Origin of the sequence: Serratia microhaemolytica (genome assembly GCF_004011885.1) — a bacterium.
Taxonomy (GTDB): Bacteria; Pseudomonadota; Gammaproteobacteria; order Enterobacterales; family Enterobacteriaceae; genus Serratia_G; species Serratia_G microhaemolytica.
In genome coordinates, this window is the sequence record NZ_SBEF01000020.1 from 1 (window position 1) to 57,671 (window position 57,671).

50 protein-coding genes and 1 tRNA gene (1 of these 51 running past the window's edge) are annotated in these 57,671 nt (G+C 49.8%); 30 read left to right on the forward strand and 21 right to left on the reverse strand.

The window, feature by feature from the left end; all coding sequences use genetic code 11:
• Positions 1-169: 169 nt before the first annotated feature.
• Positions 170-3,409 carry a carbamoyl-phosphate synthase large subunit gene (gene carB, locus EOJ37_RS08245; protein ID WP_127959456.1) on the reverse strand — a complete coding sequence of 1,080 codons (3,240 nt, stop codon included), beginning with the start codon at positions 3,407-3,409 and terminating at the stop codon, positions 170-172.
• A 4-nt stretch (positions 3,410-3,413) separates the two neighbouring features.
• On the reverse strand, positions 3,414-4,574 hold the full coding sequence (gene carA / locus EOJ37_RS08250; RefSeq protein ID WP_127959502.1) for a glutamine-hydrolyzing carbamoyl-phosphate synthase small subunit: 1,161 nt from the start codon (positions 4,572-4,574) through the stop codon (positions 3,414-3,416).
• A gap of 763 nt (positions 4,575-5,337) precedes the next feature.
• Between carA and EOJ37_RS08255 the strand changes: the two genes are divergently transcribed.
• The 20 genes from EOJ37_RS08255 (at position 5,338) to lpxC (ending at position 28,483) form a co-directional block, all read left to right on the forward strand.
• Complete coding sequence (locus tag EOJ37_RS08255) at positions 5,338-6,114, forward strand: DeoR/GlpR family DNA-binding transcription regulator (protein ID WP_127959457.1); 777 nt, start codon at positions 5,338-5,340, stop codon at positions 6,112-6,114.
• Between the two features lie 144 nt (positions 6,115-6,258).
• Positions 6,259-7,221: a D-erythronate dehydrogenase gene (denD, locus tag EOJ37_RS08260; RefSeq protein ID WP_127959458.1), complete on the forward strand. Its 963-nt coding sequence runs from the start codon at positions 6,259-6,261 to the stop codon at positions 7,219-7,221.
• 2 nt (positions 7,222-7,223) lie between these two features.
• Positions 7,224-8,612, forward strand: coding sequence for a GntP family permease (locus tag EOJ37_RS08265; protein ID WP_127959459.1), 1,389 nt, complete (start codon positions 7,224-7,226; stop codon positions 8,610-8,612).
• Between the two features lie 602 nt (positions 8,613-9,214).
• Entirely contained in the window at positions 9,215-10,219 is a 1,005-nt protein-coding gene (cra, locus tag EOJ37_RS08270; RefSeq protein ID WP_127959460.1) for a catabolite repressor/activator, read from the forward strand.
• Between the two features lie 313 nt (positions 10,220-10,532).
• Positions 10,533-10,991, forward strand: coding sequence for a division/cell wall cluster transcriptional repressor MraZ (gene mraZ / locus EOJ37_RS08275; protein WP_127959461.1), 459 nt, complete (start codon positions 10,533-10,535; stop codon positions 10,989-10,991).
• Between the two features lie 2 nt (positions 10,992-10,993).
• The gene (gene rsmH / locus EOJ37_RS08280; protein WP_127959462.1) at positions 10,994-11,935 is read left to right on the forward strand and encodes a 16S rRNA (cytosine(1402)-N(4))-methyltransferase RsmH; all 942 of its coding nucleotides are present in this window, start codon (positions 10,994-10,996) and stop codon (positions 11,933-11,935) included.
• Positions 11,932-12,252, forward strand: a complete 321-nt coding sequence (ftsL, locus tag EOJ37_RS08285; RefSeq protein WP_127959463.1) for a cell division protein FtsL — start codon at positions 11,932-11,934, stop codon at positions 12,250-12,252. Before rsmH ends, ftsL begins: the two co-directional genes overlap by 4 nt.
• A 33-nt stretch (positions 12,253-12,285) precedes the next feature.
• A complete protein-coding gene (ftsI, locus tag EOJ37_RS08290; RefSeq protein ID WP_127959464.1) occupies positions 12,286-14,049 on the forward strand; it encodes a peptidoglycan glycosyltransferase FtsI in 1,764 nt (587 codons plus the stop codon).
• Entirely contained in the window at positions 14,036-15,520 is a 1,485-nt protein-coding gene (gene murE, locus EOJ37_RS08295) for a UDP-N-acetylmuramoyl-L-alanyl-D-glutamate--2,6-diaminopimelate ligase (protein WP_127959465.1), read from the forward strand. Before ftsI ends, murE begins: the two co-directional genes overlap by 14 nt.
• Entirely contained in the window at positions 15,520-16,881 is a 1,362-nt protein-coding gene (gene murF / locus EOJ37_RS08300; protein WP_127959503.1) for a UDP-N-acetylmuramoyl-tripeptide--D-alanyl-D-alanine ligase, read from the forward strand. Before murE ends, murF begins: the two co-directional genes overlap by 1 nt.
• Positions 16,875-17,957 (forward strand): phospho-N-acetylmuramoyl-pentapeptide-transferase, encoded by a 1,083-nt coding sequence (mraY, locus tag EOJ37_RS08305; protein ID WP_127959466.1) that lies wholly within the window; start codon positions 16,875-16,877, stop codon positions 17,955-17,957. Before murF ends, mraY begins: the two co-directional genes overlap by 7 nt.
• 2 nt (positions 17,958-17,959) lie before the next feature.
• Positions 17,960-19,279: a UDP-N-acetylmuramoyl-L-alanine--D-glutamate ligase gene (murD, locus tag EOJ37_RS08310; RefSeq protein WP_127959467.1), complete on the forward strand. Its 1,320-nt coding sequence runs from the start codon at positions 17,960-17,962 to the stop codon at positions 19,277-19,279.
• A 26-nt stretch (positions 19,280-19,305) separates the two neighbouring features.
• Positions 19,306-20,469 carry a cell division protein FtsW gene (ftsW, locus tag EOJ37_RS08315; RefSeq protein WP_240651686.1) on the forward strand — a complete coding sequence of 388 codons (1,164 nt, stop codon included), beginning with the start codon at positions 19,306-19,308 and terminating at the stop codon, positions 20,467-20,469.
• 3 nt (positions 20,470-20,472) lie between these two features.
• A complete protein-coding gene (murG, locus tag EOJ37_RS08320; protein ID WP_127959469.1) occupies positions 20,473-21,567 on the forward strand; it encodes an undecaprenyldiphospho-muramoylpentapeptide beta-N-acetylglucosaminyltransferase in 1,095 nt (364 codons plus the stop codon).
• A 73-nt stretch (positions 21,568-21,640) separates the two neighbouring features.
• Positions 21,641-23,116 carry a UDP-N-acetylmuramate--L-alanine ligase gene (gene murC / locus EOJ37_RS08325; protein ID WP_127959504.1) on the forward strand — a complete coding sequence of 492 codons (1,476 nt, stop codon included), beginning with the start codon at positions 21,641-21,643 and terminating at the stop codon, positions 23,114-23,116.
• A complete protein-coding gene (locus EOJ37_RS08330) occupies positions 23,109-24,029 on the forward strand; it encodes a D-alanine--D-alanine ligase (protein ID WP_127959470.1) in 921 nt (306 codons plus the stop codon). The genes murC and EOJ37_RS08330 overlap by 8 nt, the downstream gene beginning before the upstream one ends.
• 1 nt (position 24,030) lies before the next feature.
• Entirely contained in the window at positions 24,031-24,816 is a 786-nt protein-coding gene (gene ftsQ, locus EOJ37_RS08335) for a cell division protein FtsQ (RefSeq protein WP_127959471.1), read from the forward strand.
• A 168-nt stretch (positions 24,817-24,984) separates the two neighbouring features.
• The gene (gene ftsA, locus EOJ37_RS08340) at positions 24,985-26,241 is read left to right on the forward strand and encodes a cell division protein FtsA (RefSeq protein ID WP_127959472.1); all 1,257 of its coding nucleotides are present in this window, start codon (positions 24,985-24,987) and stop codon (positions 26,239-26,241) included.
• Between the two features lie 71 nt (positions 26,242-26,312).
• A complete protein-coding gene (ftsZ, locus tag EOJ37_RS08345; RefSeq protein WP_127959473.1) occupies positions 26,313-27,464 on the forward strand; it encodes a cell division protein FtsZ in 1,152 nt (383 codons plus the stop codon).
• A 101-nt stretch (positions 27,465-27,565) separates the two neighbouring features.
• Complete coding sequence (gene lpxC, locus EOJ37_RS08350) at positions 27,566-28,483, forward strand: UDP-3-O-acyl-N-acetylglucosamine deacetylase (RefSeq protein WP_127959474.1); 918 nt, start codon at positions 27,566-27,568, stop codon at positions 28,481-28,483.
• On the opposite strand, the gene EOJ37_RS08355 is transcribed toward lpxC, so the two are convergent.
• Positions 28,472-29,023: a DUF721 domain-containing protein gene (locus tag EOJ37_RS08355; protein ID WP_127959505.1), complete on the reverse strand. Its 552-nt coding sequence runs from the start codon at positions 29,021-29,023 to the stop codon at positions 28,472-28,474. The genes lpxC and EOJ37_RS08355 overlap by 12 nt on opposite strands.
• Positions 29,024-29,049: 26 nt before the next feature.
• On the opposite strand from EOJ37_RS08355, the gene secM reads away from it, so the two are divergent.
• From secM to mutT, 3 genes are all read left to right on the forward strand, one after another.
• On the forward strand, positions 29,050-29,574 hold the full coding sequence (gene secM / locus EOJ37_RS08360) for a secA translation cis-regulator SecM (RefSeq protein ID WP_127959506.1): 525 nt from the start codon (positions 29,050-29,052) through the stop codon (positions 29,572-29,574).
• An 85-nt stretch (positions 29,575-29,659) separates the two neighbouring features.
• Positions 29,660-32,371, forward strand: a complete 2,712-nt coding sequence (gene secA, locus EOJ37_RS08365) for a preprotein translocase subunit SecA (RefSeq protein ID WP_127959475.1) — start codon at positions 29,660-29,662, stop codon at positions 32,369-32,371.
• Between the two features lie 173 nt (positions 32,372-32,544).
• Complete coding sequence (mutT, locus tag EOJ37_RS08370; RefSeq protein ID WP_127959476.1) at positions 32,545-32,937, forward strand: 8-oxo-dGTP diphosphatase MutT; 393 nt, start codon at positions 32,545-32,547, stop codon at positions 32,935-32,937.
• 79 nt (positions 32,938-33,016) lie between these two features.
• On the opposite strand, the gene elbB is transcribed toward mutT, so the two are convergent.
• The 3 genes from elbB to trmB form a co-directional block, all read right to left on the reverse strand.
• Positions 33,017-33,676: an isoprenoid biosynthesis glyoxalase ElbB gene (gene elbB, locus EOJ37_RS08375; RefSeq protein WP_127959477.1), complete on the reverse strand. Its 660-nt coding sequence runs from the start codon at positions 33,674-33,676 to the stop codon at positions 33,017-33,019.
• Between the two features lie 304 nt (positions 33,677-33,980).
• Positions 33,981-34,307, reverse strand: a complete 327-nt coding sequence (locus EOJ37_RS08380; protein WP_127959478.1) for a YggL family protein — start codon at positions 34,305-34,307, stop codon at positions 33,981-33,983.
• Positions 34,307-35,026, reverse strand: coding sequence for a tRNA (guanosine(46)-N7)-methyltransferase TrmB (gene trmB, locus EOJ37_RS08385; protein WP_127959479.1), 720 nt, complete (start codon positions 35,024-35,026; stop codon positions 34,307-34,309). Before trmB ends, EOJ37_RS08380 begins: the two co-directional genes overlap by 1 nt.
• Positions 35,027-35,185: 159 nt before the next feature.
• Between trmB and mutY the strand changes: the two genes are divergently transcribed.
• From mutY to mltC, 3 genes are all read left to right on the forward strand, one after another.
• On the forward strand, positions 35,186-36,238 hold the full coding sequence (gene mutY / locus EOJ37_RS08390) for an A/G-specific adenine glycosylase (protein WP_127959480.1): 1,053 nt from the start codon (positions 35,186-35,188) through the stop codon (positions 36,236-36,238).
• A gap of 152 nt (positions 36,239-36,390) precedes the next feature.
• Entirely contained in the window at positions 36,391-36,663 is a 273-nt protein-coding gene (locus EOJ37_RS08395) for an oxidative damage protection protein (RefSeq protein ID WP_127959481.1), read from the forward strand.
• Between the two features lie 275 nt (positions 36,664-36,938).
• Complete coding sequence (mltC, locus tag EOJ37_RS08400; protein ID WP_127959482.1) at positions 36,939-38,030, forward strand: membrane-bound lytic murein transglycosylase MltC; 1,092 nt, start codon at positions 36,939-36,941, stop codon at positions 38,028-38,030.
• A gap of 108 nt (positions 38,031-38,138) precedes the next feature.
• On the opposite strand, the gene rpmG is transcribed toward mltC, so the two are convergent.
• The 5 genes from rpmG to csdA all read right to left on the reverse strand — a co-directional run bounded on the left by rpmG (position 38,139) and on the right by csdA (position 41,366).
• On the reverse strand, positions 38,139-38,306 hold the full coding sequence (gene rpmG, locus EOJ37_RS08405; protein ID WP_127959483.1) for a 50S ribosomal protein L33: 168 nt from the start codon (positions 38,304-38,306) through the stop codon (positions 38,139-38,141).
• Between the two features lie 11 nt (positions 38,307-38,317).
• A complete protein-coding gene (gene rpmB, locus EOJ37_RS08410) occupies positions 38,318-38,554 on the reverse strand; it encodes a 50S ribosomal protein L28 (protein WP_127959484.1) in 237 nt (78 codons plus the stop codon).
• A 243-nt stretch (positions 38,555-38,797) separates the two neighbouring features.
• Positions 38,798-39,481: a RadC family protein gene (radC, locus tag EOJ37_RS08420; RefSeq protein ID WP_127959485.1), complete on the reverse strand. Its 684-nt coding sequence runs from the start codon at positions 39,479-39,481 to the stop codon at positions 38,798-38,800.
• Between the two features lie 228 nt (positions 39,482-39,709).
• Complete coding sequence (csdE, locus tag EOJ37_RS08425) at positions 39,710-40,159, reverse strand: cysteine desulfurase sulfur acceptor subunit CsdE (RefSeq protein ID WP_127959486.1); 450 nt, start codon at positions 40,157-40,159, stop codon at positions 39,710-39,712.
• Between the two features lies 1 nt (position 40,160).
• The gene (csdA, locus tag EOJ37_RS08430) at positions 40,161-41,366 is read right to left on the reverse strand and encodes a cysteine desulfurase CsdA (RefSeq protein ID WP_127959487.1); all 1,206 of its coding nucleotides are present in this window, start codon (positions 41,364-41,366) and stop codon (positions 40,161-40,163) included.
• Positions 41,367-41,542: 176 nt separating this feature from the next.
• Between csdA and EOJ37_RS08435 the strand changes: the two genes are divergently transcribed.
• The 3 genes from EOJ37_RS08435 to rlmM are packed head-to-tail and all read left to right on the forward strand — an operon-like array spanning position 41,543 to position 44,044.
• Positions 41,543-42,499 carry a transcriptional regulator GcvA gene (locus tag EOJ37_RS08435; RefSeq protein WP_127959488.1) on the forward strand — a complete coding sequence of 319 codons (957 nt, stop codon included), beginning with the start codon at positions 41,543-41,545 and terminating at the stop codon, positions 42,497-42,499.
• 47 nt (positions 42,500-42,546) lie between these two features.
• Positions 42,547-42,945: a DUF423 domain-containing protein gene (locus tag EOJ37_RS08440; RefSeq protein ID WP_206194037.1), complete on the forward strand. Its 399-nt coding sequence runs from the start codon at positions 42,547-42,549 to the stop codon at positions 42,943-42,945.
• Entirely contained in the window at positions 42,938-44,044 is a 1,107-nt protein-coding gene (gene rlmM / locus EOJ37_RS08445) for a 23S rRNA (cytidine(2498)-2'-O)-methyltransferase RlmM (RefSeq protein WP_127959489.1), read from the forward strand. Before EOJ37_RS08440 ends, rlmM begins: the two co-directional genes overlap by 8 nt.
• A gap of 174 nt (positions 44,045-44,218) precedes the next feature.
• Here rlmM and EOJ37_RS08450 read toward each other — a convergent pair whose 3' ends face one another.
• From EOJ37_RS08450 to EOJ37_RS08490, 9 genes are all read right to left on the reverse strand, one after another.
• Complete coding sequence (locus tag EOJ37_RS08450) at positions 44,219-45,226, reverse strand: YecA family protein (protein ID WP_127959490.1); 1,008 nt, start codon at positions 45,224-45,226, stop codon at positions 44,219-44,221.
• Between the two features lie 203 nt (positions 45,227-45,429).
• Positions 45,430-48,528, reverse strand: a complete 3,099-nt coding sequence (locus EOJ37_RS08455) for a type I restriction endonuclease subunit R (RefSeq protein WP_127959491.1) — start codon at positions 48,526-48,528, stop codon at positions 45,430-45,432.
• 70 nt (positions 48,529-48,598) lie between these two features.
• Positions 48,599-49,624 carry a virulence RhuM family protein gene (locus EOJ37_RS08460; RefSeq protein ID WP_127959492.1) on the reverse strand — a complete coding sequence of 342 codons (1,026 nt, stop codon included), beginning with the start codon at positions 49,622-49,624 and terminating at the stop codon, positions 48,599-48,601.
• Positions 49,625-49,831: 207 nt separating this feature from the next.
• On the reverse strand, positions 49,832-51,028 hold the full coding sequence (locus EOJ37_RS08465) for an AAA family ATPase (protein WP_127959493.1): 1,197 nt from the start codon (positions 51,026-51,028) through the stop codon (positions 49,832-49,834).
• Positions 51,029-51,147: 119 nt separating this feature from the next.
• Complete coding sequence (locus EOJ37_RS08470; RefSeq protein ID WP_127959494.1) at positions 51,148-51,561, reverse strand: endonuclease domain-containing protein; 414 nt, start codon at positions 51,559-51,561, stop codon at positions 51,148-51,150.
• Between the two features lie 7 nt (positions 51,562-51,568).
• A complete protein-coding gene (locus tag EOJ37_RS08475) occupies positions 51,569-52,846 on the reverse strand; it encodes a restriction endonuclease subunit S (RefSeq protein ID WP_127959495.1) in 1,278 nt (425 codons plus the stop codon).
• Between the two features lie 2 nt (positions 52,847-52,848).
• Positions 52,849-53,454, reverse strand: a complete 606-nt coding sequence (fic, locus tag EOJ37_RS08480; RefSeq protein ID WP_127959496.1) for a protein adenylyltransferase Fic — start codon at positions 53,452-53,454, stop codon at positions 52,849-52,851.
• Positions 53,451-55,001 (reverse strand): type I restriction-modification system subunit M, encoded by a 1,551-nt coding sequence (locus EOJ37_RS08485; protein ID WP_127959497.1) that lies wholly within the window; start codon positions 54,999-55,001, stop codon positions 53,451-53,453. The genes fic and EOJ37_RS08485 overlap by 4 nt, the downstream gene beginning before the upstream one ends.
• A gap of 293 nt (positions 55,002-55,294) precedes the next feature.
• Positions 55,295-55,389 (reverse strand) — tRNA-Sec (locus EOJ37_RS08490).
• A 138-nt stretch (positions 55,390-55,527) separates the two neighbouring features.
• On the opposite strand from EOJ37_RS08490, the gene EOJ37_RS08495 reads away from it, so the two are divergent.
• Positions 55,528-56,781: a valine--pyruvate transaminase gene (locus EOJ37_RS08495; protein ID WP_127959498.1), complete on the forward strand. Its 1,254-nt coding sequence runs from the start codon at positions 55,528-55,530 to the stop codon at positions 56,779-56,781.
• Between the two features lie 149 nt (positions 56,782-56,930).
• On the opposite strand, the gene EOJ37_RS08500 is transcribed toward EOJ37_RS08495, so the two are convergent.
• On the reverse strand, positions 56,931-57,671 hold the end of the coding sequence (locus EOJ37_RS08500; protein WP_127959499.1) for a putative transporter. Its footprint extends 918 nt past the window's final position; 741 of the gene's 1,659 nt are visible here — the last part of the coding sequence; its start codon lies beyond the right edge, outside the window; the stop codon is at positions 56,931-56,933.

Sequence of the window (57,671 nt, forward strand, 5' to 3'; positions counted from 1 at the left end):
CCCAAAATGAAAGAAGCCTATGCGATATTGTTGATGGAGAAATTTACTTATTACCTGAGGCAGCATCGATTATATACCCGCACACTTGGCATTATTTGAGTTTATAGAAATGAGGGGATCACTAAGGTGTGATCCCCTTCCCGTGATTAACAGGAAGGGGGAAGTCCGTTTAGCACTCTGTAGTGTGGTGAGTGATCCGCGTGTGCAACTCCTGTAAGGAAGTGACCTGCTGGGTTGGATCAGCCTTCAGTGCGGTCGCCGTGGCAAAGCTGCCGTTAAGCGTGGTGTCGTAGTGTACCTTGTATTGCAAGGCGCTACGGCGGATCAGTTTTGAATCTTCGATCGCCTGACGCCCGGCGGTGGTGTTAACAATGTAGCTGTATTCGCCATTCTTGATGCGATCCTGAATGTGGGGCCGTCCTTCACGCACTTTGTTAACCAAACGCGGGTTAATACCCGCTTCACCCAACACTACCGCTGTGCCATGTGTTGCATCAAGTTGGAAGCCCTGTTTAAGCAAGTTGGCGGCTAAATCAACCACGCGTGCCTTATCTTCGTCACGCACCGAGAGCAGCGCACGACCCGATTGCGGCATGCGACTCTGGCTGCCTAACATCGCTTTGGCAAATGCTTCGGCAAATGTCTCTCCAACCCCCATCACTTCACCCGTTGAGCGCATTTCAGGGCCGAGGATTGGGTCAACACCAGGGAATTTGTTAAATGGCAGCACCACCTCTTTCACCGAGTAGTAAGGTGGGATCACTTCCTGTGTTACGCCTTGCTCCGCCAGTGATTGACCCGCCATAACCCGTGCTGCCACTTTCGCCAAGGGTACGCCGGTAGCTTTCGAGACAAATGGCACAGTACGGGCAGCTCGTGGGTTAACTTCGATCAGGTATACCTGTTGATCTTTAACCGCAAACTGCACGTTCATCAAACCACGCACTTGCAGTTCGAACGCCAGTTTTTCTACTTGCTGACGCATCTCGTCCTGGATCTGCTGGCTTAGCGTATAGGCAGGTAGGGAACAGGCTGAGTCGCCTGAGTGTACCCCGGCCTGTTCGATATGCTCCATAATGCCGCCAATCAGCACCCGTTCACCGTCACAGATCGCATCAACGTCAACTTCTACTGCATCATCAAGAAAACGATCGAGCAGAACCGGCGCATCGTTAGAGACGCTGACAGCCTGTTGGAAGTAACGGCGCAGATCGGTTTCATCGTAGACAATCTCCATCGCCCGGCCACCGAGCACGTAGGAAGGGCGCACAACCAGCGGATAACCAATCAGTGCTGCCTTCTCTACCGCTTGTTCGATATCAGCCACCGTGGCGTTGGCAGGTTGTTTCAAGCCCAAACGGTTAACCGCTTGCTGGAAACGTTCGCGATCTTCCGCGCGATCAATGGCATCTGGGCTGGTGCCGATAATCGGCACACCTGCGGCTTCCAACTCACGCGCCAGTTTGAGTGGCGTTTGTCCACCGTACTGCACAATCACCCCTTTTGGCTGCTCAATGCGTACAATTTCCAGCACATCTTCTAACGTTACCGGTTCAAAATAGAGTCGATCTGAGGTGTCGTAGTCTGTGGAGACCGTTTCTGGGTTACAGTTGACCATGATGGTTTCATAACCATCTTCACGCAGTGCCAGCGAGGCATGAACACAGCAGTAATCAAACTCGATACCTTGGCCAATACGGTTCGGCCCACCACCCAATACCATCAGTTTTGGCTTGTCTTGGTTCGGGTTGGCTTCACACTCTTGCTCATAAGTAGAGTACATGTAGGCAGTATCGGTCGCGAACTCGGCCGCACAGGTATCGACCCGCTTATACACTGGGTGCAGATTGAAGCTGTGGCGCAATGTGCGGATCTCTTTTTCTTTTACTGCCAGCAGCTTAGCCAGGCGAGCATCGGCAAAACCTTTGCGTTTCAACTGGCGCAGGAATGGTGCATCCAAGCCATCGATACCACGTTGCACAACCTGTTCTTCCAGCCGCACTAACTCCTCAATTTGTACCAGGAACCAGCGATCAATATTGGTCAGATTGAAGACGCCATCTACCGAGAGACCCGCACGGAAGGCATCGGCGATATACCAAATACGCTCGGCGCCGGCTTCTTTTAACTCACGACGGATTTTGCCCAGAGCGTCAGCATCGTCAAGGTTAACTTTGGCATCAAAACCGGTGGCTCCTAACTCGAGGCCACGTAGCGCTTTTTGCAATGATTCTTGTTGGGTACGGCCGATCGCCATCACTTCACCAACCGATTTCATCTGGGTGGTGAGCCGATCATTGGCACCAGCAAATTTTTCAAAGTTGAAGCGGGGAATTTTGGTCACTACGTAGTCGATAGCGGGCTCGAAAGAGGCCGGTGTACGTCCGCCAGTGATGTCATTCATCAACTCATCCAGGGTGTAGCCCACCGCCAGTTTGGCAGCGATCTTGGCGATCGGGAAGCCGGTCGCTTTTGAAGCCAGCGCGGATGAACGCGAGACTCGCGGGTTCATTTCAATCACGATCAGGCGGCCATTTTTCGGATTAACGGCAAATTGTACGTTGGAGCCGCCAGTTTCAACCCCGATTTCACGCAGTACCGCCATCGAGGCGTTACGCATGATCTGGTACTCTTTGTCGGTGAGCGTCTGTGCCGGTGCGACCGTGATTGAGTCACCGGTATGGATCCCCATCGCATCGAAATTCTCAATCGAGCAGACAATAATGCAGTTATCATTCTTGTCGCGCACGACCTCCATTTCGTACTCTTTCCAGCCAATCAGTGATTCATCAATCAACAGTTCATTCGTCGGCGACAGATCGAGGCCACGCGTGCAAATCTCTTCAAACTCTTCACGGTTGTAGGCAATGCCGCCACCGGTACCGCCCATGGTAAATGAGGGGCGAATAATGCAGGGGAAGCCGACATCCGCCGCCACGGCAAGCGCCTCTTCCATTGAGTGAGCAATACCGGAACGGGCGGTATCCAGCCCAATTTTCTTCATCGCTACATCAAAACGGCGGCGATCTTCTGCTTTGTCGATCGCATCAGCCGTGGCGCCAATCATGGTGACGCCAAACTCATCCAGCACCCCCTGACGCTGTAGCTCTAGCGCACAGTTCAGCGCTGTCTGGCCACCCATCGTCGGAAGCACTGCATCAGGGCGCTCTTTCTCAATAATTTTACGCACCACTTGCCAGTGGATCGGTTCAATGTAAGTAGCATCCGCCATTTCAGGATCGGTCATGATGGTTGCCGGGTTCGAGTTGACCAAGATAACCCGGTAGCCCTCTTCACGCAGTGCCTTACAGGCTTGCGCACCGGAGTAATCAAACTCACAGGCTTGGCCGATGACAATCGGCCCAGCACCAAGGATCAGGATGCTTTTTATATCAGTACGTTTTGGCATGGTGTTAGGCTCCTGACGATTGGGCGTTGGAACGGTAGATCTTGATCAGCTCAATGAAGTGATCAAACAGCGGTGCGGCATCATGTGGACCGGGGCTGGCCTCTGGGTGCCCCTGGAAACCGAACGCCGGCTTATCGTTGTGGTGAATACCTTGCACCGTCTGATCAAACAGCGATTTATGCGTAACACGCAGCGTAGCGGGCAGATTGTGCTCATCAACGGCAAAACCGTGGTTTTGCGCAGTGATCATCACCCGCTGGTTAGCTAAGTCTTTCACTGGATGGTTACCGCCGTGGTGCCCTAACTTCATTTTCACCGTACTGGCACCGCTGGCGAGAGCCAACAGTTGGTGACCTAGGCAGATACCAAACAGCGGGATACCCGTGGCCAGTAACTGCTGAATAGCCGTGATGGCATAATCACAAGCGGCCGGATCACCCGGGCCGTTCGACAGGAAAATGCCGTCCGGTGCTAGGCTTAGCACCTCTGCCGCTGAGGTTTGGGCTGGAACCACCGTTAACCGGCAGCCACGATCGACCAGCATACGTAGAATATTGCGTTTTACCCCATAATCGTAGGCGACGACATGGTAGGGAAGCTCGCTGGCTGCTTTCACTGCCGGCAATTCACCGGCCAGCGTCCAGCTACCCTGTTGCCACAAGTAGGCGGACTGGGTCGAAACCTCTTTCGCCAAATCCATTCCCTGTAGCCCAGGGAATGCCTTCGCCTGTTGCAGTGCATACTCAGCATCCAGATGTTCACCTGCAATAATACAACCGTTCTGTGCACCTTTTTCACGTAGTAGACGAGTCAGTTTGCGGGTGTCGATATCAGCAATCGCTACGATGTTGTTACGTTTCAAGTAGTCGGAGAGGTTTTCTTTGCTGCGGTAGTTACTGCTGATTAGCGGAAGATCGCGGATTACCAAGCCTTGGGCATGAACAAATGAGGATTCTTGATCGGTGGTGTTGGTACCAACATTGCCAATATGAGGATAGGTCAGGGTAACAATTTGGCGAGAATAGGAGGGATCAGTGAGGATTTCTTGATAACCGGTGATCGACGTATTGAAGACCACTTCCCCAACTGCCACTCCTTCTGCCCCGATGGCCCGACCATGGAATTGGGTTCCGTCTTCCAGAACCAATAGCGCTGACGTAATCAACATACCCTCCAATGAATAATAAAGCATAGAATTTGCATATTAATTCACACAGAGCAGCCGAAATCAATACCTGAAGCAATTTTCGGGCTGATTTGGGTAAATTGGGCGCATTCTAATGATGAGCCTCTGGTTTGTCGAGCAAAAATCGCGCGCTCTCCTTTTATTTTAACCGTTTCACTGCTTAATCACTGCCAGAGTGAAAAAATCAGCGATAAACTACTTCCCGCAAACGGTTGCTAGCTCAGAAAAAACAAAACCTGCCGTCCGAGCAACCTGCAGATCAGCAAAGACTGCATATCTCGTCTGCCAGCGACAATCACAAAAATCACCGCCCGTTGTCCAATGACCCGATAAATCACGCGATAGCGCTTAAAAAGCGAGCTGTTATCGTGATGAAAGCCGTTAACTGTGGTGGTTGATCAGCACGGGCTACTGTCTTGCTGACTCACCACCATCTACCCGCTTTGGCGCTTTTTCATTGGCATATGAAGAATATTGCTTGACTCAAGCGTTTGGTCAGTTATGCTCCTTTTTGTTACAGGTTACATATTTTTTCACACTCTTGTGTTGCACAGATTGTTTTACCGGTTGATGTTAATGATTTGAATAACTATGTTTTTATTCTTGTTCTTGCCATGTCTGCCATTGAGCTTTCTGTGATGATGATCATTTATTTGTGAAACAATATGGTTGATTATTAACCTTATAACAAAAAATAACACTCTTTGAACCAAGACATTGCTCGTTGCAATCAGGAGAACGGATGATCCCATCAGAGCGCCGCGATTTCATCTATCGCTATGTACATGAATATCAACTGGCCAGCATCGCGGTGTTAGCCGAGTTGATGAATGTTTCTCATATGACAGTACGGCGCGATATTCGTCAGTTAGAAGAGGAAGGCAAAGTCATCAGCGTGAGTGGGGGTGTGCGGCTGAGTGATGCCTTGCGTCAAGAGCTGGCTTATCAGGAAAAAGCTCAACTTCACCATCGTCAGAAGCGAGCGATCGGTCAATATGCTGCTTCTATCGTCGAGGATGGGCAGGTGATCTACCTCGATGCCGGCACAACCACCTTTGAGATCGCCCGTCATCTGGCTGAGCGCTTTAATTTAACTGTCGTCACCAACGATTTTTCTATCATCGAACACTTGATGAATCGTCCACAACTGAGTCTGTTCCATACCGGCGGAAGAGTTGATCAACGTAATTTTTCCTGTGTCGGCAGTTGTGCCGCCATGTTGTTGCAAACGCTGAATATTGATGTGGCGTTTATCAGTAGCAGTTCATGGGATCTTGAACATGGCATCTCCACGCCGTATGAGGAAAAAGTCGCGCTTAAACAGACATTATTGGAGGTCGCTCGGCGCAAAGTGCTGGTCTCCGATAGCAGTAAATATGGCAAATACGGCATGTTCCGTGTCTGCCACTTGGCAGCACTGGATGACATCATCTGTGATGCCGCTCTACCGCCCGATACGCAACAGCAACTGATGGAGCGTGGCGTGCGGTTACATAATATCAATGTAACAAATAAGTGACGGCGAAAAACAGCACAGTAGTTAACAAACATCAGCTGATATTCGGCAATATCGGTATCAAATAGGTGAATTTAGCGCACTGGCTGTTATTTCAGACTGTAAAGGCAGAATAACAACATCCCTACAGGGAAAAGGAGTATCACCATGAAGGTAATTATTACCGGTGGCGCAGGTTTTCTGGGGCAGCGTCTAGCAGCAGCACTGTTGCAAGAACAAACACTGCCGTTTAATGAACTGGTGCTGGCAGATATCCAGCAACCTCAGTCTCCAATTGATGATCCACGTGTACGTTGTGTGGCGCTTGATCTGACCGAAGCGGGGGCAGCAAATCGCCTAATCACATCCGATTGCGGCGTGTTGTTCCACTTGGCAGCCATCGTCAGTAGCCACGCCGAAAGCGACTTTGATCTCGGTATGCGAGTTAATTTCGATGCCACTCAGCAACTCCTTGAGGCAGCTCGCCATAATGCACCAGCAATGAAGTTTATTTTTACCAGCTCGCTGGCGGTATTTGGGGGTGCGTTGCCTGCGGTGGTGACTGATCAGTGCGCGGTACAGCCGCAATCCTCTTATGGCGCACAAAAAGCGATGAGCGAATTGCTGATTAATGACTATGCACGCAAAGGCTATGTCGATGGACGCGTGCTGCGTCTGCCTACCATTAGCGTGCGCCCAGGCAAACCCAATAAAGCAGCGTCTTCGTTTGCTAGCGGCATTATTCGCGAACCACTGCAAGGCGAAACCTCGGTTTGCCCAGTGTCACCAGAGCTGGCGTTGTGGGTCTCTAGCCCCAGCACCGTGGTGCGCAATTTCATCCATGCCGCAACGCTGCCAGCGCAGCAGTTTGGTCAATCACGCGTTGTTAATCTGCCCGGTATCAGCGTAACAGTGGCCGAGATGCTAGCAGCACTGCGTGCTGTCGGTGGTGAAGAGGTACACGCTCGCGTTAGCTTCGCACCTGATGAATCTATCAACCGTATTGTCGCCAGTTGGCCAGGCAAGTTCGATATCCAGCGTGCTTTGGGTCTCGGTTTCAATGTCGATCACGACTTTGAACAAATTATTCATGCCTTTATCCGTGATGATATGCAGCAGGCTGGGAACTGATTATGACAATGTATACTCCTATTATTGGGTTGGCTGTTGCCGTTTTTGTATTAATTTTTCTGGTATTACGTACCCGGGTTCATGCACTGGTTGCCATGTTGATCGCCGCGTCAATCGCGGGTCTAACCGGCGGTTTGAATGCCGCACAAACTGTTGCCGTCATCAGCAAAGGTTTTGGCGGTACACTGGGCAGCATCGGTATTGTGATCGGGCTAGGCGTGATGATGGGCAGAATGCTGGAAGTTTCTGGTGCCGCTGAACAGATCGCTTATAGTTTTATCAAATGGTTAGGCAAAAAACGCGAAGAGTGGGCGCTGGCGATCACCGGGTATATTGTGAGCATCCCAATTTTCGTTGATTCGGCATTTATCATTCTTTATCCACTGGTTAAAGCACTGGCTAAACGTGGCAAACGTAGCCTGTTAACGCTCGGTGTTGCCTTAGCCGGCGGTTTGATCGTCACCCACCATGCAGTGCCACCCACGCCTGGGCCACTCGGTGTTGCCGGTATTTTTGGTGTGGATATCGGTTCAATGATGTTGGCTGGTTTGGTGTTGGCAGTGCCTTGTGTGATCGGTATTGTTATCTATGCACGCTGGCTTGGTGACCGTTATCCCGATTTCCAGCCAGAGCAGTTGGCGCAAGAAGAGCCAGAGGATCTACGTGCTGCACACCAACGCTACCTGGCAGAGAAAGAAAATAAAAATCTGCCCGGCTTATTCCTGTCACTGCTACCGATCATCGCGCCAATTGTGCTGATTTTTGTCAATGCCGTGATCAATATGCTGGCAAAAAATCCCGAGCAGGCCTGGCTGAAAGAGAGTCTGGGTGGCCAGATATTTGCTTTCCTTGGTTCGCCAATTATTGCGATGTCAGTCAGTGTGCTGTTGGCAGTCTATACCCTGATGCCAAAGGTGAGTAAGCACGAGACATTAGAGCGTCTGGAAGAAGGGCTACAAACTGCTGGAATTATCCTGCTAGTGACCGGTGCCGGTGGTGCGCTGGGTGCTGTACTGCGTGAAAGCGGTACCGGCAATTTGATTGCACAACAGATCGCCAATTTGCCACTGTCACCGGTACTGATCCCGTTTGTGATCGCTACCATTGTGCGCTTGATCCAAGGCTCTGGAACGGTAGCAATGATCACTGCCGCATCAATTTCAGCGCCGATCGTCAGTCTACTGCCTGGTGTTAATATGCTTGCTGCAGCTCAGGCGGCTACCATGGGAGCACTGTTCTTCAGTTACTTTAACGACAGTATGTTCTGGGTTGTTAACCGGATGATGGGTATTAAAGACGTTAAAATGCAGATGATGACCTGGTCGGTACCAACCACCATTGCCTGGGCAATTAGCCTGGTCGGTGTGCTGATCCTCGATTGGGTGTTGTGATCCACCGGCAAGATTAATCGACCGAGTTTCATTTCAATCCTGATGATTGTGGTTGGCCTGCTGCCGATAGTTAACTGTCGGCAGCAGGGATTAACCGGCGATTACCGGTATCGCTGCACTGATCGGTTTGTGTTATCCGCGCGTTTTGCACAATGTGCTTTTGGATCGCCGCTTTTGCTGGCAGAACACAGCAGCAATCAATGCCTCAATACGTCTCGAAACACGCGATCGGTAGTGTCAGATGCCATAATCAATGCGTTTTTAGGCACAAAGATGTCATTCAATGCTGTTTGGCAAACGATTGAACAGATCAAAGCGGTGGCTAACGCCATAAGTTTACTTAACGTATCGACACCGACTCTGTTATTGTCGACATTCTACTGCTTACGCAGAGAGACTAACTGGAGGGAGCTAGAATTAGCTACGATAAGCCATCATTAGCAATAACCATCAAGGCAGTCAATCAATCGCATGTGAGCTCAAGACAATAACAATAGTGAGTCAATGCGCTGGTTAAAAAAACACCCACCCCCTTATCCTGTGATAAGGTAACCAAAACAGTAGCCTAGACTCTTAATTTAAACATAGTATAAGGAGCTTACGTGAAACTGGATGAAATAGCGCGTCTCGCTGGTGTTTCGCGCACTACGGCCAGTTATGTGATCAACGGTAAAGCTAAGCAGTATCGGGTAAGTGACAAAACCGTTGAGAAAGTGATGGCTGTAGTCAGGGAGCATAACTATCAACCGAATGCTGTTGCCGCAGGTTTACGTGCTGGACGAACACGATCAATTGGATTAGTGATACCGGATCTGGAGAATACCAGTTATACCCGGATCGCCAATTATCTTGAGCGACAGGCACGTCAACGCGGCTATCAGTTGCTGATCGCCTGTTCAGAGGACAAGGCCGAAAACGAAATTCGCTGTGTCGAACATCTGCTACAGCGCCAAGTTGATGCCATTATTGTCTCTACCGCTCTGCCGCCGGAACATCCGTTCTACCAGCGCTGGGCAAATGATTCTTTCCCAATTATTGCGTTGGACCGAGCCTTAGATCCGGCACATTTTGTCAGTGTGGTTGGTGCCGATCAGGAAGATGCTTGCGCACTGGCACAAGAATTGCGCAGTTTTCCCTCTAGTTCTGTGCTCTACCTCGGCGCATTACCAGAGTTGTCGGTCAGTTCATTACGCGAGCAGGGGTTTCGCCAAGCCTGGCAGCAAGATGAGCGCCCTGTCGATTATCTTTATGCCAGTAGTTATGAGCGAGCAGCGGCAGCCAAGGTATTTAGCGAGTGGCTGAACAACAACCCAATGCCACAGGCGTTATTTACCACCTCGTTTGCGCTGCTACAGGGAGTGATGGATGTCACATTGACACGTTATGGTCACTTACCAACAAACTTGGCGATTGCCACTTTTGGTGACCATGAGTTGCTCGATTTTCTCGAATGTCCTGTCTTAGCGGTTGCTCAACGTCACCGTGATGTTGCCGAGCAGGTATTGGAACTGGTGTTGGCTAGTCTTGATCAACCCAACCGACCGGAAGCGGGGATCACCCGAATGCGACGTAATCTACTGCGGCGCGGTCTGCTCAGTCGCAAATAAAAACGCTCGGCACGCCTGACTCCGGACAGCTTAGCTTCAGGCGTGCCGCCATCAACGGACAAAAAACAGGCCACTTTCCGTTTAACCTATCTCAACATAACTGTCAGATAATTAATCTACCAACCCACTCTATTTATAGATATTGTATCGTTATTTGCGATTTTTTTGTGATGTAACTCAAGAATCAGCCACAGATATATTGCCAAACCGCTCCTACTCTGGCTTGACAAGCTTTTCATCCGCTCCGTACACTCATTAAGTGGGGAATTGTGGTATAAAGTGGTGAGAAAGATCACAGGTGGGTAGCTCAGGCATGTTCCGTGGAGCAACGATGGTTAACCTCGACAGTAAGGGGCGGCTTGCCGTACCTACCCGGTACCGGGAATTACTGAACGAAGGATCACAAGGTCAAATGGTGTGTACCATTGATCTGCATCAACCCTGCCTGCTGCTTTATCCTCTACCGCAATGGGAACTGATTGAAAAGAAACTGTCTTGCCTTTCCAGTATCAATCCAGCGGAACGGCGCGTGCAGCGTCTGCTGTTAGGTCACGCGAGTGAATGCCAGATGGATAACGCAGGTCGGTTGCTGTTAGCCAGCACGCTGCGTCAACACGCTGGCCTAACCAAGGCAGTGATGTTAGTGGGGCAGTTCAACAAATTTGAATTGTGGGATGAACAGACCTGGTATCAACAAATCAGACAAGATATTGATGCTGAGCAGTCGACTTTGCAGCCGTTATCCGAGCGGTTACAGGATTTATCATTATAAGCATGTTGGAAAACGATAAACATATCACCGTATTGCTGGATGAAGCTGTTAATGCGCTCAACATTCGTCACGACGGTACTTACATTGATGGCACTTTTGGCCGTGGTGGTCATTCAGGTCAAATACTGTCCCGCTTGGGCGCTGACGGGCGTTTGCTGGCGATAGATCGTGATCCGCAGGCAGTTGCAGCGGCACAGGCAATCAGCGATCACCGTTTTAACATCATTCACGGCCCGTTTGCCGACTTGGCAGACTATGTAGAACAGCAGCAGTTGAGTGGCAAAATCGATGGCATTCTGCTCGATTTGGGTGTCTCCTCACCGCAGTTGGATGATGCCGAACGTGGTTTCTCGTTTATGCGTGATGGCCCACTGGACATGCGCATGGATACCTCAACCGGGCAGTCAGCCGCAGAGTGGCTGATGAAAGCGACCGTAGAGGATATCGCCTGGGTATTGAAGACCTTTGGTGAAGAGCGGTTTGCCAAGCGTATCGCTCGAGCAATTGTTGAGCGCAACCAGCAAGAACCAATGACTCGCACCAAACAGTTAGCAGCGTTAATCGCAGATGCCAGCCCATTTAGTGAGAAACATAAACACCCGGCAACGCGCAGTTTTCAGGCAATCCGTATCTACATCAATAGTGAACTGGAACAGATTGAACGAGCACTGGCTGGAGCGTTGACTGTGCTAGCGCCTGGAGGGCGCTTGTCGGTGATCAGCTTTCATTCGCTGGAAGATCGGATAGTGAAGCAGTTTATCCGTCACCATAGCCGGGGTGCTCAAGTGCCTGCTGGCATTCCGCTGACCGAAGCGCAACTACGTCAGATGGGCGCTGCCTCACTGAAAGCGTTAGGCAAGGTGATGCCGTCAGCACAAGAAGTGGCAGCAAACCCGAGATCACGCAGTGCTGTATTACGGGTGGCTGAGAGGATAATGGCGTGATCGGCCATGAGCGCCAAAGCTTGGTCGCGCTGATTGGCAGTGATCTGCTGCGTAATGGCAAACTGCCATTGCTACTGCTGGTAGCGGTGCTGATCTCGGCACTGTTTGTCGTCAACGTGGTACACCAAACCCGGCAGTTAATAGCAGAGCGTGAGCAGCTTGTTTTACAAAAAGATGCGCTCGATATTGAGTGGCGCAATCTGATCTTGGAAGAGAACGTTCTCGCCGATACCCTGCGGATTGAGCGTATCGCCAAGGAGAGGTTAAAGATGCAACATGTTAATCCAGAAGAGGAACATATCGTTATCAAACCATGAGCCAGTTAGCCCAGACGGAGTAAAACATAAAACATGAAAGCAGTACGCTCCGCAAGAATCAAGCGCCAGGACGATCAAGCCGGTTTTGTGAACTGGCGTTTTGCGTTGCTGTGCGGTGGCATTCTGCTGATCTTACTGGGCTTACTGCTGCGCTTGGCTTATCTGCAAGTGATTGAGCCAGATAAACTGGTCAAAGAAGGTGACCTGCGTTCGTTACGGGTACAATCTGTCCCGGCCGCACGCGGCATGATCACCGATCGCTTTGGGCGGCCGTTCGCGGTCAGCGTGCCAGTCAATGCGATTTGGGCTGATCCGAAAGAGCTGCATGAAAATGGTGGCATCAACCAAGATCCACGCTGGAAAGCACTGTCAGATGCGCTACAACTTCCGCTTGAACAACTCACCACGCGCATTAACAGCAACAGCAGAGCGCGTTTTGTCTATCTGGCGCGTCAAATCAGCCCCACCATTGGCAGTTACATTGAGCAGTTGAAGTTACCTGGCATCTACCTGCGTCAAGAAGCGCGCCGCTACTATCCGGCGGGAGAGATTGCCGCACACCTGATTGGCGTCACCAATATTGATGGTGAAGGCATTGAAGGAATAGAAAAAAGCTTTAACCCGCTGCTCACCGGCCAACCCGGCGAGCGTACCGTGCGTAAAGACCGTTTTGGTCGCGTGATTGAAGATATCTCATCAGTAGACAGCCTAGCCGCACACAACCTGACATTAAGTATCGATGAACGTTTACAGCGTTTGCTCTACCGTGAACTGGATAATGCCGTAGCATTCAATAAAGCCGAATCAGGCACCGCAGTGCTGGTTGATGTCAATAGCGGTGAAGTGCTGGCGATGGCAAACAGCCCCTCCTACAACCCCAATAACATGGCAAATACCCGCCGCGATGCGATGCGCAACCGAGCGATCACCGATGCCTTCGAACCCGGTTCAACCGTTAAGCCGATGGTCGTAATGGCAGCACTACAACGCGGTGTGGTGAAACAGAATAGCGTCATCGACACCCTGCCTTACCGCGTGAATGGACATGAGATTAAAGATGTCGCGCATTACCCTGAGCTAACATTGACTGGAATTTTACAAAAATCGAGCAATGTCGGTGTTTCTAGACTGGCGATGGCAATGCCGCCTGAAGCACTGTTGGAAACTTACGCCCAGTTCGGACTGGGTAAGCCAACCCAGTTAGGTCTAGTCGGTGAAAGCAACGGCCTGTTCCCGAAAAAACAGCGTTGGTCCGACATTGAACGCGCCACCTTCTCGTTTGGCTATGGCTTGATGGTGACACCGTTACAGTTGGCACGCGTCTACGCCACCATTGGTAGCTTTGGTATCTATCGCCCACTGTCGATCACTCGGCAAGAGCAGCCGGTTGCTGGCACACGCGTGTTCCCACAAAACATCGTTCGTCGTGTAGTGCGCATGATGGAAAGCGTGGCGCTGCCTGGCGGTGGTGGTGTGAAGGCATCAATCAGAGGCTACCGTATTGCGATCAAAACCGGCACTGCGAAAAAAGTCGGGCCGGATGGCAAATACATCAACCGTTATATCGCCTACACCGCCGGTGTCGCACCCGCCAGCCAACCACGTTTTGCCCTCGTCGTCGTCATCAATGACCCACAAGGCGGCAAGTATTACGGCGGTGCAATTTCTGCACCGGTGTTTGGTGCCATTATGTCCGGCGCATTGAAGATCATGAATGTCAAACCTGACGCACTACCCGAACATGAAGGCAATAACTTAGTCAGTAACCGTAACGGAGGATCAGGTGGCAGAACGTAATTTACGTGATTTACTCGCACCGTGGATGCCTGCCGCTCCTGCTTGCCAGCTACGGGAGATGAGCTTAGACAGCCGCTGCATCACAGCGGGGGATCTGTTCGTTGCCGTTGCAGGCCATCAAACAGATGGCCGTAGCTACATTGCACAAGCGATCAAACAGGGAGCCGCCGCCGTTGTTGCTCAAGCAACTGATCCGGCAATGCATCAAAAAGTCGAGCAGATCTGCGGAGTGCCGGTAGTCTACCTATACCAGCTCAACCGACACTTGTCGGCACTGGCTGGCGCATTTTATCAACAGCCAAGCCAGCGATTGCAGTTGGTTGGCGTCACCGGCACCAATGGCAAAACCACCATCACCCAGTTACTGGCGCAATGGAGCCAGCAACTGGGTGCGACGGCAGCGGTAATGGGCACCCTAGGCAACGGGCTATTAGGGCAGATGGTGCCGAGTGCCAATACCACCGCTTCGGCTGTCGAGATCCAACATGCGCTCAATCAGTTTGCTGATCAGGGCGCAGCACTGGTGGCGATGGAGGTCTCCTCACATGGCCTAGTACAGCAGCGGGTAGCAGCGCTTTCGTTTGCGGCTGCAGTGTTCAGTAATCTAAGTCGTGATCATCTTGATTATCATGGCGATATGGAAAACTACCAAGCAGCAAAATGGTCATTGTTTGCCGACCATCAACCACAACAGGCGATTATTAACGCGGATGATCCGGTTGGTCAGCGCTGGCTGGAAAAATTGCCCAATGCGGTGGCAGTCAGTCTGCACGGCAACCTCGCACAGAATCAACGCCCGCATTGGTTAAGCGCCAGCGCAATCCACTATCACAACAACGGCGCTAGCATCAGCTTTCGTTCCAGTTGGGGGGATGGGCAACTGGAGACTCATCTGCTGGGTGAATTTAATGTCAGCAATCTATTACTGGCATTGGCAACGCTACTTGCGCTGGGTTATCCGCTGGCAGCGCTGATCGCTACCGCTGCCGATCTGCAACCGGTTTGTGGTCGTATGGAGCGCTTTAGCGCACCTGGCAAACCGACTTTGGTGGTCGATTACGCCCACACCCCCGATGCATTGGAAAAAGCACTGGCTGCACTGCGGCTACACTGCCGTGGCCAGTTGTGGTGCCTGTTCGGTTGTGGTGGTGATCGCGATAGCGGTAAGCGTCCACTGATGGCCCGTGCCGCAGAGCAGTGGGCAGACCGCGTCGTGATCACCGACGATAATCCACGGAGTGAAGCCCCTGAGGCAATCACTGATGATATTTTGGCCGGGTTCAACAGCGCAAGCGTTGTGCCGGTGATCCACCAACGGGCAGAAGCATTGGCCTATATCATTGCCCAAGCGCAGGCGGAAGATGTCGTGCTGGTGGCAGGCAAAGGACATGAGGATTACCAATTGATTGGTCAGCATCGCTTAAACTACTCCGATCGCACCACCGTAATGCAACTACTGGGGGTGATGTGATGATTAATGTCTCGTTGCAAACACTTGCCAAACTGTTGGCCGCCGAACAGATTGGCGCTGATCGACAGATCAGTGCAGTAACCACCGACACCCGCCAGGTCAGCGCTGGCTGTCTGTTTGTCGCATTGAAAGGCGAGCGTTTCGATGGGCACGATTTTGCCGCCGATGCCCTGGCTGCCGGCGCCGGTGCGCTGCTGGTTGCCCGCCCGTTACCGCTGGATATTCCGCAACTGGTGGTCAGTGAGACACGGCTGGCATTAGGGCAGATCGCTGCCTGGGTTCGTAGCCAAGTCAACACCAAAGTGGTGGCGTTAACCGGCTCATCGGGCAAAACATCGGTAAAAGAGATGACAGCAGCGATCCTGCGTCAATGCGGCAACGTGCTCTACACCGCCGGTAACTTCAATAACGATATCGGTGTGCCATTGACGCTGCTGCGTCTACAACCCGATCACGACTTTGCCGTCATTGAGCTAGGCGCCAACCACATTGGCGAGATCGCCTACACGGTTGGCCTCACTCGCCCACAGAGTGCGCTGGTCAATAACCTGGCCGCAGCCCACTTGGAAGGTTTTGGTTCGCTGGCAGGTGTTGCTCAAGCTAAAGGGGAGATTTTTACTGGCCTGCCAACCGATGGCATCGCCATCATCAACAACGATAGTCACGATTGGCCTCACTGGCAGAAACACTTGACTGGAAACAGAGTCTGGCGTTTTTCTGGGCAGGTTGACGCCCACGCCGATTTCTCTGCCACTGGCCTGCAACTGCAACAGGGGATGACCAATTTCACCCTACACACACCGTTTGGTAGCCAGGCAATCAGCCTGCCGCTACCCGGGCGCCACAATGTCGCCAATGCATTAGCCGCCACTGCACTGGCAATGTCGGTTGGAGCCTCACTGGCGGCGGTGCGTGCGGGGCTGGCATCACTACAGGCAGTTGCCGGGCGGCTCTACCCGATCAAACTGGCGGACAATAAATTGTTACTCGACGATAGCTACAACGCCAACGTTGGCTCGATGCTGGCTGCAGTACAGCTATTGGCCGAACAGCCAGGCTACCGCTTGCTGGTTGTTGGTGACATGGCTGAGCTAGGCGAGCAGGCAGAACAGTGCCATCGCCAGGTTGGCGAGGCTGCCCGGCAGGCCAATATCGACAAAGTGATCAGCGTTGGTAACTTGAGCCAGGCAGTAAGCACAGCCAGTGCCAATGGCGAACATTATCAAGATAAAACAGCAGTGATCGCACGCGTGGCGGAATTACTGTCAACACACACGGTAATCACCGTATTAGTCAAAGGCTCACGTAGTGCCGCTATGGAGCAAGTGGTGCGTGCGTTACAGGAGAAAGCAGTATGCTAGTCTGGTTAGCAGAATATTTAGTTCAATTTCACTCAGGGTTTAACGTCTTCTCCTACTTAACGTTCAGGGCGATTGTTAGCTTGCTAACAGCGCTGTTTATATCGCTGTGGATGGGGCCGAAACTGATTAAACGCTTACAACAAATGTCATTTGGTCAGGTGGTACGTGACAATGGGCCAGAGTCACATTTTAGTAAGCGTGGCACGCCGACGATGGGCGGCATCATGATCCTGACTTCAATTACCCTTTCAGTACTACTGTGGGCTTATCCCTCAAACCCCTATGTCTGGTGTGTGCTACTGGTGCTGATTGGTTATGGCATTGTCGGCTTCGTTGATGACTACCGTAAAGTGGTGCGAAAAAATAGCAAAGGTCTGATTGCACGTTGGAAATACTTTTGGCAATCGCTACTGGCACTGATAGTGGCATTTAGCATGTATGCGGTTGGTAAGGGCACCCCCGCGACCGAACTGGTGGTGCCGTTTTTTAAAGATGTGATGCCGCAACTCGGCCTGCTCTACGTTTTGCTGGCCTATTTTGTCATTGTCGGCACCAGTAACGCCGTTAACCTCACCGACGGTTTGGATGGGCTGGCAATTATGCCAACCGTTTTTGTTGCTGCCGGGTTTGCCTTGGTCGCCTGGGCCAGTGGCAATATGAATTTTGCCAACTATCTGCACATTCCCTACCTGCGTCATGCCGGTGAGTTGGTGATTGTCTGCACCGCAATTGTCGGTGCTGGATTGGGCTTTCTCTGGTTTAACACCTATCCGGCACAAGTCTTTATGGGCGATGTCGGTTCACTGGCACTAGGTGGCGCACTCGGCACCATTGCAGTGCTGTTACGCCAGGAGTTTCTGCTGCTGATTATGGGCGGCGTGTTTGTGGTGGAAACCTTGTCAGTGATCTTGCAGGTGGGTTCATTTAAATTGCGCGGCCAACGTATTTTCCGCATGGCACCGATCCACCACCACTATGAGCTGAAAGGCTGGCCAGAACCGCGCGTGATTGTGCGTTTCTGGATCATTTCGCTGATGCTGGTGCTGATTGGCCTGGCAACGCTGAAGGTGCGTTAATCATGGTGAATTATCAGGGTAAACAAGTTGTCATTATCGGATTAGGCTTAACTGGCCTCTCTTGCGTTGACTTCTTTCTCGCGCGTGGCGTAACGCCGCGCGTAATGGATACCCGTGTTTCAGCACCTGGGCTGGAGAAATTACCTGCACAGATTGAACGCCAGCTCGGTGAACTCGATCTGGCATCGGCCGTTGCCGCCGATCTGATCGTTGCCAGCCCCGGAGTACCCTTAAGCCATCCGGTACTCCGTGCGGCCGCTGAAGCAGGGGTCGAGATTATCGGTGATATCGAACTATTCTGCCGCGAAGCCACCGCACCGATCGTAGCAATCACCGGTTCTAACGGTAAAAGCACCGTGACTACCTTGGTCGGAGAGATGGCAAAAGCTGCTGGTTGGGCGGTCGGTATCGGCGGCAATATTGGCCAGCCCGCACTGAAGCTACTCCAGCAACCAAGCCAACTCTATGTGCTGGAGCTATCTAGTTTCCAACTGGAAACCACCCACAGCTTGCGTGCCGCTGCGGCAACAATCTTGAACATCAGTGAAGATCATATGGATCGCTACCCGGAAGGGTTAGCTGCCTACCGTGCCGCCAAGTTGGGTATCTATCGTGGTGCCAGCCTCTGTGTAGTCAACGCCGATGACGCATTGACCCTGCCAGAACAAGGCGCTGATGCTCGCTGCATCAGCTTTGGCGGTGATGTTGGTGATTATCATCTCAGCCAGCAGCAGGGCGAGATTTGGCTGCAAGTGCACGCGGAAAACGTGCTCAACACCAAACAAATGCAGATCACCGGTCGCCACAACTACACCAATGCGTTAGCCGCACTGGCGTTAGCCGATGCTGTCGGATTACCGCGCTCCACCAGCTTGGCTGCTTTGCTCGCCTTCACTGGCCTGCCACACCGTTTTCAACAGGTGTGGCAACAGCACGGGGTGCGCTGGATAAACGACTCCAAAGCGACCAATGTCGGCAGTACCGAAGCTGCACTACGCGGCTTACAGATCGCAGGCAAACTCCATTTATTGCTTGGTGGTGATGGCAAATCGGCTGATTTTTCACCACTGATACCCTATCTACAAGGGGACAACATTCAGTTGTACTGCTTTGGCCGTGATGGCGCACAACTGGCAAAACTGCGTCCTGCGGTCACCACCCTGACCGAGACCATGAGCCAAGCGATGCAGATCATTGCCAGTCGTGTGAGTACCGGCGACATGGTGCTGCTGTCACCAGCCTGCGCCAGTTTGGATCAGTTTCGTAATTTTGAAGCGCGCGGCGATGAGTTTGCTCGCTTGGCCAAGGAGTTAGCACAATGAGTGCCACCAGCAACCGCGCTGGCGCGATGAGAGACTGGCTGGCAGGCCGCCGTACCGGCAGCTTGGCCAACGGCCTGCTCTATGATCGCACCCTGCTGTGGGTTGCATTAGGCATGATGGTGCTCGGCTTGATCATTGTCACCTCAGCATCATTGCCGGTTAGCCAGCGTTTGGCGGATGATCCGCTGCTGTTTGCCAAACGCGATGCGCTCTACCTTGGGCTGGCGCTGTTACTGTCACTGGTGACACTGCGCATTCCAATGGTGATATGGCAACGTTACAGTGCGCTGATGTTACTGCTGTCAATCATCCTGCTGCTGCTGGTGTTGATCATGGGCAATTCGGTCAATGGTGCCTCGCGCTGGATTTCATTAGGGCCATTGCGTATACAACCGGCTGAACTGTCTAAGTTATCGCTGTTTTGCTATCTCTCAGGTTATCTGATGCGCAAGGTTGAAGAGGTGCGCAACAACTTCTGGGGATTTTGTAAACCCATCACCGTGATGGTGGTGTTGGCGCTGCTGCTACTGCTACAGCCGGATCTGGGCACAGTGATTGTGCTGTTTGTCACCACACTGGCACTGCTGTTTTTGGCCGGTGCCAAATTGTGGCAGTTTTTGGCCATTATCGGCGCGGGTCTGTTCGCAGTCCTGCTGCTGATCATCGCCACTCCGTACCGGATGCGCCGTTTAACCGCATTCTGGAACCCGTGGGATGATCCATTTGGCAGCGGCTACCAGTTAACGCAATCACTGATGGCGTTTGGTCGCGGTGAACTTTTCGGGCGCGGTTTAGGGAATTCGGTACAGAAACTGGAGTATCTGCCCGAGGCACACACTGATTTTATTTTCTCCATTCTTGGCGAGGAACTTGGCTATATCGGTGTGGTTTTGGCGCTGTTAATGCTATTCTTCGTCGCTTTTCGTGCGATGTCGATCGGCAAAAGAGCACTACAGATTGAACAACGTTTTTCCGGTTTTTTAGCCTGTGCGATAGGTGTCTGGTTTAGTTTTCAATCTTTGGTAAATATCGGTGCTACTGCCGGGCTGCTACCGACCAAAGGATTGACACTGCCACTGATCAGTTATGGCGGTTCAAGTCTGCTGGTGATGTCAACAGCCGTGGTGTTGTTGCTACGTATTGATTATGAAACACGCCTGAGCCAGGCACAGGCGTTTGTAAAGAGGTAACGGATGAGCAAAAAAGCAAAGCGCTTACTGGTGATGGCTGGTGGCACCGGCGGGCATGTCTTCCCGGGGTTAGCGGTTGCCCACCACTTGATGGCGCAAGGCTGGCAAGTTCGTTGGCTTGGCACCGCAGACCGCATGGAGGCAGATCTGGTGCCAAAACACGGCATAGAAATTGATTTTATTAAAATTTCTGGCCTGCGTGGTAAAGGCATAATGGCACAGATAACTGCACCGCTGCGCATCTGGCGTGCAGTGCGCCAAGCTAAAGCGATCATCGCCGCTTATCAGCCGGATGTGGTGCTTGGCATGGGCGGATATGTCTCCGGTCCTGGTGGGCTGGCCGCTTGGTTATCGGGTGTACCGGTAGTGCTGCATGAACAGAATGGCATCGCTGGTTTAACCAATCGCTGGCTGTCAAAGATCGCCAAAAAAGTGTTGCAGGCTTTTCCCGGTGCGTTTGCCAATGCTGATGTGGTCGGTAATCCGGTACGTAGCGACGTGTTGGCGCTGCCAACTCCCACTGAGCGCTTTGCTCAGCATCAAGGGGCAATCCGCGTGTTGGTGATCGGCGGCAGCCAGGGAGCAAGAGTACTAAACCAGACCATGCCGCACGTGGCGGCGGAGTTAGGGGATAAAATCACCCTGTGGCATCAGGTCGGCAAAGGGGCGCTAGCCGCTGTTGAGCAGCAGTATCGACAGCTAGCGCAGAGTCAGCATAAAATTACTGAATTTATTGATGATATGGCTGCTGCTTATGCTTGGGCCGATGTGGTTGTCTGTCGCTCTGGTGCATTAACCGTCAGTGAATTGGCAGCCGCAGGGCTGGCGGCTATTTTTGTCCCGTTCCAGCATAAAGATCGGCAACAGTATTGGAATGCGCTGCCATTACAGGCGGCTGGAGCAGCAGAAATTATTGAACAGCATCAATTCACCGCTGCGGCAGTCACTACACTGTTGGCAGACTGGGATCGCCCCACGCTGTTGGCAATGGCTGAAAAAGCGCGTGCGATCGCCATTCGCGATGCTACCGAGCGTGTAGCGGCGGAGATTGTGCGCTTAGCACCAACCGAATCAATCACGCAGTCAGCCAGGCAGTAGCCCGATCGGCAGTGATCAACAGGTACCGAGAACGGTGCGGTATCAATTAGATGAGTAAACATGTAACGGCATGATGAACATAAAACAATTAGCGAAATTACGAACTTTTGTGCCCGAGATGCGACGCGTCCGGCATATTCACTTTGTTGGCATTGGTGGTGCCGGCATGGGGGGTATTGCCGAAGTGTTAGCTAACGAAGGCTACCAGATCAGCGGTTCTGATCTGGCACCGAATGCGGTTACACAGCAATTGAGTGAGCTAGGGATCACCATCTATTTTCAGCATCGGGCAGAAAATGTTAACGATGCCAGTGTAGTGGTTGCGTCGACAGCAATTCCGGCAGATAACCCGGAAATTGTCGCCGCACGTGAAGCACGCATTCCAGTTATCCAGCGCGCCGAGATGCTGGCTGAACTCATGCGTTACCGGCATGGTATCGCGATTGCCGGTACCCATGGCAAAACAACCACTACCGCAATGATTGCCAGCATCTACGCTGAAGCAGGGCTGGATCCCACCTTTGTTAATGGCGGGCTGGTGAAAGCCGCCGGTACTCATGCGCGGTTAGGCTCCAGCCGTTACCTGATTGCTGAAGCAGACGAGAGCGACGCCTCATTCCTGCATCTGCAACCTATGGTGGCGGTAGTAACCAATATCGAAGCCGACCATATGGATACTTATCACGGTGACTTCGAAAATTTAAAACAGACATTTATCAATTTTCTGCACAACTTGCCATTTTATGGCCGTGCCGTGATGTGTATTGACGATCCTGTCGTGCGTGAGTTACTGCCGCGTGTGGGTCGCCACATCACCACCTACGGCTTCAGTGTGGATGCCGATGTGCGGATTGAAAATTATCAGCAACAACAGCATCAAGGCCACTTTAGCGTGGTGCGCCAAGATAAACCGTTGCTACAGGTGACCCTCAATGCACCTGGCCGTCATAATGCGCTCAATGCCGCTGCTGCTGTTGCCGTCGCAACAGAAGAGGGAATTGATGATGCTGCTATTTTGACTGCACTGGCCGGTTTCCAGGGCACCGGTCGCCGCTTTGATTTTCTGGGTGAATTCCCATTACAGCCGGTGAACCAAAAACCCGGCAGTGCGATGCTGGTTGATGACTACGGCCACCATCCAACGGAAGTAGAAGCGACGATTAAAGCCGCACGTGCTGGCTGGCCGGAAAAACGTTTAGTGATGATCTTCCAGCCCCATCGCTACACACGCACGCGTGATCTGTATGACGACTTCGTCAACGTATTATCACAAGTCGACGTGTTGCTGATGCTGGATGTGTACTCCGCAGGAGAGACAGCGATCGCTGGTGCAGATAGTCGCAGCCTGTGCCGCACTATCCGCAATCGCGGCAAGCTGGATCCAATCCTGATCACACAGGCAGAGAATATCAGCCAGGAGTTGGCTCAATTACTACAGGGAGATGATCTGATCCTGGTGCAAGGTGCCGGTAACATCGGCAAAATCGCACGCAATCTAGCCGAATTGAAATTACAACCACAAAATAACAATGAGGGACATCATGACTGATAAAGTCGCAGTATTATTAGGTGGCACCTCTGCCGAACGCGAAGTCTCACTGCAATCAGGTGCCGCTGTGCTGGCCGGGTTGCAGCAGGCTGGCATCGATGCTCACGCAATCGATCCAAAAGATTCGCCAGTGACTGAATTGAAAAAACAGGGATTTACTAAAGTATTTATTGCTCTGCATGGCCGTGGTGGTGAAGACGGCACATTGCAGGGATTGCTGGAGTTTTTACAGTTGCCTTACACCGGTAGCAGGGTAATGGCTTCGGCACTCACGATGGATAAATGGCGCAGCAAACTGGTGTGGCAATCGCTTGGATTACCGATCGCTCCATATGTGGCACTGGATCGCCAGCACTATCAAGGCAAACAGCGCGAGAGCTTACTGAACGCGATTGCCGCTCTGGGTTTACCGCTGATTGTCAAACCGAGTCGTGAAGGCTCCAGTGTTGGTATGAGTAAAGTGAGCGCGGCAGAGCAGCTTGACACAGCCCTGGCTGAAGCCTTTCGCCATGATGACCATGTGCTGGTGGAAAAATGGTTAGCCGGGCCAGAGTATACCGTCGCTATTTTAGGCGATAGCGTGTTGCCTTCGATTCGTATTCAACCTGCCGGTGTGTTTTACGATTACCAGGCCAAATATATTGCCGATGATACGCAATATTTCTGCCCAAGCGGTTTAAGCGCAGAAAAAGAGGCAGAACTGGCCAAGCTAGCGCTGTCGGCCTACCAGGCTCTCGATTGCTCAGGCTGGGGGCGAGTTGATGTGATGCAAGATGCAGATGGCCGTTTCTACCTACTGGAGGTTAATACCTCACCAGGTATGACCAGCCATAGCCTGGTGCCGATGGCAGCACAACAGGCTGGGTTAACTTTCTCGCAGTTGGTTACCCGTGTATTAGCGTTGGCAAATTGAGATGTCACAAGCGGCATTAAATGTGCGCGAGCGCGAAGCAGGCCAAGAGTCGCAGCGCGTTAACCGCACACAACAGGCAGGGTTACTGTTTCTGTTGGTGGTGTTGGCAACAATAGTGTGGATTGGCTGGGTGGTATTCAACTGGATGCAGGATGAGCAGCGCGTACCTGTCTCGAAACTGATCCTGACCGGTGAGCGTCACTACACCCATGATGATGATGTGCGTCGTGCCATTCTGGCGCTGGGTGATCCGGGGAGATTCATGACGCAGGATGTTGACATTATCCAGCAGCAGATCAAGCAGATGCCCTGGATTAAGCAGGCCAGCATACGTAAACAGTGGCCAGATGAACTGAGAGTCCATCTGGTGGAGTATTCACCCGCTGCATACTGGAATGATGAGTATTTACTGGATGCCGATGGCAAGTCATTCAGCGTACCGGCAGAGCGGTTAGCCCACTTGCGATTGCCATCACTCTCTGGCCCTGCGGGTAGCGGTCAAGATGTGTTGGCCGGGTACTATGCAATGAACCAGTTGCTTGGCAGCAACAAATTGCAGCTTAACAAGCTCGCCATGACCGCTCGCCACTCATGGCAGCTCACACTGAGTGACGGGGTGCGGCTCGAGTTAGGACGCGATGATTACTTGCCAAAATTGCAGCGGTTTATTGCGGTTTATCCGCTGATGCAACAAAGTGCCAAAGAGAAAAACCAGCAGATAGACTACATCGATTTACGTTACGACACCGGCGTAGCCGTTGGCTGGAAAACTGGCGTTCCACCGTAAATTTTAGTTGGCATGTTGCGATTGGCATCGTGAGGCTCCCGCTGCATTCGGCTTAGTGAATGCGACTTCGGGAAGCATTTAAAAAACAAGGAAATGTGAACACAGCCACTGCCGTTTTGCGTAAATAAGGCTGTCGTCAGTAATGAATCAGGTGCAGGCAAAACAACAATGATAAAAACAGCGGATAGAAAACTGGTAGTTGGATTGGAGATCGGTACTGCGAAAGTCTCCGCATTGGTAGGGGAAATTTTGCCTGATGGCATGGTCAATATTATTGGGGTAGGCAGTTGCCCATCACGCGGCATGGACAAAGGCGGTGTGAACGATCTTGAGTCGGTGGTGAAGTGTGTGCAACGGGCGGTTGATCAGGCAGAGTTGATGGCAGATTGCCAGATCTCCTCAGTTTATCTGGCGCTATCGGGTAAACATATCAGTTGCCAGAACGAAATTGGTATGGTGCCGATCTCAGAAGATGAAGTAACACAGGAAGATGTTGAAAATGTGGTTCATACCGCTAAGTCGGTGCGAGTGCGAGAGGAACACCGCATTTTGCATGTGATCCCGCAAGAGTATGCGATCGACTATCAGGAAGGGATTAAAAACCCGGTTGGGTTATCCGGTGTGCGGATGCAGGCCAAAGTACACCTGATTACCTGCCACAACGATATGGCAAAAAACATTGTTAAAGCAGTAGAACGCTGTGGTTTAAAGGTAGACCAACTAATTTTTTCTGGTTTAGCCGCTAGTTATGCTGTTTTAACCGAAGATGAGAGAGAATTAGGAGTTTGTGTGGTCGATATTGGTGGCGGCACGATGGATATGGCGATCTACACCGGTGGCGCGTTGCGGCACACCAAAGTGATCCCTTATGCCGGTAATGTGGTAACCAGCGATATCGCCTATGCTTTTGGTACGCCGCCTACCGATGCAGAAGCGATCAAAGTGCGCTATGGCTGCGCACTGGGTTCACTGGTCGGCAAGGATGAGAATGTCGAGGTGCCGAGTGTAGGGGGCAGGCCTCCGCGTAACCTACAGCGGCAAACTCTGGCAGAGGTGATTGAGCCTCGCTATACCGAATTGCTCAATTTGGTTAATGACGAAATTGTACAGTTACAGGAACAATTGCGTGCGCAAGGTGTAAAGCATCATCTGGCTGCAGGCATTGTACTCACCGGAGGGGCGGCACAGATTGATGGTTTAGCCGCCTGTGCGCAACGGGTGTTTCATACCCAGGTTCGCATTGGGGAACCTTTGAACATCACCGGTCTGACGGATTACGCGCAAGAGCCTTATTATTCAACGGCAGTTGGGCTGTTGCACTATGGGAAAGAGTCTCATCTCAATGGTGAGGCTGAGATAGAAAAACGTACTTCAGTAGGCCATTGGTTCAAAAGACTCAATAGCTGGCTGAAAAAAGAATTTTAATACTTAAGTAAAAGATCAGGCGTAAGTAATTTTACTGTCTTGCAGCGACAGGCACAAAACGGAGAGAAACTATGTTTGAACCAATGGAACTAACCAACGACGCGGTGATCAAAGTCATCGGCGTAGGCGGTGGAGGTGGTAACGCCGTGGAACACATGGTGCGTGAGCGTATTGAAGGCGTCGACTTTTTTGCTGTCAACACCGATGCTCAGGCGCTAAGAAAAACAGCTGTTGGCCAGACCATACAGATTGGTAGCAGTATCACCAAAGGTCTCGGTGCGGGAGCAAACCCGGAAGTGGGGCGCAATGCGGCAGAAGAAGATCGTGAGACATTGCGCAACGCACTGGAAGGGGCCGATATGGTGTTCATCGCCGCAGGTATGGGCGGCGGCACCGGCACCGGTGCCGCACCGGTGGTGGCTGAAGTCGCCAAAGAATTAGGCATTTTGACCGTGGCGGTAGTCACCAAGCCGTTCAATTTTGAAGGCAAAAAGCGCATGGCATTCGCTGAACAGGGGATCGCTGAGTTATCAAAACATGTTGACTCACTGATCACCATTCCCAACGATAAGTTACTCAAGGTGTTGGGACGTGGTATCTCGCTGCTGGATGCCTTTGGTGCCGCTAACGATGTGCTGAAAGGTGCGGTACAAGGGATCGCTGAGTTGATCACCCGCCCTGGCCTGATGAACGTTGACTTTGCCGATGTGCGTACTGTGATGTCTGAAATGGGCTATGCCATGATGGGTTCTGGTATCGCTTCAGGTGAAGATCGGGCTGAAGAAGCCGCAGAAATGGCGATTTCCAGCCCGCTGCTGGAGGATATCGATCTCTCTGGTGCGCGTGGTGTACTGGTTAACATCACCGCTGGTTTTGATCTGCGACTTGATGAGTTTGAAACCGTAGGTAACACCATCCGTGCTTTTGCTTCTGATAACGCTACGGTGGTGATTGGTACTTCGCTCGATCCAGATATGAACGATGAGCTGCGTGTTACGGTAGTAGCAACCGGTATCGGTATGGATAAGCGACCAGATATTACCTTGGTAACTAACAAAGGTAGCGGCACAACACCGGAAGCACGCTATGCACAATCTGGTGTACCCCCGTTGCAAGCGGAAGTGAAACCGGCGGCAAAAGTGGTTAATGATCAAGGATCACAAACCAGCAAAGAGCCAGATTATTTGGATATACCGGCATTTTTACGCAAACAGGCAGATTAATATAACTATCTGGTTTGAAATCTTGTGGGTTTATGCTAGGATCGCCGCCGGTCTTGCTGTCTGCTTGACCGGAAGGACTGATAACATTGCGAGATAAGATAATGATTAAACAACGGACATTAAAACAGATTGTACAGGCGACAGGCGTCGGTTTGCATACCGGCAAGAAAGTCACGCTGACAATGCGCCCTGCTGCGGCGAATACCGGTGTTATCTATCGTCGTACTGATCTGAATCCACCGGTTGACTTCTATGCAGATCCAAAATCGGTGCGTGACACCATGCTCTGTACCTGTCTAGTCAATGAATCAGACGTGCGTATTTCTACTGTGGAACACCTGAATGCAGCACTGGCTGGTTTAGGTATCGATAACATTGTTATCGAAGTTGATGCGGCTGAAATCCCGATTATGGATGGCAGTGCCAGCCCGTTCGTCTTCCTGTTGCTGGATGCCGGTATCGAAGAGCTGAACGTGGCGAAAAAGTTCCTGCGTCTGAAAGAGACGGTGCGTGTTGAAGAGGGTGACAAGTGGGCTGAACTATCGCCGTACAATGGTTTCCGCCTCGATTTTACTATCGACTTCAACCACCCAGCGATTGATGCCAGCACGCAGCGCTACTGCTTGGATTTTTCATCTGATGCATTTGTGCGTCAGATCAGCCGCGCGCGCACTTTTGGTTTCATGCGCGACATCGAGTATCTGCAATCGCGGGGTTTGGCGCTAGGTGGCAGTTTTGATTGTGCCATCGTGGTTGATGATTACCGCGTGCTGAATGAAGATGGCCTGCGTTTTGAAGATGAGTTTGTTCGTCACAAAATGCTGGATGCTATCGGTGACCTGTTCATGTGTGGTCACAACATTATTGGCGCATTTACCGCTTATAAGTCAGGACATGCGCTCAATAATAAACTGCTGCAAGCGGTATTAGCGAGACAGGAAGCGTGGGAATTCGCCACCTTCGAAGATGAAGCAGAGATGCCATTAACATTCAAAGCGATGTCGGCATTAGTGGTCTAACTGATCATCTGTAAATTCTCTGTTGTGGTTGGTGTCGCCGGTATTTTTTTCTGCCAGTGCTGCCAACCGCTCCAGCGCCTTACGTAACTTTTCTGGGCTGCGTGCCGCCAATCCCCGTAGTTGTTCCGCACTTTCCTGGCTTAAATGGCGTAATGGCGCTTTTGCTGATACATTTTCAACAGTTCCAGTACGACTTTTCAGCTGTTGAGCACCAGCTACCATCAACGCCGGATTAATCCTGATGTCGATCGATGACAATGATGGTAGAATTTCCCGCCTTAGTGCGGCAAGTAAACTGGCGTTTTCATAGCGTAACCGTGTCATCCAACTGGCATTGGCAGTTTCAAGCACTAACACCCCCTGTCGAAAATTAGCGACACGGCACCAGGGGTGCAGTTGAACAGGCAGCAGACTTTTTACTGTCTGATTCAGTTTTAACAGGGTGATGGCGCGCTGCCGAACATGATGCAGTGACTCCTTCTCTCGGCTTGCTGTGTCGGCAAACAGCGCATCTAACAGTTGTGGGCGACTATCGCGCATCATGGACTCCAGTGGATAACAGACTTGTGATCGGTATTTTAAATCGTTGGCGACAATTTGGCAGACGTTATTTTTGGCCCCATCTCCTGTTAGGAATGGTCGCGGCCACGCTTGGCGCTCCACAGAGTCTAGCCAGCAGCGATCAGAGCGCATTATCCAGCACCTCATCCAGTTTAAACAGCCACACTGTCACTGATAACGCCATTGACCATCTCGCGCTGTGGCAAGGCTGTTATCGCCGCCCAACCAATAACATTGATTACTGGCAGCAACATGCACTACGCACAGTGATCCGCCATCTCTCTTTTTCATTAGCACCGCAAGCGGTCTCCAATGGTGGGCAGAACGCTCTCAGCAACACAGAGCAACGGCTGCAGATGGCGCAACTGGCGCTAATATCAACCTTAAATGCACTGCTGACACACCATCCCAAACTAGCGGTTACCGTTAGCCCCCGGCCATTATTCCGCTCAGAGATTGGCCTCTCTCACCACACTGGATTATGGCTTGCTCAAGTGCAAGGTATTCGCGCTGGCCCCTCCTCGCTGTAACGCCATCGGGCAACCCAAATAAAAAAATAGAACGATAACGTTGTTGACGGCAGTAACACTGCCACAGTGAGAGACATTAAAAATTATGCTAATTAAATTATTAACTAAAGTTTTCGGTAGCAGTAATGATCGTACCTTGCGCCGTATGCGCAAGGTGGTTGATGTAATCAACCGCATGGAGCCTGCTCTGGAGCAGCTCTCTGATGAACAGTTAAAAGCGAAAACCGATGAATTCCGCCTGCGGCTGGAAAAAGATGGCAAACTGGAATCACTGTTGCCTGAAGCCTTCGCCGTGGTACGTGAAGCCAGTAAGCGGGTATTTGGTATGCGCCACTTCGATGTACAGTTGATTGGCGGCATGGTGTTGAACGAACGCTGCATTGCCGAGATGCGTACTGGTGAAGGTAAAACATTAACCGCAACCCTGCCTGCCTACTTAAATGCCTTAACCGGGCGAGGTGTGCATATTGTTACCGTCAACGACTACCTGGCGCAGCGTGATGCGGAGAACAACCGCCCACTGTTTGAATTTCTTGGTTTGACGGTGGGCATCAACCTGCCAGGTATGCCGCCGGCCGCCAAACGTGAAGCTTATGCCGCAGACATCACCTATGGCACTAACAACGAATACGGTTTCGACTACCTGCGCGACAATATGGCATTCAGCCCACAAGATCGTGTACAGCGTAAACTTTACTATGCGCTGGTAGATGAAGTGGACTCGATCCTGATCGATGAAGCACGCACCCCGCTGATTATCTCCGGCCCGGTCGAGGACAGCTCTGAACTTTACATCAAAGTGAACAAACTGATCCCGAAACTGGTTCGCCAGGAAAAAGAGGATTCAGACACCTTCCAAGGCGAAGGTGACTTTTCCGTTGATGAGAAAGCGCGCCAAGTACATTTAACCGAGCGTGGGCTGATTAAAATTGAGCAGATGCTGGTCGACTCCGACATCATGAATGAAGGTGAATCGCTCTATTCACCGACCAACATCATCCTGATGCACCATGTTACCGCCTCCTTGCGCGCCCACGCGCTGTTCACCCGTGACGTTGACTACATCGTCAAAGAGGGCGAAGTGATCATCGTTGATGAACATACTGGCCGTACCATGCAGGGGCGTCGCTGGTCAGATGGGCTGCATCAAGCGGTAGAGGCAAAAGAGGGAGTTGAGATCCAGAACGAGAACCAAACGCTGGCTTCAATCACCTTCCAAAACTACTTCCGCCTGTATGAAAAACTGGCTGGCATGACCGGTACAGCAGATACAGAAGCGTTTGAATTCAGTTCAATCTACAAATTGAACACCATTGTTATTCCAACTAACAAACCGATGATCCGTAAAGATATGCCGGATCTGGTCTACATGACCGAACAGGAAAAAATTGGCGCGATCATTGAAGATATTCGTGAATGTGTCGCCAAAGGTCAGCCGGTATTGGTCGGTACCATCTCGATCGAAAAATCGGAACTGGTTTCACGTGAACTGACCAAAGCCGGTATCAAACACCAGGTACTGAATGCCAAATTCCACGCCAAAGAGGCAGAAATTGTTGCCCAAGCAGGGCAAAGCGGCGCCGTTACCATCGCCACCAACATGGCAGGACGTGGTACCGACATCGTGCTCGGTGGCAGTTGGCAAAACGAAATCTCCCTGTTGGAGAACCCAACTAACGAACAAATTGAAGAAATCAGGGCACAATGGCAAGTTCGTCATGAAGCGGTTCTCGCCGTCGGTGGCTTACACATCATCGGCACTGAACGCCATGAGTCACGAAGAATTGATAACCAGTTGCGTGGTCGTTCCGGCCGTCAGGGTGACCCTGGCTCATCACGCTTCTACCTCTCGATGGAAGATGCGCTAATGCGTATCTTTGCCTCGGATCGGGTCGCAAACATGATGCGCAAATTTGGCATGAAAGAAGGAGAAGCGATTGAACATCCTTGGGTAACCAAAGCGATCGCTAATGCGCAACGCAAAGTGGAAAACCGCAACTTCGATATTCGTAAACAGCTACTTGAATATGACGATGTCGCTAACGACCAGCGCCGCGCCATCTACAGCCAGCGTAACGATCTGCTCGATGTCTCCGACATCAGCGAAACCGTCAACAGCATTCGTGAAGATGTGTTTAAAGCCACCATCGACAGCTATATTCCACCGCAATCGCTGGAGGAGATGTGGGATGTTGCTGGCCTGGAAGAGCGGTTGAAAAATGATTTTGATCTCGCCATGCCAATTACCGACTGGCTGGACAAAGAGCCAGAACTGCATGAAGAGACACTGCGTGAACGCATCCTAAACACGGCAATTGAAGAGTATCAGCGCAAAGAGCAGATTGTCGGTGCAGAGACAATGCGCAACTTTGAAAAGGGTGTGATGCTGCAAACACTCGACTCACTGTGGAAAGAGCACCTGGCTGCGATGGATTACCTACGCCAAGGCATCCACCTGCGTGGCTATGCGCAGAAAGATCCAAAGCAGGAGTACAAGCGTGAATCGTTTAGTATGTTTGCCAACATGCTGGAATCACTAAAATATGAAGTGATCAGTGTTCTGAGCAAAGTACAAGTGCGCCTGCCGGAAGAGGTTGAAGCCTTGGAACAGCAGCGCCGCGAAGAGGCGGAGCGCCTGGCACATCTCCAACGCCTCAGTCACCAAGAACAGAATGCTCTGGCCACGGGCGACAGCCCCTCACCGATTGCGGTGCAACATAAAATCGGTCGTAACGATGCTTGCCCATGCGGATCTGGCAAAAAATATAAGCAGTGTCATGGTCGGCTACAACAGTAGCTTAACGCACCACCTGCTACGGCGTTAAGCTATCAAATGGCAAGAGGCTCAACTGATTGAGCCTCTTTTTTTAAGCCGAACCCACCAACAGCAACATGTTACTGCTGTTATTTATTGATAAAACATGCATATCGCTGGATAAGTGACGGATGCAATGCTAATCGGAACAGGCAATGAAACAGTTAACCATCGCAGTGGGTATCATCTGTAACGCACAACAGCAAATTTTGATCACCCGCAGGGCAGCAGGAACACACTTGGCTGGTTTTTGGGAGTTCCCAGGCGGCAAAGTAGAACCGGGTGAAAGCGTGGAGCAGGCATTAAGCCGTGAACTACAGGAAGAGGTTGGCATTACACCGCAGCAACCAACGCGACTGAACGTCACTGAACATCAGTTTGATGATCGCACTGTCACCCTGAACTTCTATCTGGTTAACGCTTGGAGCGGCAACGCCTACAACCGTGAAGGACAACAGATGTGCTGGGTACACCGACACCAGTTGAGCCAATACCAATTTCCTGCCGCTAACCAAGCCGTGATTGAGTTACTGCAAACAGCAACCTGAGTGTAATGCCACAGCATGACAACCAAGATCGTGCCGGTGGCACAGGCGGTGACTAACCAAGCTAACCAATCAGGTTGAGTTACGCTAACTCGACCACTTTTTTTACCAGTTTTGTGATACCTGAGTAGAGTTCCAATAGCGTAGCATCACCATGCATATACGCCGGTGAGCTAACAATCTTGTGCTCGCTATCAACCACACACTCGGCTGAAACACAGGGCTGATGTATCGCACCGGTGTTTTCTATCTGTTTAGCAACATCACTATCAGTGCCGATGGTTAAGGTCGGTTTATCGCTACCGACCGCCAGTGCAACCAATGCGGGTGCAATACAGATCGCGCCAATCGGCTTGCGCTGCTGCTTAAATTGACGGATTTTTGCCAGCACCTGCTCATTTACCGCTGCCTGGCTACCCGCAAAAGCGAAACTGCACAGATTTTTTGCCACACCATAGCCACCGGGGATCACCACACCATCAAATTGGTCGCAATTCAGATTGGCAATATCCTCTATCGCACCGCGCGCAATTCTGGCCGCCTCTTGCAGGATATTTCTTTTTTCGCCGATTGACTCTTGCCCAGTCAAATGATTCATCACGTGATACTGATCTTGATTTAAAGCAAATATTTTATAGCTGGCACCTGCTTGCTCCAACGCCAACAGCGCTAATACCGACTCCCGGATCTCAGCTCCATCAAGAGATCCACAACCAGATAAAATAACCGCTATCTTTTTCATAAATATTTCCTTTTCATGTTGATCACTATGCACGGGACGACAGTTCAGAGCCTGTACCAATAAATGAACATTTCGGGCACCGCTCAAGGATAAAATGATAACTAAAATAGCCGATCGGATAGCGTATTAACCCACCGCTATTTACCATTACAGCAGATCGATAGCACGGTGAATGGATAGTGCTCAACCACTCATTACCCTGCCGCAAACTAGGGGCACCGCCGCTTACCAGTTAGAAACATGATGGTAAGCGGACAGTGTTAACAAGACACGATAAACACCAGAGCTTGTGTCGGTGGCTGAATTAATCCCACCAGATATCAAACAGCTCAGTCACTTTAATGTCGCTCAGATTGCGTGCTGCTAACCAGCTCCGTACCAGCTCACGCTGTTCATCGGTGCAATGTGCAATCTTCTGCTGGCAGACCAAACCTTCCCACTGTAGATAGCCACTGCCTTCAAATGCCAGCCCATTTGGCTCGATCACCTCGACGATCAATGCATCAACAGTGCTATCAATCTGTTCCACACTGGTACCTGGTGCAAAGCTCCAGCTAACAGCAAAACCCAACTCCTGAAACTCATCAACGTGTAATTTTTTACGTAAACGACGACTGCGATTCTTAGCCATTATTCCACCCTCTTAAACATGAGATCCCAAACGCCATGTCCCAGGCGCTGGCCGCGTAATTCAAATTTTGTCAGTGGACGTGAGTCCGGTCGTGGCACGTAATCGTTGCTGCCAGACAAATTAACATATCCATTGGCGTTATTCATGACCGATAACATATGTTCTGCATATGGCTGCCAATCGGTTGCCATATGGAAAATAGCGCCCGGCTTCAACTTCTGCCGCACCAGCTCAACAAACGTTGGCTGTACAATGCGCCGTTTGTTGTGCCGTGCTTTATGCCACGGATCGGGGAAGAACAGTTGCACCATATCCAACGAGCTATCTGGCAGCATATTTTGCAGCACTTCCACTGCGTCGTGGCACATCACACGCAAGTTATCCAGCTCTGCTTCATGAGCGCTGGCTAAACAGGCACCAACCCCTGGCAAGTGTACTTCAATACCGAGAAAGTTCTGCTGCCGATTGTTCGCCGCCATCGTAACCAATGAGGCTCCCATGCCAAAACCAATCTCCAGCACCGTTGGCGCGTCTCGGCCAAACAGCGCGGCAACATCAACCGGATCAGGCTGGTATTCAACCCCAAGTAGTGGCCAATAATTATCCACCGCTTGCTGCTGACCTTTGGTCAAGCGCCCCTGACGGCGGACAAAACTGCGAACACGGCGCATTGCGCGGCCATTTTCATCAAATTCTGGAGAGATAACATCGTTTATCATGGTGCTTTCTGTCTGTGGCGGCAATTAGGGAAACGCGCATTATGCAAGGATGTCCTATTTTGGCAAGCATTCATCACGCAAGTTACTAAAAAGTTGTCAGTGGCTACATCATCGGGCAACAATACCCCAGTTAAAATATCAGCAGGATAAAATCCACCTATGTTACAAGCGCAACAGTTCTCACATGCCGTGCTCGATTGGTATCAACGTTACGGCCGTAAGACGCTGCCGTGGCAACAGCAAAAAACGCCTTATCAAGTATGGCTTTCTGAAGTGATGTTGCAACAGACACAGGTTGCCACTGTCATTCCCTATTTTCAGCGATTCATCACACAGTTTCCACACGTCAGCGCACTGGCGGCGGCACCACTGGATGAAGTGCTTCATCTGTGGACTGGCTTGGGCTACTACGCTCGTGCCAGAAATCTGCACCGTGCGGCACAGATCATTGTGGCACAGCATGGCGGTGAGTTCCCACTCACCTTTGATCAGATTGCAGCATTGCCGGGTATCGGGCGCTCAACCGCCGGAGCGATCCTTTCACTGGCTTTGGGACAACGCTACCCAATTTTGGACGGCAATGTTAAACGGGTGCTGGCTCGCTGCTATGCCATCGATGGCTGGCCAGGTAAAAAAGAGGTGGAGAATCGCCTGTGGCAACTTAGCGATCAACTCACTCCCGCAGAGGGAGTCGGTCACTTCAATCAGGCAATGATGGATCTTGGCGCGATGGTCTGCACGCGCAGCAAACCAAAATGTGAACTCTGCCCACTGAACACAGGCTGTGTTGCCTATCGCAGCCAGGATTGGGCACGCTACCCCGGCAAGAAACCCAAGCAGTCACTACCAGAGAAAAGTGCTTATCTATTGATGCTGCAACAGGGAGACTCGGTGTGGTTAGAGCAGCGACCTGCGGTCGGTTTGTGGGGGGGGTTATTCTGTTTCCCACAGTTCACTACCTTGCAAGAGCTGGAACAGTGGCTGCTAGCGCGTGACTTGACAGCACAGACGCCCGAGCAACTGACGGCATTTCGTCATACCTTTAGCCATTTTCACCTCGATATTGTGCCGATGTGGCTTAAATGTGAGCAAACGGGTAGCGCAATGGATGAAGGCGCGGGTCTCTGGTATAACTTAACCCAGCCACCGAAGGTTGGGCTGGCAGCGCCGGTTGAACGCCTGTTGTATCAGTTGATGCACCCACACAATTGACACAACCGCAGCGCACAGTGTTCTGCCCATCAATTGCCTAATCAGATGGGTGCTAGCCGTGGCTGAGACAAATAACCTGAATTACCCCTAATGACAGTGAGCCTGGCTGACAGTCCGCTGATAAGATTGAGCACAATAACTGAGGAATCAATATGAGCAGAACCATTTTTTGCACATTCTTGCAACGCGAAGCTGATGGACAGGAATTTCAGCTTTATCCCGGTGAAATTGGTAAACGCATTTATAATGAAATATCAAAAGAGGCATGGTCTGCTTGGATGAGCAAGCAAACCATGCTGATCAACGAGAAAAAACTCAATATGATGAATGTCGATGATCGCAAACTGTTAGAACAGGAGATGATCAGATTTCTGTTTGAAGGACAAGAAGTCCATATCGAAGGTTATACCCCCCCAAGTCAGTAGCTTTTGCGGTAGTTAACAACCTATTCCAGTAAACAGCATTGAGGTAGCCGGTTGTCAGACACCAACCGCGCATAAAAACTCAGCGTACCGGAACAAGTTCAACACGTGCCGAAGAGTAAAATGGCAACTGAACTGGCTGTTATCGGATAGGTTTTAAGGGTGGTCAGCAGCAGGTTCAGGTTGTGGCTATTTTTGTGCCGCCAAGCAGAGTGGGGTTAGGCAAAATTTGCAACAGGGCATAGATATTGATCACTCTTTTGACATACGGCTTGAACATGAAGAAATTTTTAGCACTACCGGTTGTTGTCTGTGTATTGGTCGCATGTAGTGGTAACAACAGCAGCTCCACGGCTAAAGTGACGCCAACACATAGTTATGCCAAAGATACCAATGGGTTTGATATTCTAATGGGGCAGTTCGCCCACAACATCGAGAATATCTGGGGGCTGAAAGAGGTTCTCATTGCTGGCGCAAAAGACTACGTAAAATATAGCGATCACTATCAAACTCGCAGCCACATCAATTTTGATACCGGCATGATCACCATCGAAACGTTTGCCGATGATCATATTGCCCACCTGCGTCGTGCAGTGATCAATCTATTGTTGATGGGCGATGATCCGAGCGCGGTTGATCTCTACTCCGATGCCGATGATCTGCAGGTTAGCAAAGAGCCTTTCCTGTTTGGTCAGGTGTTAGATCACCAGAGCCAGCCAATCCGCTGGGAGTGGCGAGCAGCGCAATTTGCTGACTACTTACTGGCACATCGCCTACAACAGCGTAAATCTGATCTGCATGTTATCTACTCTGTCACTATTCCTCTGGTCGCTAACCATCTGGATCAGCGTGCGCATAAGTATCTCCCACTAGTTAACCAAGCTTCTGAAAAATATGGGATTGAGCCATCATTGATTTTGGCTATCATGCAGATAGAATCGAGTTTTAACCCTTATGCAGTTAGTGGATCGAATGCGTTGGGCTTAATGCAAGTGGTGCAGCATACCGCAGGTAAAGACGTGTTCCTGCAAAAAGGTAAGTGGGGAACACCAAGTAGAAACTATCTTTTCGATCCGGAAAAAAATATCGATACCGGTACTGCTTATTTAGCCATTCTGCAAAATAACTACCTGGCTGGTATTAATAATGCCACTTCGCGTCGCTATGCGATGATCACTGCCTATAATGGTGGTGCTGGCAGCGTGCTGCGTGTGTTCGATAACGATAAAAACCGAGCTGTCGCTATTATCAACAGTATGTCGCCAGGCGATGTCTATCAGACGCTGACTACACAGCACCCATCGAATGAGTCACGACGCTACCTGATGAAGGTCAACAACGCGCAAAAAAACTATCACCGTGGCTTTTAACGCCAGATTTGAAGCAAGCTAACAACCAGTAGTACAGCAACCATCAGCACCACAAGCAAAAGGCAAAAAAAAACCCAGCAAAGGCTGGGTTTTTTTAATCGACTAAAATTACTTAATTTTAGCTTCTTTGTACATCACGTGCTGGCGGACAACAGGATCGAATTTCTTCAGTTCCAATTTTTCCGGTTTAGTACGCTTGTTCTTCGTGGTGGTATAGAAGTGACCAGTACCAGCAGAAGAAACCAGCTTGATCTTCTCGCGAACACCTTTAGCCATGATTCAGTTCCTTAATACTTCTCACCACGGGCACGCAAATCGGCTAACACCGAATCGATACCCTTTTTATCGATAATACGCATACCTTTAGCAGATACACGCAGAGTGACAAAGCGCTTCTCAGCCTCAACCCAAAAACGGTGTGAGTGCAGGTTAGGCAGAAAACGGCGTTTGGTCGCGTTCATTGCGTGGGAGCGGTTGTGACCACTCACCGGGCGCTTGCCAGTAACTTGGCAGACTCGTGACATGTCTATTCTCCAAAAATCAAATCAGCTCGAGCTCAAAGGGGTACAGCCGCCTCGTCAGGCTTTTAGAGCCCATCTCAGCAAACTTCATACTGAGGAGACTTTCACCATCAGGCCAGATACCTGCTGAGATAGACTCTTCGTGCCATACCCAAGATTCTCAAAGGTGGCGTAGTATACGCTTTGAGGCGTAAGTACTCAAGTCACCAACCGCTAAAGATCCCGCAAGGATCGCGAAAAAATGCATTAAAGCCAGCCAAGCTCAGCAAAAGAAGCATATTCACCACGTCCGATAACCAGATGATCCAATACTTTAATCTCCAGTAACTGGCAGGCACTAACGATTTGTTCTGTTAGCAACCGATCAGCCCGGCTAGGTTGCGACTTACCGGAAGGGTGGTTGTGCGCCAGAATGATCGCGGCAGCATTGAGCTTTAATGCTTCACGTACAATTTCTCTCGGATGTACAACTACGCTATTAATGGTGCCTGAAAACATCTCTTGATGAGAGATCACCCGATGTTGATTATCTAAAAACAGCACCAGAAAAACTTCACGCTCATGATGAGTGAGCAGACTGTGTACATAGTGCTGAGTTATTTTTGGGTTAAGCAGTGCATTCTCGAATAGCTGTGGGCCAGAGAACAAGCGGAAAGCCAGCTCCGAGATCGCCTGGAGTTGGCTATAAGTCGCCACACCGCCGCCTTTGTGACGCGAAAACTGGTTATAGTCTGCGGAAATCAGATGATACAGCGAACCAAAATGGCTAAGCAGTTGCTCGGCACGCTGTGAAACATGAACACCAGGCAATCCTGTACGCAAAAAAATAGCCAGCAATTCGCTGTCAGAGAGTGCCGCAGCACCATCGCGCATCAACTTTTCTCTTGGTGCCAGACCGCTTGGCCATGTTGATCGATTCCGTTTAGTCATGCACATGCTCCGCACAGAGTGAATATTGACTATCGCCAGCCAGCCGTTCAACGCGCTGTTTAGCGGCAAATAGTAAGCGCTGCATAATGACATAAACGGTTTTTTAACTGCGATCACCGAGTTAGCAGAGTGTGAAGCACTATCCAAACTTCAGTGTAATCGTATCGTAAGCTGACAACAGCAGTGAGGAGTCGACCGCAGCAAGGTAGCGCCGAATAATCAACGCAGTCACTGCTGTGCGGCAATCTCCTGAACGCGTTGCGCCAGTGCCGCCAAACCACCGGCTCGCGTCGTGCTAAGTGGGCCACGCAGCGCCAACTGGTCAAATAATGCTAATGGATCAATAGGTAATAGCTGTTGTGCGCTTTTACCCTCTATCGCGGTCAATAGCACCGCCAACAGACCGCGCACAATTCGGCTATCGCTATCGGCGTAGAAGTGCAACCTCCCATCAGCCAACAGTTGATAACCAAACCAGACACGACTTTCACAACCACTCAACTCAAGCGCAGGTTGACGTAAATTCTCAGCCAATGGTGGCAATTGCTTCGCCAGCAGGATCAGTTGACGATAACGCGCCTCCCACTGAGATAGGCAATTAAACTGCTCAAGCAGCGTTTCAGCAGTGATGAGAGTACCAAATGGGTGAGCAGCAACAAGATGTTGATCACAATTCATATTAATCAGCCAATAATTCAACTACTTTAATCATCGCCTGTACAAAAGCTTCCACCTCCTCGGCACTATTGTAAGGCGCAAATGAAGCACGCACACAACCCTCAATTCCCAACGCGGCCATCAGTGGCTGAGCGCAATGTTGACCCGCACGTACCGCAACGTTCTGCTCAGCCAACAGCGTGGCAATATCGCCCGGATGTAGTCCGGCGATGTTGAATGCCAGCAGACTCGCATTAGAACAACGGAAACTGCGCCAGCCAGGCAATTGCTGTAGCTGCTGCTCGGCGTAGTCTGCCAGCGCAGAGCTGTGTTGCTCAGCCGCGCGCCAATCTTGCCCTGCCAGCCACTCCAGTACAGCACCCAGCCCCAGCACTCCAGCAATATTCGGTGTACCCGCCTCAAAACAGTGGGGCGCTTTCTGCGGGGTAAAGCCACTAAATGAAGCATGAGTGAGCATTTTACCGCCCCCTTGCCAGGGAGCCATGTCTTTCAATAGCTCACTTTTGCCATATAGCGCGCCGATACCACTCGGGCCATACAGTTTGTGAGCTGAAAAAGCGTAAAAGTCGATATCTAGCTGCTGCACATCGACCGGACAGTGCACAATCCCCTGAGCACCATCCACCACTACCCGCACATCGGCAGCGTGAGCAAGCTGGATCGCAAGCGCCAGATTGGGCTGCCCGCCAGTCACATTCGACATTTGACTAAGAGCGAGAATTTTTGTGCTTTTATTCAATAAATTAGCCAAACATGTCAAATCAGGCAGATAATCATCACCGATCGGAAGTTTCACCACCTGAGCACCGGTCTGTTGTGCTACCATCAGCCACGGGATCAAGTTGGCATGGTGTTCCGCTTCACTCACCAAAATCTGGTCGCCCGGTTGCAGACGTGGCCGAGCATAACTCTGAGCCACCAGATTGATCGCTTCGGTAGTACCGCGTACCCAAACCATCTCCTGAGCACTGGCCGCATTAACCAACGTGGCTGCATGTTGACGTGCCAGTTCAAAACGCGCGGTCACATCACGAGCCGAGCTGTGCTGGCTACGATGTACACTACCGCTCTCTTTAGCGTAGAACTGCTGTGTGGCGTCAATGACTGCCTGCGGTTTGAGTGCCGTTGCGGCGCTATCGAGGTAAATACCTGTCTGTTGCAATGCCGGAAACTGTCGGCGAAAAGTTGTTGGGTGAAAGGGTGCCATAAGCTATCGTCACAGAGGATATTGAGGCAGGATCTTGGCTTATTTTCGTTACCAACACAAGTTACCCGAATAGCAATCACCGGCTAATCGGCTTTGATCATTTCAACACTGAAAAATAAAAAACAAATCAATAGCTAAAAAAACCATCATTTCGGTACTCATTGAGGAGTGTATTGATGTCGAGACGCTTACCACCGTTGAATGCACTACGTGCCTTCGATGCCGCTGGGCGTTATTTAAGTTTTACCAAAGCCGCCGAAGAGCTGTTTGTCACCCAAGCAGCGATCAGCCACCAGATCAAATCGCTGGAGGAGTTTCTTGGTTTTAAATTATTTCGCCGTCGCAACCGAGCACTGCTATTAACCGAAGAGGGGCAAAGCTATTACCTCGATATTAAAGAAATTTTTTCAGCTATCCATGCAGCGACCGATAAATTACAGGCACGTAGCGCCAAAGGGACATTAACCGTCAGCCTGCCAAGTGGCTTCGCAATCCAGTGGCTGGTTCCTCGCTTAAGCAGTTTTAATGCTGCACACCCAGAAATTGATGTTCGTATACAAGCTGTTGACCGTGAAGAGGATAAACTGGCGGAGGATGTTGACATTGCCATTTTTTATGGTCGAGGTGACTGGCGTGGCCTGTGTATTGAGAAGTTATATGCTGAGTATCTGTTGCCAGTCTGCTCACCAACACTACTGCTCACCGGAAAATATGCATTAAAAGTGCCAAACGATCTGGCTTATCATACTTTGTTGCACGATACTTCACGACGCGACTGGTTAGCCTATACTCATCAATTAGGCTTAACGCACATCAATGTGCATCAGGGACCGATTTTTAGTCACAGTGCGATGGTCATTCAAGCAGCAATCCACGGCCAGGGGGTTGCTCTGGTTAATAACGTTATGGCGCAAACGGAACTTGAAATTGGTCGTTTAGTCTGTCCATTCAATGAGGTACTGGTAAGCAAAAATGCATTCTATCTGGTATATCATGACAATCAGGCTGAGCTGGGTAAAATAGCTGCTTTTCGTCAATGGATTCTGGCACGTGCAGCCGGTGAACAACAGCCGTTCAGTTTTGCTACTAACGATAGTTTTGTTACCAAAGATGTGGTTGCTACAAACCAATGAGGATGGTTGTTGTGATGCTGTGACAGGTCAGTTTAAGGTGAATAATAATGAATTGCCGTTCTATGATGCTGTTTGCCGCAATAAGCGGTTTTATTTTGGTCGCGCTAGGTGCGTTTTCAGCTCACTTTTTAAACAGGATATTGGGCACAAATGAGATGGCCTGGATCCGTACCGGGCTGGAATATCAAGCCTTTCATACTCTTGCTTTACTGGCACTGGCTGTTGAAGTACGCCGTCGTTGCAATCTTTGGTTTTACTGGAGTGCAGCGCTACTGGCACTGGGTACCGTATTGTTTAGTGGTAGTTTATACTGCTTTGCCCTCTCTCAGTTGAAGATTTGGGTCTACGTTACCCCAGTTGGTGGGGTCAGCTTTCTTCTTGGTTGGGCATTGATGGTGGTGGGTGTGTTGCGTTGGAAAAGTAATAAGGCTGAATGCCATGAATAGAGTGGTGTTGTATTGCCGCCCCGGTTTTGAAAAAGAGTGCGCAGCAGAGATCACCGATCGCGCAGCCCAATTGTCGGTGTTTGGTTTTGCCAAGCTAAAACCAGATAGCGGTTATGTGCTGTTTGAGTGCTATCAAGCTGATGATGCTGATCGCTTAGCGCAACAGCTCCCTTTTCGTGAACTGATTTTCGCCCGTCAACTGATTGTCGTTGGTGAGTTACTGCGTGATCTGCCCCCCGATGATCGTGTATCGCCGATTGTTGGCATGTTGATTGGTGTGGTTGAGAATGCAGGGGAGTTACAGGTTGAAGTCGCTGATACCAACGAAAGCAAAGAGCTATTGAAGTTCTGCCGCAAATTGACGGTTCCGTTGCGTGCCGCGCTACGTGAACAGAGAGTGATCGCCAGCCACAACAAACCAACCCGCTGTGGAGTACATGTATTCTTTATCGCCCCTGGTTGCTGCTACGTTGGCTACTCCTATTGCAACAACAGCTCACCATTCTATATGGGCATTCCGCGTCTGAAATTACCGGCCGATGCCCCAAGCCGCTCAACACTGAAGTTGGAAGAGGCATTTCATCTGTTCATTCCGGCCGATGAGTGGGAAGAGCGCCTCAGCAGTGGCATGTACGCAGTAGACTTGGGCGCAAGCCCTGGCGGTTGGACCTACCAGTTAGTGAGACGCAGCATGATGGTACAGGCGGTTGATAACGGTGCGATGGCACAAAGCCTGCTCGATAGTGGCCAAGTCACCCACCACCGTGCTGATGGTTTTAAATTTGTCCCCACCAGCAGCAAAATTTACTGGCTAGTCTGCGACATGGTAGAAAAACCAGCCAAGGTAACGCAATTAATGATCCGCTGGCTGGTTAACGGCTGGTGCCGTGAAGCGATTTTCAACCTTAAGTTACCGATGAAAAAGCGCTACGAAGAGGTTGCCAGTAATCTGCAAGCGATACGCGACGCTTTGGCACAAGCAGAGATCAATGCTGAGGTGAATGCCAAACAGCTCTATCACGATCGTGAAGAGATCACGGTACATGTGCGCCGCATCTGGTCGGCCATCCCCGGCCGCCGCGATGAACGGGAAAACTGATATTCAGTGGGTGCTGGCAACACCCTACGGGAATAGTATTTAGTCGGTCTTAACTAGCGCTTGTCACCGATTTAACTGAAGATTGCGAGTGCTGTTCCTGGCTATACATCGTCATAACCACCGAATACATCCAAATCAATGGGAGTAATATTCGCTCATGCCAACCCTTTAATACTAAATATTGAACTGGAAAGTTTGAGTCAATAAAGGTTGAATATTTACTTGGCGAGGTCCTTTTTGCCTTAAAAACCAATGACAATCAAAAGTGACAAAGCCCCAAAACTGTAAAAAGCGGTCAATGAAACGCCATTCAATTAACAGCCCCAACATCTCTTTTGAGGAAATAACATCATCTATCTTCCAATCCATTATCTGGTGATGCAACAGTTCTGGAAATGCTGTTACCATCTGAGCAATTAACTGATCAAGATCGGCATTATGTTGTAAGCGCCACAACATAAATAGCCAAAATGGTCTTAAGTCGATATCTCCCTCAACATAATCCAGGTAACCCCAGTTATATCGAGTGACCGCCGCCTGCAACATCGGTTTGAAAAAAGCCCGAAGACCCTCTGTTCGATACTGCTTCTGTGCCGCTTTCTTTACATGGTAACGACCGCTACGACGATAAATAATCCCTGCGATCTCTGCCAGCACACGGGTATAGTGCAGGGCATTGAATCTCTCTTCATTGTTACCAGAAAATTCACCCGTACTAAAACCTTGTTCACATTTAGAGACTGCAAATTCAGGTAACAGATTGCCAGCCTGTTTGACCAATTTGGTGGGTAAATTACCTTTACTGGTCGCCTTGAAACTGCCGCCATTAGCCATCGCTTCATCAACTATCAAGGCCAAATAGCGCATCACCGGGCTAGCCGAGAGATCATCTGGAGTATTAATGGTCAGCCCAACTTTTTCATCAAACGGTTCATATAACCAGTTGATCATTTGCGTGGATGATAAACCACAAAAATCAGCATTAGGGCGATTGTTGTACTGTTCTACTCGATTTTCCATCAGCACATTAAGCTCATCAACCGTCAAGCTGGGGTTCATAGCAACAATTTTTTTAATCTCATCCAACAGCCCAACACTCATACCGGCTGTGTTGCTAAGACAGCAATGCTTGTACTTCTTATTGCTACCACAAGGGCAAAGATCATTACGTCCTGGTTCCATTTTTACTCACTCTCGCTAGTTTGCTGGGCTAAATTTATCAGTAGGTAATGCTCGCTTTTCGGTGTTGAATGATTCAATCACACAAGCTGATCCACACTGAGTGAAAAAGAGTCATCAGCGAGCATATCGATCTAAGCAGGTAAAATAAACCACTGGAACACTGTCAACTTCTTCTTATCACATTCCCCCTGATCGATATGGCTCTACAGCTTACCGCCAACCCCCTTGAATTTTTCGACGAACGCAGCAATCTTCTGGAAAACACTTTGCTTTTTAGTTAGATACTGGGGGTTTAATGGGCTCATTTTGGGCAGGATAGCATTAAGCTCCGTGCCGTTTTCGCTGGCAAATTCACGCTTGAGCGAAGCGGCGATATAGCGCCGGGCGGCCTCATCATGCAAACTTTCAGCACTGATCAGCTCATCCGCCTCACGCTGTTGTTCACGCTGGGCAAAAGCAAAAAAGGCTTCGATCACGCTAGCCTTATCGCCAATCTGATCCAGATCGGTTTGCTGAATAAAATCAACCAGCAAGCTCTCCTTAGCACGGTTACCCAAGCTGGCACGGATCAGTCGCCGCACTTCATCAACCAAATCGGCTTTACTTCTGGTTTTTTTGTGGTGCTCAAAGATCAGCCCCAGAATGTAATCGAGGTTAATCTCTTGCGATTTCAGCAGGTCCACCTCGAACACCACATCATCCCAGTCGATGGCAGATTTATCTTCTTGCTCTGCTGATTTTTGCCGACGCAGCCAATCGCGAATGTCATTGTAGGTTGAGCGGTAATCCTGGATCTTGCGCTCGGCCGGTAGGCGTATAGTCTGTAACTCAGCCAGCTTGGCATCATCCAGATAGTGTTCGGCTTTAAACACCGCAACCGCCTCAGGGTCGTTGACATCCAGGTTTTGCAGCGCTTTCAGGCTGGCAAACTCGTCGTAGTTTTGTAGTACGTTTTCAACACGCAAGTATTCGCCAAACAGTTTAACAAAGGCTTTTTTGTCGGCTTCTTTTTCAATTGTGCTCGGATCAGGAAAGCGCTGCTCCAGCTCGCTGACCACATCCATAAAGCCGCGTCGCGCCTGCCCCGTCACTAGATCAGTAAAGCCTGCCATGTATTCCTGATAGCTCTTTTCCAGCACCACGTTCTTGGTATTTTTATCACCAAACAAGGTGATAGCATCAACGGTCGCTTGTTCCAAGTCACGGAAGGTGACGATATTGCCGAAAGTCTTGGTGGCATCGTAAATACGATTAGTGCGTGAATAAGCTTGCATCAGGCCGTGATAACGCAAATTTTTATCGACGAACAGCGTATTCAGCGTTGGAGCATCAAAGCCGGTCAGGAACATGCCGACTACAATCAGCAGATCGATCTGCTTGGTTTTAACCCTGTTGGCTACGTCACGGTAGTAATTCTGGAACCCCTTATTGTCCAGGCTGCAATTGGTTTTGAACAGCGCGTTATAGTCCGCGATGACGGCAGTTAAAAACTCTTTAGCGCTGCTATTCATCGCGGAAATATCCAGGCTTTCATCTTGAATATCGCCCACGGCATCTTGCTCTTCATTGGCGCTAAACGAGAAGATGGTAGCCACTTTCAGTGGGTTATTGTTGTGCTTTTGCAACTGCTTGAACGACTGATAGTAGAGCTTGGCAGCATCGACACTGCTCACGGCAAACATGGCATTAAAGCCGTTGGCGTTTGCCTGTAGGCGATGGGTCTTTTGGCGGAAATTGTTGAGAATGTAGTGGCTAATTTCGCCGATGCGTTCCGGGTGCAACAACGCTTGTTGGTTTTCAGCGGCACTGAGTTTTTTCTCATCCTGTTCGCTTTCGATGGCTTTAAACTTCGGGCGAACATCGTTGTAGTCGACTTTAAACTTGAGCACCTTCTCGTCACGGATAGCATCCGTGATCACATACGCGTGCAGTTCCCGGCCAAACACGCTGGCGGTGGTCTCTGCGCCCAGCGCGTTTTCTGGGAAGATCGGCGTGCCGGTAAAACCAAACTGGTAGAAGCGTTTAAATTTCTTTTTCAGGTTCTTCTGCGCTTCACCAAACTGGCTGCGGTGGCACTCATCAAAAATGAAAACCACCTGTTTGCTGTAGATGGACAAATCGCCTTCGCTTTTCATCAGGTTATTCAGCTTCTGGATGGTGGTGACGATGATCTTGTTGTCATCTTTATCCAGATTGCGCTTGAGGCCTGCGGTACTGTCAGAGCCATTGACGCTATCCGGTGAAAAGCGCTGGTACTCCTTCATGGTTTGGTGATCCAGATCCTTGCGATCCACCACGAAGAACACCTTGTCGATAAACGCCAGCTCGGTGGCTAAACGCGCTGCTTTAAAGCTGGTGAGCGTTTTACCGGAACCGGTGGTATGCCAGATATAGCCACCACTTTCGGTACTGCTCCAGTTTTTCGCCTGATACGCGCCGTTAATCTTCCACAAAATACGTTCAGTGGCGGCAATCTGGTAAGGGCGCATCACTAATAGCGTATTGCTAACATCAAATACCGAGTAATGCAGTAATACATTGAGTAAGGTGTGTTTCTGAAAAAAGGTAGCGGTAAAATCTTTCAGATCTTTGATCAGGCTGTTATCTGCCTTCGCCCAGTTCATGGTGAAGTCAAAGCTGTTTTTGTTGCGCGTGGTGGTGTTGGCAAAGTAGCGGCTATCGGTGCCGTTGGAGATGACAAACAGTTGTAAATACTTATACAGAGAGTGTTCGCTATTAAAGCTCTCCTTGCTGTAGCGGTGAACCTGATTAAACGCTTCACGGATCGCCACACCGCGTTTCTTAAGCTCGATTTGCACCAACGGCAAACCATTGACCAAAATGGTCACATCATAGCGATTGGCATAGCTGCCAGTCTGTTCAAACTGCTTGATCACCTGCACTTTATTGCGGGCAATATTTTTCTTATCCAGCAGGTAGATATTTTTAATGCGGCCATCATCAAAGACAAAATCATGGATATAGTCATCATGAATTTTGCGGGTCTTATCAACGATGGTGTCGCTGGGTTTATCGAGGTAGGTTTCGACAAAACGCTGCCATTCACCATCAAGAAACTGCACGTTATTGAGCGATTGCAACTGTACACGTACATTGTCCAGCATGGCTGAGGGGTTATTCAGGGCAGCTAGGAATTCATAGCCTTGATTGACTAAATCTTGGATCAACTCGCGCTCCAAGTCGTTTTCGCTTTGGTAGCTTTCCGCCGCCATCCAGGTTTTCTGGTACTTGTCCAACACGATAAAGTGGTTGGATTCTGCGATAGTGTTGTAGTCAGTCACAGAGTTGCCCTCTAGCTATTAAATTACGTTGTTTACCCCACTCCCTCACTTTGACAAGGGGATTTGGCAATTAGCCATTGTGTGGTCTCTTATTATGCAACAGCTTTTTTACTTCTCGATCAAAATCTGACTCTATACGCTGCTGCTTATTAAATTTGTCATATTCAGTATGTGCTTTTAGCTCAGCCTCTTTTCTACGCACTGCGCCATAACCTTCCAGGATCTGATATTCATTAAAGGCTAGAAATTTATTCACACTTTCGGCAAAGCTTTCCATAGTAAAGGTATTACGCCGCTCAATAATCCCTTCGATATAATCGAAAAACCCTGACACTGCTCGTTCTAATTTTTTTATTTCGTTTTCAGTTAAATAATTTTTGGCGATTGTCGTATCCGACTTCAATACACGGCCTTGTGGCGCATTCTTATAGGTACTCATGCCCATCAGTGGCTTAGTTGCATCAGCTTTTAGCGCAATGATTTCTGCCGCTGTGTGGCCGGTAATGGCAAAATGAAACTTGTCTTGTACGTGGGCGTAGAATAACTGGGTAGTTTTCGATTTTGGGTCATAGTCGATACTGCATTCAGCAAAAATATCGGTAATTTGTTGGTAGATACGCCGTTCACTGGCACGGATAGAGCGTACCCGTTCCAGTAATTCGCGAAAGTAGTCCTTACCGAAGAAGCGGCCATTCTTCAACCGCTCATCATCCATGGCAAACCCCTTGATGATGTACTCTTTAAGCAGTTGGGTAGCCCAAATACGGAACTGGGTTGCTTGAGTTGAATTGACGCGATAACCGACTGAGATAACAGCATCGAGGTTATAGTATTTTGTCTGATAGTTTTTGCCATCATCAGCAGTTGTTTCCAAAATGGAAACAACTGCCTCATGATCTAACTCATTACTGTCAAATATATTTTTAAGGTGCTTTGAAATGGCGGGTACACCGACACCAAACAGTTCAGCGATGCGTTTCTGGGTAAGCCAAAGCGTCTCACCATTGAGCAATACCTCAACCTTTACCGCACCATTGGGGGCGGTATAGAGCAGAAACTCCGTGGTTTGATCTTGTAGACTTAACTGCTTAGACATCGCTCTTTCTCCTTATCTGTGTGCTTTAGCTCCTCCTCCAGTCAACGGGAGACTGGGAGGGGTTATTTCAAAATAATCAACAGTTTTAAGACCTGACCCCACACTAACATCTTCCCCTTCACAAGGGGAACTAACTTATCCAACACGATAAAGTGGTTGGATTCAGCGATGGTTTTGTAATGAGTCATTTTACTTTCTTTTTCCTTCTTAAACATCTTTTAGGTCAGGCTTATATATCCTATCAAGGTGCCTAATTAACCTATTTAAAACACGTTTTTCTTCATCAGTAAGTTCGCTTACCTCTTCTCCCGCGTACTTCGAATGACTACGTAAGTTTATTATTCTCGCTTCATAAGGATTGCTGCCTTCAGTGCCTGACTGTGGTAGCAAGTCTCCCCATTTTTTATATCCAAGGAAAATAGTGGTTTTTTCCAAAATATTACGCAGATAATTGAAGTGATACTTTTTTAATTGATTGTTGCTAATTGCCTTTTCTAATTCCGCCTTAAGATGTAGGTGATAAGAAAAAAACGAGTCATTGTCTTGCTCTTCAAGGTCTAAAGATTCACCCTCATTTTTAATTAGGCGATATTTCTTGAAATGTTTTTCAGGTTTGTAATTGGCTTTTTTATTTCCAAGCTCATTTTGCAAAACATTATAAAAAAGAGGGTTGTGGGTTGAAATTATGAACTTTACCTTTGATCTGTTTTTCCGAATGAGCTCAGCCAAATCGACAGCCAATTTAATTAAATGATTTTCATCAAGTGAGCTTACTGGGTCATCAACAAAAATATACTCAAGCTCATCGAATGGTGTAGTTTCTGGAAAGTCTGGGTTCACTTCTTCTAAGGTTTCTATTATTAGAACAATTAGGGTATAAAATATACTCCAGATAAAATTACTTTCTTCACCTTTAGATATTTTCAGATTACGAGAATGCTCATCATCTCCCCGCTCAAGGGAAAATGTCACCTCTGAAAACGCTTCTACTATAACTTCGTTGCCATCTTTATCTTTGGTTTTATATTCTTCGTTAAACCGTGGTGTGAGCTTATTATTCGTGTAACGCTGAAAATTGGTGATAATATTTCGGTCTTGCCCTTGTTCTTCAAGAATCCAATCCGTAAAAGAGTTACGCCGGATTTTCAGCTTATGTTCAGCATCGCCTACTAAATCGTTGTCCCAATAGAACAAGTCTTCAGTGAAGGCGTTGTAATAAAGGATCTTATTCCGTGAAAGCTCACCATCCCCGCTCTCATCTCTTTCTGAATTTTTAGGTGCAATCAACTTCTTAAATTCACGAGACAGTCGCGTTTTACCTGTACCGTTAAAGGCATAGATCAACTGTACTTTTGTATCTTTGTCTTTTAGCTGTTGGGCTATTTCCGTTAGCGTTTTACTCATGTTACGCAGCCACCTCTTCTAGCTTTGGATAACTTAACAACAAGTTACAGTAATACTGATAATATTTTGCCGTGCTACACCGAATTTAAACCAACTGGACAGATTATGGAAATGCCAAACTATCCTGCATTAGTGCTATTCCCCTCCGTTGGAGGGGTGCCCGTCAGGGCGGGGTGGTTTTTTAAAAAAACAATCACCCCTTCCATATTCTGCAATACCTCTTTTGCCAGTAGACGTATCACCGTTAACCCCAGACTTTCCAAATACCGATCTCGCTCGGTGTCTTGATCTGATTTGTTATTATGTGAACTGCCATCTACCTCAATCACCACGGCTTTTTCAGCACAGTAAAAATCTACGATGCAGTTGCCGATGATTTTTTGTCGGTCGAAATCCAATCCATGCAGTTTTTTTGATTTTAATTCGAGCCAAAGTAACGTCTCATGCAATACACCTGCTTTGCGCAACGCTTTGGCTCCCGTGCATAAAGCGGGATTATAAGGGAGTGAGTGATATTTTTTGGTATGTCTCATGATTTTGCTACTCTTTTTTTACCACCCCGCCCTCCGGGCACCCCTCCGAAGGAGGGGAATTGGGAAAACTCAACAACAAATCGCGGTAATACTCATACTGCTTTTGGCGCAAGGCAATTTCGCGCGGTAAGCCTTCGGTAATGGAGTGGGTTAGGGCATCGAATTTATCGAGGATAGCAACGATGCGGGCTTGTTCAGCAAGCGATTTTTCAGGGTCTTCGGCATAGGGAATGGGAAGCTTGAAGTTTTTTATGATACTAGAATTAAGATCGCCTCTAGCACCCTGCCCAAGCGCCTTAATATTTTCATAATTAAAACTAACCCAATGAAATACATAGCGGTATAAAGCTTTAGAGCTATCTATTTCCAAACAACCACAGTGCTGATTAGTTGTTAATGGTATTTTGTTAATCGCAGACCTGCCTGCCGTTGCCCCAGAGATAGCAATTATTACGCAATTTTCGGGGATCCACTTAGCGGCTGAATTTTTCAGTGCAGAAACAGTTATCTTATTTTCTGTCTCTTCAATGTCAGAAAATTTAACTTCTTGGGTTCTTAGCCATGGGATTTTACCGCCCTCGTAATATTCTGGCGTTCCCGCTGTCGGAGTTCCCCCTGAATGCCATTTTTTCGTCACCTCCCCCAACGTCCTCCACTCCACTTCCCCTTCTGCAAAACTCAACAACTTATCTCGATAGTAGTTGTATTGTTTTTTGCGTGCGGTAAGCTCGGCGGTAAGCTCGGCGGTAAGCTCGGCGGTAAGCGCAGTAAATGTATCCAAAATACGCACAATTTCAGCCTGAATTTCAAGCGATTTTTTCGGGTTGTTGGGGCAAGGGATGGGGACATCGAACTTATCAGTGTCAGGAGTTGCAATTTGAGGCATTTGCATCTTCTTACCGATATTCTGAAAGTAGGGCTCATTCATTTTTAAAAAATGATAAATATATTTTATATGGACTGATTCATTGTTTGAGTAGTAAGACCACATCTCATTTTTATGAGAGAACGGCTTATCATAATACTCAAATTCAATTACACCACGAGACTTCACAATAATTGACGGCTCACTATTTATGTCTCTTTCAGGTATGTCTGCAAATGCAACAAATGCAATCGTTCTGCCGCCTGCAAAAATTTTAACGGGTGCACCGTCTTTATGAAGTTCTTTCATCTGACCGGCAGTAATCTTCGTGCCTTTGGTTCGTACAAGCACCTCCCCCAACGCCCGCCACTCCACCTCAACCCCATCCAGCAGCTTATCCAAAAAATTGATATTGTTCATGCTTACAGATCCTCCGTTTTGAATTCGCTGTAGCCTTCATAGTAATAGCTGACATCGATGCCTTTCATATAAAGAGCGCGGTCGTTAATCTCAGGCGTGAGGGCTGATTTTAGCAGGGCTTTGATCTCAAGGTCTTTTACCACACTGCGCTGCATAGCAGAGAGGTACTCTTCTTTATCGGCCTGGTTCCAGTCCACCACCTGCTGGATCTCTTTTTTCAGCATCAGATCCAGCCAGATGCGTGTGGCGCGGCCATTGCCTTCGCGGAACGGGTGGGCGACGTTCATCTCGACATATTTTTCGATAATCGCCTCAAAACTGTTTTGTGGCATAGTGTCTATGTAGTTCAGTGATACCTCAAGGTACATCACTGGCGCAAAACGAAAATTGCCTGTGGCGATATTCACATCGCGCACTTTGCCAGCAAAATAGTAAATATCACCAAACAAATAGCCGTGGATAAACGCAAGCCCAGCGAATTGACCAACCGCGACTTGGTTGATATCACCGGAATCAAACAGTTGTTTGGCTTTTTGTTTGCTGATTTTCTCTTCCGTCTTGGCCAGTTCGATTTGATCAGTAATATTGAGTTTGTTTTCCAGCGTCACGGCGTCTCTCCCTCAATCTCCGCCACAATGGCATCAATCTCAGTGCGCAGTTGAGCAATCTTCGCCACGGTGGTTTTCAGCTCAGCATTGAGTTGCGCAATATCCACCACTTCACGCGTATCTTTCGCCTCGACATAGCTGCTCACCGAGAGGTTATAGTCGTTGGCAACCACCGCCTCAAACGGCACTGACTGGGCAAAGTGATCGACATTCGCTTTGCTGTCGAACACCGCCATGATCTGCTGGATATGCTCATCCAGCAGCACGTTATTGTTGGTCTCTTTTTTAAACAGACCGCTGGCATCAATAAATTGGGTGGTGGTGTGTTGTTTGTTTTTCGCCAATACCAAGATATTTACTGCGATGGTGGTGCCGTAAAACAGGTTGGGGGCAAGGGCGATCACCGTCTCGACGTAGTTGTTATCAATCAGATATTGGCGGATCTTCTGCTCGGCACCACCACGGTAAAAAATACCGGGAAAGCAGACAATAGCGGCGCGGCCTTTGCTGGAAAGGTAACTGAGCGCGTGCAGCACAAAGGCAAAATCGGCCTTGGATTTCGGGGCGAGCACGCCGGCAGGGGCGAAGCGTTCATCGTTGATCAGCGTTGGGTCGTCTGAACCTACCCACTTCACCGAATAGGGTGGGTTAGAGACAATCGCATCAAACGGTTTCTCATCAGCAAAATGCGGGTCGAGCAGGGTGTTGCCTAACTGGATATTGAACTTGTCGTAGTTGATGTTGTGCAAGAACATGTTCATCCGCGCCAGGTTGTAGGTGGTGTGGTTGATCTCTTGCCCAAAAAAACCCTCTTCAATGATATGTGCATCAAAGTGTTTCTTGGCTTGCAACAGCAGCGAGCCGGAACCGCAGGCCGGGTCATAAATCTTGTTCACGCTGGTTTGCCCGTGCATGGCGAGCTGGGCAATCAGCTTGGAGACATGTTGCGGGGTGAAGAACTCGCCACCCGATTTACCGGCATTGGCGGCATAGTTGGAGATAAGGAACTCGTAGGCATCGCCAAACAGATCAATATGGCTTTCGGCAAACTCACCGAAATCCAGCTCGGCAACCCCTTTCAGCACCGCAGCCAAGCGGGCATTTTTGTCTTTTACCGTGTTACCCAGGCGGTTGCTGGTGGTGTCGAAATCGGCAAACAGCCCTTTGATATCGCGCTCAGAAGGATAACCGCTGGCCGAAGCCTCAATCTCGGCAAAGATATGGGCGAGATCGGTATTCAAACTCTCGTTGCTATTGGCACTGTTGGCCACGTTCACAAACAGATCGCTAGGGCGGATAAAGTAACCCTTGGTCTTGATGGCGTCTTGTTTGATCTCGCGGGTAATGACGCTATCCGGCAGTGCTGCGTAGTGGATGCTATCATCCCCCGCTTCGATGTAGCTGGCAAAGTTCTCGCTGATAAAGCGATAAAACAGCGCTCCCAAGACATATTGCTTAAAGTCCCAACCATCAACCGCACCGCGTACCTCGTTGGCAATCGCCCAAATCTGGCGCTGTAGTGCGGCGCGTTGTTGAATACTTGTCATGTTAAGGTTCCTGTTGTAACTCGTTCGATTGAGGCCTGAGTGTTTTTCAGCAATCCGCATCTTGCGTTCGCCCATCATGTGGGCGAAATGGTAGCAGGAATCTAGCAATACCCGCTAGATACCGCCCTGAAAGACGATGGTACACCGGCGATAGCGAATTTAACGCTGCTGTGTCATCAAACAAGAGAAAAAAACAGACTAGCACCAGCGTTGGCGGCTCAGTCAGTGGCTGAGGTCCGTAGTACACGATAATGATAGGTATTGAAAGGTATTGACGTTTAGAGAACAGAGCTTGGCGGAAGATCACAGGAGTCGAACCTGCCCGGGACCGCTGGCGGCCCCAACTGGATTTGAAGTCCAGCCGCCCCACCGGGGACGATGATCTTCCAATAGAAGTGATGAGCGAGGCGGCGATTATACCCAGAAACCTGCGCGCTGACAGTAACGAATTGTGGGTGTTGCTGTCCAGCCCTCTGTTGCAGTAACGTGGTCGGATACCCAACGTATCTCCAACATGGATCAACGTATGACATTTTCACTTTTTGGCGACAAGTTTAACCGCTTTTCTGGTATTACCCGTTTAATGAGCGATCTCAATGAGGGGTTGCGTACTCCGGGTGCGATTATGCTGGGGGGTGGTAACCCCGCGACCATCCCAGAGATGGAGAGCTACTTCAAACAGCTTTGCCAACATCTGCTCGAGCAGGGCAAGTTAACCGAAGCATTGTGCAACTATGATGGCCCTCAAGGCAAAGATGCCCTGTTAACGGCGCTGGCTCAATTGCTACAGCAGGAGTTGGGGTGGCCAATTAGCGCGCGCAATATTGCCCTGACCAACGGTAGCCAGAGTGCTTTTTTCTATCTGTTTAATCTGTTTGCCGGCCAGTGTGCTGATGGCCAACGTCGTCGGGTGCTGCTGCCACTCACACCGGAGTATATCGGTTATGCCGATGTCGGTTTGAGCGAAGACATGTTCGTTGCCGCTAAACCTAGCATTGAGTATCTGCCAGAAGGGCAATTTAAGTACCGGATTGATTTTGAAAACCTGCATATCGCTGATGATATCGGTATGATCTGTGTCTCGCGCCCAACCAATCCAACCGGCAATGTGATCACTGATGAGGAGTTGATCAAGCTCGACCAGTTAGCACAGCAGCACCAGATCCCGCTGGTGATTGATAATGCCTATGGTGTGCCGTTCCCGGGGATTATTTTTAGCCAGGCTCAGCCGTTGTGGAACCAGAACACTATTCTTTGTATGAGCCTGTCGAAACTTGGCTTGCCCGGTACGCGTTGTGGGATTGTGGTTGCTGATGAGAAGATTATCACTGCGCTGACCAATATGAATGGCATTGTTAGCCTGGCACCAGGCAGTATCGGGCCAGTGCTGGCAACAGAGATGATCGAGCGTGGTGATCTGCTGCGTCTCTCAGCCGAGGTGATCCGCCCGTTCTATCAACAGCGTGTCGCACAGACCATCGCCATTATTCGCCAATATCTGTCGCCAGAGCGCTGCCTGATCCATAAACCAGAAGGGGCAATTTTTCTCTGGCTTTGGTTTAAAGACCTGCCAATCAGCACCGAGCTGCTCTATCAGCGGTTAAAACAGCGTGGTGTGTTGATGGTGCCGGGGCATTACTTCTTTCCGGGGTTGGCCGAGCAGTGGCCACACACCCATCAGTGTATGCGCATGAACTATGTGCCTGATCCAGAAAAAATTGAGCAAGGAGTGAAGATATTGGCTGAAGAGCTGGAGCGTGTATATCAGCAACAGGGTTAACAAAGCTGATCGGGTCGCAAAATCAGCCTGCTGTTTTGCGCTCGATTAACAAGCGCTGTTGATACCGTTGGCCCATTCGGTTAATCAACAGCGCATCGCGGGTGCAGACATGCTGTCTGCACCCGCGTTTTGCCGTCACTCTGTGCTCCTCACATCATCCAGAACAGCACGGCTAAGAGCTGTGGCGACATGATACGTAAAAACATGGCTAACGGGTAAACCGTGGCATAAGAGAGCGCTGCTGCACCACTGCTCGGGTGTAAGTTGTTGGCAAAAGCCAATGCCGGTGGGTCAGTCATTGAACCCGCCAACATACCGGAGAGGGTCAGGTAGTTCATTTTTGCCACCATTCTGGCCAGAATACCAACGGTGATCAACGGAATGGCGGTGATCAGTGCGCCATAACCAATCCATGCCATGCCTTCACCGTGGATCAGGGTGTTGATGAAGTTACCGCCCGATTTTAGCCCAACCACCGCCAGGAATAGCACAATCCCCAGTTCACGCAGTGCCAGGTTGGCACTGGGCGGCATAAACCAGTAGAGTTTGCCAATACTGCCGATACGCCCCAAGATCAACGCTACCACCAGTGGGCCACCCGCCAATCCAAGCCTTAATGCCGCTGGGAAGCCAGGAACAAATAACGGGATCGATCCCAGCAGTACACCAAGGCCAATGCCGATAAATACCGGCAACATCTGCACCTGCTGTAACTTCTGCTGAGCGTTGCCGACAATCGCCGCTACTGCCTCGATCGATTCTGGTCTGCCGACCAGGTTGAGGATATCGCCAAATTGCAGTGTCACATTGCCACCAGCAACCAGTTCAACCCCAGCACGGTTCAGGCGAGAGATCACCACGTCGTACTTCTGTTTTAGGCCAAGATCACG

Bases quoted from the DNA above. Each gene is read 5' to 3' on its own strand.
- carB (WP_127959456.1), bottom strand. From the start codon at position 3,409: ATGCCAAAACGTACTGATATAAAAAGCATCCTGATCCTTGGTGCTGGG.
- EOJ37_RS08255 (WP_127959457.1), top strand. From the start codon at position 5,338: ATGATCCCATCAGAGCGCCGCGATTTCATCTATCGCTATGTACATGAA.
- denD (WP_127959458.1), top strand. From the start codon at position 6,259: ATGAAGGTAATTATTACCGGTGGCGCAGGTTTTCTGGGGCAGCGTCTA.
- EOJ37_RS08265 (WP_127959459.1), top strand. From the start codon at position 7,224: ATGACAATGTATACTCCTATTATTGGGTTGGCTGTTGCCGTTTTTGTA.
- mraZ (WP_127959461.1), top strand. From the start codon at position 10,533: ATGTTCCGTGGAGCAACGATGGTTAACCTCGACAGTAAGGGGCGGCTT.
- rsmH (WP_127959462.1), top strand. From the start codon at position 10,994: ATGTTGGAAAACGATAAACATATCACCGTATTGCTGGATGAAGCTGTT.
- ftsI (WP_127959464.1), top strand. From the start codon at position 12,286: ATGAAAGCAGTACGCTCCGCAAGAATCAAGCGCCAGGACGATCAAGCC.
- murF (WP_127959503.1), top strand. From the start codon at position 15,520: ATGATTAATGTCTCGTTGCAAACACTTGCCAAACTGTTGGCCGCCGAA.
- mraY (WP_127959466.1), top strand. From the start codon at position 16,875: ATGCTAGTCTGGTTAGCAGAATATTTAGTTCAATTTCACTCAGGGTTT.
- murD (WP_127959467.1), top strand. From the start codon at position 17,960: ATGGTGAATTATCAGGGTAAACAAGTTGTCATTATCGGATTAGGCTTA.
- ftsW (WP_240651686.1), top strand. From the start codon at position 19,306: ATGAGAGACTGGCTGGCAGGCCGCCGTACCGGCAGCTTGGCCAACGGC.
- murG (WP_127959469.1), top strand. From the start codon at position 20,473: ATGAGCAAAAAAGCAAAGCGCTTACTGGTGATGGCTGGTGGCACCGGC.
- murC (WP_127959504.1), top strand. From the start codon at position 21,641: ATGAACATAAAACAATTAGCGAAATTACGAACTTTTGTGCCCGAGATG.
- EOJ37_RS08330 (WP_127959470.1), top strand. From the start codon at position 23,109: ATGACTGATAAAGTCGCAGTATTATTAGGTGGCACCTCTGCCGAACGC.
- ftsQ (WP_127959471.1), top strand. From the start codon at position 24,031: ATGTCACAAGCGGCATTAAATGTGCGCGAGCGCGAAGCAGGCCAAGAG.
- ftsA (WP_127959472.1), top strand. From the start codon at position 24,985: ATGATAAAAACAGCGGATAGAAAACTGGTAGTTGGATTGGAGATCGGT.
- ftsZ (WP_127959473.1), top strand. From the start codon at position 26,313: ATGTTTGAACCAATGGAACTAACCAACGACGCGGTGATCAAAGTCATC.
- lpxC (WP_127959474.1), top strand. From the start codon at position 27,566: ATGATTAAACAACGGACATTAAAACAGATTGTACAGGCGACAGGCGTC.
- EOJ37_RS08355 (WP_127959505.1), bottom strand. From the start codon at position 29,023: ATGCGCGATAGTCGCCCACAACTGTTAGATGCGCTGTTTGCCGACACA.
- secA (WP_127959475.1), top strand. From the start codon at position 29,660: ATGCTAATTAAATTATTAACTAAAGTTTTCGGTAGCAGTAATGATCGT.
- mutT (WP_127959476.1), top strand. From the start codon at position 32,545: ATGAAACAGTTAACCATCGCAGTGGGTATCATCTGTAACGCACAACAG.
- elbB (WP_127959477.1), bottom strand. From the start codon at position 33,676: ATGAAAAAGATAGCGGTTATTTTATCTGGTTGTGGATCTCTTGATGGA.
- EOJ37_RS08380 (WP_127959478.1), bottom strand. From the start codon at position 34,307: ATGGCTAAGAATCGCAGTCGTCGTTTACGTAAAAAATTACACGTTGAT.
- trmB (WP_127959479.1), bottom strand. From the start codon at position 35,026: ATGATAAACGATGTTATCTCTCCAGAATTTGATGAAAATGGCCGCGCA.
- mutY (WP_127959480.1), top strand. From the start codon at position 35,186: ATGTTACAAGCGCAACAGTTCTCACATGCCGTGCTCGATTGGTATCAA.
- EOJ37_RS08395 (WP_127959481.1), top strand. From the start codon at position 36,391: ATGAGCAGAACCATTTTTTGCACATTCTTGCAACGCGAAGCTGATGGA.
- mltC (WP_127959482.1), top strand. From the start codon at position 36,939: ATGAAGAAATTTTTAGCACTACCGGTTGTTGTCTGTGTATTGGTCGCA.
- rpmG (WP_127959483.1), bottom strand. From the start codon at position 38,306: ATGGCTAAAGGTGTTCGCGAGAAGATCAAGCTGGTTTCTTCTGCTGGT.
- rpmB (WP_127959484.1), bottom strand. From the start codon at position 38,554: ATGTCACGAGTCTGCCAAGTTACTGGCAAGCGCCCGGTGAGTGGTCAC.
- radC (WP_127959485.1), bottom strand. From the start codon at position 39,481: ATGACTAAACGGAATCGATCAACATGGCCAAGCGGTCTGGCACCAAGA.
- csdE (WP_127959486.1), bottom strand. From the start codon at position 40,159: ATGAATTGTGATCAACATCTTGTTGCTGCTCACCCATTTGGTACTCTC.
- csdA (WP_127959487.1), bottom strand. From the start codon at position 41,366: ATGGCACCCTTTCACCCAACAACTTTTCGCCGACAGTTTCCGGCATTG.
- EOJ37_RS08435 (WP_127959488.1), top strand. From the start codon at position 41,543: ATGTCGAGACGCTTACCACCGTTGAATGCACTACGTGCCTTCGATGCC.
- EOJ37_RS08440 (WP_206194037.1), top strand. From the start codon at position 42,547: ATGAATTGCCGTTCTATGATGCTGTTTGCCGCAATAAGCGGTTTTATT.
- rlmM (WP_127959489.1), top strand. From the start codon at position 42,938: ATGAATAGAGTGGTGTTGTATTGCCGCCCCGGTTTTGAAAAAGAGTGC.
- EOJ37_RS08450 (WP_127959490.1), bottom strand. From the start codon at position 45,226: ATGGAACCAGGACGTAATGATCTTTGCCCTTGTGGTAGCAATAAGAAG.
- EOJ37_RS08460 (WP_127959492.1), bottom strand. From the start codon at position 49,624: ATGTCTAAGCAGTTAAGTCTACAAGATCAAACCACGGAGTTTCTGCTC.
- EOJ37_RS08465 (WP_127959493.1), bottom strand. From the start codon at position 51,028: ATGAGTAAAACGCTAACGGAAATAGCCCAACAGCTAAAAGACAAAGAT.
- EOJ37_RS08470 (WP_127959494.1), bottom strand. From the start codon at position 51,561: ATGAGACATACCAAAAAATATCACTCACTCCCTTATAATCCCGCTTTA.
- EOJ37_RS08475 (WP_127959495.1), bottom strand. From the start codon at position 52,846: ATGAACAATATCAATTTTTTGGATAAGCTGCTGGATGGGGTTGAGGTG.
- EOJ37_RS08485 (WP_127959497.1), bottom strand. From the start codon at position 55,001: ATGACAAGTATTCAACAACGCGCCGCACTACAGCGCCAGATTTGGGCG.
- EOJ37_RS08495 (WP_127959498.1), top strand. From the start codon at position 55,528: ATGACATTTTCACTTTTTGGCGACAAGTTTAACCGCTTTTCTGGTATT.